The sequence below is a fragment of the Alphaproteobacteria bacterium HT1-32 genome (assembly GCA_009649675.1).
In the GTDB taxonomy this organism is placed as follows: domain Bacteria; phylum Pseudomonadota; class Alphaproteobacteria; order Rhodospirillales; family HT1-32; genus HT1-32.
The window spans coordinates 569,525-625,685 of the sequence record WJPL01000003.1; the positions used below are offsets into that span (position 1 = coordinate 569,525).

Genomic DNA, 56,161 nt, shown 5'->3' on the forward strand with positions numbered 1-56,161 from the left:
CACGCTGCTCAGTGGTAATCCCTTTACATGGGAATTTCCGACACGGTCCCGCTTCAACCTTTCCGGCGGTATAACGCTGATACCGGAGCTGATGTCGCTGGTGGCTGCCCTGTCGATCTATACGGCATCCTTCATCGCCGAGATCGTGCGGTCGGGGATCGAATCCGTCAGCCACGGCCAGACCGAGGCAGCCGGTGCGCTGGGCCTGCGTAAGGGTCCCACGCTCCGTCTGGTTGTCATTCCGCAGGCCATGCGGGTGATTATTCCTCCCCTGACCTCGCAGTATCTCAATCTGACGAAGAACTCGTCACTGGCTGCGGCGATTGCCTATCCGGACCTTGTGTCAATTTTCGCCGGCACAACGCTGAACCAGACCGGTCAGGCTGTTGAGGTGCTCTGCATGGTTCTGGCTGTCTATCTCAGCATCAGTCTCATCATCTCGACATCGATGAACTGGTATAATGACAAAATGGCTTTGGTGGAGAGGTGACATGAGCGCAACATTTACGCCTAAACCCGCCCGCCCTGCACCTGCCAGCACGACCGGATTTGTCGGCTGGCTGCGGCAGAGCCTGTTCAGTTCCATTGCCAATACGGTACTGACCTTCTTCTGCCTTGGCCTGATTGTCTGGTATGTTCCGGGTATTCTGGACTGGCTGTTCTTCAGCGCAACCTGGGTCGGTGAAACGGCCGCAGACTGCAAATATGAAGGGGCCGGCGCCTGCTGGGTCTATGTCGGCGAGTGGTGGAACTACTTCATGTATCTCCGCTATCCGGTCGAGGAACAGTGGCGGATCGACACGATGTACATCATCGCCATTCTGGCCGGTGTGCCGCTTCTGCTGCCGATGGTTCCACGCAAGATCAAGATGATCCTGGGTGTCTTTCTGCTGATCCCCTTCCCGGTCATCTCGTTCTTCATGTTTGTCGGCGGCAGCTTCGGACTGACCTACATCGAAACCAACCTCTGGGGCGGGATGTTCCTGACGCTGGTGATTGCGATCACCGGGATCGTTGCCTCCCTTCCGCTGGGTATTCTGCTCGCGCTGGGAAGGCGATCACAGATGCCCGCGGTCCGGTCGGTCTGCGTGGTATTTATCGAGTTCTGGCGCGGTATCCCGCTGATTACGGTGCTGTTCATGTCCTCGGTAATGCTGCCGCTGTTCCTCCCGGAAGGCGTGAACTTCGACAAACTGCTCCGTGCGCTGATTGGCGTCGCACTGTTCTCGTCAGCCTATATGGCGGAAGTGGTGCGTGGCGGGCTTCAGGCCATTCCAAAAGGCCAGTACGAGGCGGCTTCCGCTCTCGGACTCAACTTCTGGAAATCGATGGGCCTGATCATTCTGCCACAGGCGCTGAAAATCGTTATCCCTGGTATCGTCAATACCTTCATCGGTCTGTTCAAGGACACCACACTTGTCCTGATCATCGGTCTGTTCGACCTGCTGGGCGCGGTTCAGTCCAGTTTCTCGAACCCCGACTGGAAAGACTTTCCGCATGAAGGTTATGTATTTGCCGCCTTTGCCTTCTGGGTCTTCTGTTTCGGGATGTCGCGTTACTCAATCGCTCTCGAAAACAAGCTCCATACCGGGCACAAGCGCTAGGAGACTGACATATGGCTAATGAAAATCTGGCTATCGAACTGAAAGACATGAACAAGTGGTACGGTCAGTTCCACGTGCTCAAGGATATCAACCTGCAGGTGGCACGCGGTGAGCGTATCGTGATCTGCGGACCGTCCGGATCAGGTAAATCCACCATGATCCGCTGTATCAACCGGCTGGAAGAACATCAGGAAGGCCAGATCATTGTCGATGGCAATGAGCTGACAAACGACCTGAAGAAGATCGACGAAATCCGTCGTGAAGTCGGCATGGTGTTCCAGCACTTCAACCTGTTTCCGCATCTGACCATTCTGCAGAACTGCACCCTCGCCCCGATCTGGGTCCGCAAGATGCCGAAAAAGGAAGCGGAAGAAGTCGCGATGAAGTATCTGACCCGGGTCAAGATCCCCGAGCAGGCTCATAAATATCCGGGCCAGCTTTCCGGTGGTCAGCAACAGCGTGTGGCCATTGCCCGCTCGCTTTGCATGAACCCGCGCATCATGCTGTTTGATGAGCCGACATCCGCACTCGATCCGGAAATGATCTCCGAAGTTCTCGACACCATGGTGTCGCTGGCTGAAGAAGGCATGACGATGCTTTGTGTGACCCATGAAATGGGCTTCGCACGAAAGGTCGCCGACCGGGTGATCTTCATGGATGCCGGGGAAATCGTTGAAGAGAACAACCCGGAAGAGTTCTTCAACAACCCGCAAAATGATCGCACGAAACTCTTCCTGAGCCAGATTCTGGGTCACTAATTCTGGTCTGACTGGTAAATATGGGAATGAAACTACGCCGCCCGACGGGCCCAATGGTCCGTCGGGCGATTTGTATCGCAGCTGTCGTCGGCCCCACCCTGGTTCTGATCAACCAGGGTGATCTGCTGTTTGGCAGTGGTACACTCAATTATGGCAAGGCGGTATTGACGGCACTGGTACCCTTTTGCGTTTCAATGTTCAGTGCCATGGCTACATCGGAAGAAGCATGCAGACCGTAAGATTTCAGGATGGCGATTCAGCCCCTCAGTTTGGTGTCCTTGACGGAGACCATATTCACCCGCTCCCCGACGCTCCCTGGTTCGGGATGGGCATGGTCGGCAACCCGGTACCTCTGGCGGTTGTGAAATTACTGGCTCCGGTGGCGCCACAGCGGATTTTCTGTGTTGGCCTGAATTACCGGGCGCATGCGGCAGAAATGAAGCTCGACCTGCCGACCCGGCCCATGCTGTTCACCAAACCCTCAACCACGGTTGTCGGTCCGGACAGCATTATCGAATATCCGCATGAAGCTGAAATCGTTCATCACGAAGCAGAACTCGCCGTTATCATCGGCACCGCCGGGCGCCGTATTCCTGTGGAATCGGCACTGGATCATGTCTTTGGCTATACCGCAGCCAACGATGTCAGTGAACGTGTCATCCAGAAAGCGGAAATGGCATCTGGTGCCCTGCTGATCTGCAAGGGTTATGACAGCTTCTGCCCTCTCGGTCCTGTCATCGAGACCGAGCTTGACCCGTCTGGCCTGGACATTCGTTGCCGCGTGAATGGTGAAATCCGTCAGGATTCCAATACATCTGACTTCATCTTCACCGTCCCGCAGATCATTGCCGATATCAGCGCCGCAATTACCCTGCTGCCCGGTGATGTTATCCTGACCGGCACCCCGGAAGGGGTCGGGCCAATCAGCCCCGGTGACAGTGTAGAGATTGAGATTGCCGGTATCGGCGTGCTGCAAAACCGGGTCGTCGCGGAATCCTAGATCGCTCCCGGTTTCAGGGACAGCTGCAAACATCCTCCTGTCGTTCCGGAATCCGCATTCCGGGGTTGCCGGTCTTTGGCCGCCCCGGAATGCGGAACACAGCTTCTATGAGACAGAGAGGCGCGTCAGAGCGCAGTTGTAATCTTCCCCGGATCGCCGTCAGTCAGGCACCGGGCATGACCGCGACGCCGCCACGCGGGCCGGTATTCAGGCGTTCTGCAAACTGTGCCTCCAGAGGCCGTCCATGATGCAGGTTGAGCCACAGGCGCAACAGACGGCGCTTCTTCCGGGGATCGTCATAATCTTCAAAGTCAGTGCGCGCGTGAAGGACGCTATGGTTGTTCAGCAACTGAATATCACCGCGCTTGAAGTCCATATCGAACCGAATGCCGTCGGAAAGGGCAATCTGCCCAACCGTTTTGACTGCTTCGAGATCCAGCCCTGAAAGTGGCATGCCCGCCTTCGCCATACCGTCGACGATGCTGCGTTCATTGAACCGGCAACTCAGCAGGCCCTGATAGTAACTGAAAACAGGCACCCGGTGATTGGTTACCTCTTCCGGGTCACCTGTTGCCCCCTCGCCACGAAGATCATAATGAAAGCCCCTGAACAGGGTCTCCAGCATTTCCGGGTGGGTTTCCAGCAGACGGTTGAAGATGGCACCGGAACTGGCGACGATACTCTCACCCCCGGTTTTCGAGGGATGCATGCATAACAGGCCAACAATATCGGAACTGTCGCAATGCGCCTTGATGCCGTTGTTGGTCGTGTATCCCCGGACATTCTTTGAATAGTAATCGCGACCGTGATCTTTCACTTCGCCAATGCGATGGCCTTTTGCATTCTGGGTAATCGGAACCCCGAGATGACAGGCAAGCCCCCAGTAAAGCGCATAGGCAAAACGGTCGTCATAATCATCAACCTGCAGCCCCCGGATCAGCAGAATACCTCGACCCTGTTCCAGATTATCCTGAAACTGCCGCATTTTCGCACCGAACACCGGCAGCGGAAAATCCGTCTCATCAAATTCGTAAGCTCCCTTACCGGAGGCCAGAACGGCCTCTGTCGCTGTTTCAATTTCCCTGATCTCTGATTCGGACAGAAGATAAACCCAGTCCTTGTCCTGACGCAGTTCATCTGCTGTCCATACGCTTGAAGCCGTATAAGGTTTGGTGAGTACAGCGTGCATATTTATCGTCCCGTTTGTGAGGGCTGGTGATTTGTTCGGACATTATAACGACAATCTGAAGGAAACGACAAGATGGCTGATGATATCGATGGAATGAAGGAACTTGCAGGCAAAGTTGCCATTGTCACAGGCAGCGCCCGAAATATCGGCCGCGCCAGCGCCCTTGAACTGGCACGGGCCGGTGCCTCGGTGATGGTGCATGCAAAAACCTCCGCAGATCATTGCCAGGAAACCGTCGAGATGATTCGCGCTCTTGGCGGACAGGCCGAATATCGTCTGGCCGATGTCACGGACCCGGCTGCTGTTACCGGACTGGTGACGGAAACCGCAGAACTGTTCGGAGGTATCGATATTCTCGTCTCTAATGCCGCAGACCGCAGTGCCTGCCGGTTTCAGGATCTGGATTGGGATCTGTTTTCCCGCACCGTCGATATCGCGCTCGGAGGGCTGTTCCATCTGGCCAAGGCCGGCTGGCCGGAACTTGCAAAGCGGGGCGGAGGTTCGATCATTGCCATGGGTGGCATGACATCCTTTACCGGCCTGATACACCGGTCCCATGTCACGGCTGCCAAATCCGCTGTTTCCGGCCTGATTCGCAACCTTGCGCTTGATCTGGCAGAAGAAAACATCCGTGCCAACACGATCATGGTAGGCCAGATCGAAACAGTGAATGCTGACGGATCACCAAAGAAGAAACCGCATGACGGCACCATCGACATTCCCCTCGGCCGGCTTGGACAACCACAGGATATTGCTGGGTTAGTTCGGTTTCTGAGCGGCCCCGCGGCCAGCTATATTACCGGTCAGAGCCTGCATTGTAATGGCGGTGCGCTCACGGTTCCTTGATAGGTATTCACCACATTTATGGCTGTTTTCCTGTATCCAGAGTTGCCATCACCTTCAAAAGTCCTACAAATGTATTAGGTGTGGAGAGGGTGTCATTTTACGGTTATTGGAATTTGATCATGAAAAATAAAAAATCGGCTGAGAAAGTCGTTGCTGAAACCGGACGTGGCAGAATTCGCGGACGGACAGCATCAGGAAAACCCAATCCGGTTGATGTTCATGTCGGAGGAAGACTTCGCGAACGCAGGACGCTTCTTGGCATGAGCCAGACGTCGCTTGCCGACTCCATTGGTCTGACATTCCAGCAGGTTCAGAAATATGAAAGTGGTGCCAATCGAATGGGTGCGTCGCGCCTTTTTGAAATGGCCACGGTTCTGGATACAGACATCTCCTACTTCTTTGAAGGCATGTCCGATGACGTTGCGGCGTCAAGCCCGCGGCAGATCATGGATCGTGAGACCGATCCGGAAGTGGAAGAAACACGCAATCCGATGCTGCGCCGGGAAACCCTGGAACTGGTCAGGGCGTTTTATAAATTCCCGACCACCGAGATGCGCGAACAGTTCACCAATCTGACGCAACTGCTGTCGGCTGAAGAAAAAGCCCTCAAAGCTGCGAAGACGAAGCGCAAATCAAAAGCGGCGAAAGCCTGACGACCTAGCTTTCGGACTTCGGCCGGACATCGCTGCGGTAACGCGGCCTGTCTGGCTGAGGTTCAGACAAAGGTTCGGTCTCTCTCAGTGTTGAATGACATCGCCGGGTGAGTTCCTTGTACTCATCGGTGCCTTTTACCTTCCAGGCGATCTCACCCTCAGCAAGAGTTCTGATCACCTTCGCCGGCAGCCCGGCCGCAAGGGAATTGGCGGGAACCTCAAAGCCGGCCTTCACAAAGGCCATGGCGGCGACAAAAGCGTTCTCGCCAATGATTGCCCCGTCCATGACCACGGCGTTCATCCCGACCAGCGCATTGCGTCTGACGGTACAGCCATGCAGAACTGCACCATGTCCGATATGCCCGTCGATCTCGATCAGGGTGTCCGTGCCGGGAAAGCCATGCATGACGCAGTTATCCTGCAGATTGCTTCCTGATTCGAGAATGATCCGTCCGAAGTCACCCCGCAGGCTTGCCCCCGGACCGACATAACAGTCAGGTCCGACAATCACATCACCGATCAGCACGGCTGTCGGATGAACAAAAGCTGTCGGATCGACAACCGGTATCAGATCTTCGATGGCATAAATACGGGCCATTATCATGTCCTCTCACTGGGGGCTGCCGGGCCTGCATTGACCGGGCGGGCAGTCATTGCATAATCCAGCCTCATCCCGGTGGCAACGCCGACGACCAGGCCACCTCCCCTTCCCGATAAACCGGAGACGGCACCATGAGTTTCGAGACCATCCAGTATGAAGAAAATGATGGCTACGCCGTCCTGACCCTGAACCGGCCGGAACGGCTGAATGCCTTTACCGGTGTCATGCATGCTGAAATCCGGGAAGCACTGGACAAAGTTGCCTCTAACAAAGCCAACCGTGCGATGATCCTGACCGGTGCCGGCCGGGGGTTTTGCGCCGGACAGGATCTGAATGACCGGGTGATGGGAGATGACGATGCACCGCCCCCTGATCTGGGTCATACGCTGGAAACCCTTTACAACCCGCTGGTCCGGACGATTCGCGCTCTGGAAATGCCGGTCATTTCAGCCGTTAACGGGGTAGCAGCCGGTGCCGGTGCCAATCTCGCACTCGGCGGTGATCTGGTGATGGCTGCCCGGTCCGCGAAATTCATTCAGGCATTCTGTCGTATCGGCCTGGTGCCGGACGGCGGTGGTACCTGGTTGCTGCCCAATCTGGCCGGGCGGGCAAAAGCCATGGCAATGGCCATGCTGGGCGAGCCTGTCAGCGCAGAAGAAGCAGAACGGATCGGCCTGATCTGGAAAGTTGTCGAGGACGACGCCCTGATGCCGGAAGCCCGCAAACTTGCTGCACGTCTGGCGACACAGCCAACCGCCGGCCTTGCGGCCATTAAACAGCTGATTACCGCCGCGGCTTCACACAGTCTGGACGAACAGCTTGATCTGGAACGCGACACCCAGCAACGCCTTGGCCGCACCCACGATTACCGGGAAGGTGTCCGCGCCTTCCTCGGCAAACGGGAGCCTGTCTTCAAAGGAGAATAATCAGGCAGGCTGCCAGTCTGACCGGACATCAGCAACCGTCGCTCTCGGGCGTTCATCCGGCTTGTCTGTTGCACTGCCAATATAAATATAGCCGGCCAGCTTTTCATCCGGAGCCAGCCCGACAATCTTCAGGAAATCCGCGTCATAGGCATACCATTCGGTCAGCCACTGCGCGGCATAACCCAGTGCGTGGGCCGCATTCAGAATATTCATACAGACTGCACCGGATGACAGAACCTGTTCCCACTCCGGTACCTTGGGATGCGTCGGGTCTGCTTTTGAGACCACGGCGACGACAACCGGCGCCCGCAGCAGCCGGGTTCGCTCAATCACCAGCTGCTGATCCCGACAGCCTTCATTCTTTCGTCTGAAGACATCTTCCAGCTTCTCCCCCAGAACGGCGCGGGCATCATCTGCAATGACAATGTAGCGCCAGGGAAACAGTTTCCCATGATCCGGCACCCGCAAACCTGCCGTCAGGATCTTATCCAGCGTTTCGGGGTCCGGTCCCGGTTCATCCATCATACGGGCAAGCACCGAGCGGCGGGACATAAGGAAATCATAGTGTTCAGACACAGGGCTCTCCGGGAACAGAAATCACAGAGACTGATAACTGCTGACTCAACGCGTAATCTTCAAGCCCCAATGCGAGCAATTCGCAAGATCATGCCTCGCCGGACTCGAGAAATTCACGTAAATACAAATCAGACTTCCCCATATCGCGGAAGACTACGTCAAGCAGTGAACGGAGTTCCTTGCCGATATCCGGTGGTTTCATCCTGCGTCCCTCCTCGATCCGGTGCAACAGCTCCTCATGCTCTTTGGCATGAGCCTCAGCCTCCGGATAACCGATCTTTTGCATGAATATCTCTTCATTCCGGAAATGTTCTTTCAGCATTCTCCCAATTCTGGAGAGCGACAGATGAAGATTATCCGAACTACCGGACTGAAAGCTCTGCTTGATGTCGCCAATCTCGCTCAGAATCGTCTGGTGCTCTGCGTCGATTGACTCAACGCCGATAAGAAAACTATCGGGTATCTTGTATTGCATTTGCCTGCCCTTTCGAACCTTAGAAGTACTAAAGGCCAGCCGGATATAAAACTACGCACTTTCACTTATATAACGACAACCGCAATTTGATTAAGGTTATTCCGACATCAGATACGGGGAGGCAGAAGGTCATGAGTACATCAGGAAACGAACGTTTTTTCGACAAAGATGATATCATTGTCAGCAAGACAGACCTCAAGGGTCGTCTGACCTATGCGAACGATATCTTCCTGTCGATAGCCGATTACAAGGAAGCCGAAGTTCTCGGGCAACCGCACAGCGTTATCCGTCACCCCGAGATGCCCCGCGCGATATTCAAACTGCTCTGGGACTCAATCAGTTCCGGCAGGGAAATCTTCGCCTATGTCGTCAATCAGACAAAGTTCGGAGACTATTACTGGGTTCTTGCCCATGTCACACCAAGCCGAGACAACAAGGGTGAAATCAACGGATATCATTCAAACCGTCGCGTACCCGACCGGCAGATCATTCAGGATACGATTATTCCGATGTACCGGAAAATGCAGAAACTGGAAGACAGTATGCCCAACCGCAAAGACGGAATGGCTGCCTCCGAAAAACTGCTCACGGACTTTCTCCAGGGAAAAAACCAGAGCTACGACGAATTCATCGCCCGTATACAACAAGCGGCATAAAGAGATCCAAAATGTATATTGCATCAGGCAAAAATGAAATTGATGAGATCCTCGCGGTCTGCAAGGCCGTTGCCAACGGAGATTTCAACGCCCGTATCACCAACAGCAAATCGACAGGCAAATCGCTCGAACTGGTCCATGCGATCAACCGTCTGATTGACAGAACAGATGCCTTTGTTCGCGAAGCGGCGGCAACCATGGAACATGTTCAGCACAACAAATATTACCGGCGTATATCAACAACCGGCATGGTCGGAGACTTTCTGGCAGCAGCCGAGGTTATCAATGCCGCCACCATGAACGTAGAGGAACGGGTTCAGAACTTCTCGAAAATTGTAGGCGGGTTCGAGACAACCGTAGGCGAAGTCGTATCAACGATTTCATCCGCAGCCACAGAGCTGCGCAGTTCTGCCGAAACCATGAACACAACCGCAGACAGTACCAGCCATCAGGCAACAACGGTTGCCGCCGCGGCTGAAGAAGCATCGGTCAATGTCCAGACCGTTGCAGCCGCTGCCGAAGAACTGTCATCTTCCATTACCGAAATCAGCCGTCAGGTCGGCAGTTCTGCGTCTATCGCCGAAGCAGCTGTGACCAATGCCGGGAATGCTTCAGAACGGATCAAACAGACATCAGCCGCCGCAGGAGAGATCAGCGAAGTCCTGACACTGATCGAAGATATTGCCGAAAAGACAAATCTTCTTGCCCTTAACGCCACCATTGAAGCAGCCCGTGCCGGTGAAGCCGGCAAGGGCTTTGCCGTTGTCGCCTCCGAAGTAAAGGATCTGGCGAAACAGACAGCCAGAGCCACGGACCAGATTCGCGACCGTATTGGCGCCATGACGTCGGCGACACAGGAAACAGTGACCGCTGTTAATGAAATCAACGAGATCATTGGCAAGATCAAGGAAAACAGTCTGGGCATTACCGATGCCATGAACCAGCAACGTGACGCCACAAACGAAATTGCCGCAAATGTAGAGCAGGCATCCGCAGGGACATCCGAAGTTACCAGCAGCATACAGAACGTGACGGCGGCTGCGATTGAAACCGGCAATGCAGCCGGCGATATCCTCAGCGCCTCAACCGAGCTGTCGCGACAGGGAGAAGTCCTCAGCATCGAGGTTGAAAAATTCCTCGCTGAAGTCCGGAAAATAACCTGACCCGGGTCTCCCGCTGATCGGAATCTCAGCGAACACGACGTTATCGCCAAACCGTGAACCGAGTTTAGCAACCTCTGGCCCGGTAATGCGTTAGTCTCCGTAATCGTCCTGATAACGGAGACTTCCCTTGCTGATTGATCCTCCTGCCTACACGGCACCTGCCGACTGTCGTGGTGTTCCCGTCTCCTGTCAGAATGCCGCTGCCCTCGACGGACTTGAAAAGGCTCTGATCTGCGCCCTCTCCTTTCGTGGTGATGCCATCGCCGAGATCGACCAGGTACTGGATTCCCATCCCGACTTCATCATGGGCCACCTGTTCAAGGCGGCCTGGCTGACCCAGGCAATGGAAACCCGGATATATGACGACATGGTGGCTGCCTGGAACCGGGCCAGTCAGCTGGCCGGAAATGCCAATGAACGGGAACTCGGACATCTCACCGCCATAAAACACTGGATTGACGGCGATTTTCACCGGGCCGTACAGGTGTGGGAAGACATTCTGACCCATTGGCCACTCGACCTCATGGCCCTCCAGCAAGCCCATCTCAGCCATGTTCTGCTTGGTGATACGGATGGCCAGCGCGACACCGTTGCCCGGGTTTTTTCCCTGTGGGACGAATCCTTGCCCGGTTATGAATTCGTGCTTGGTTTCTATGCCTTTGGTCTGGAGGAAAACGGCGATTATCACCGGGCAGAGGAACTGGCCCGCCAGGCACTCGCCATCCGACCGGACAATCCCTATTCCGTTCATGCCGTCGCCCATGTGATGGAAATGCAGGGTCGTCAGCATGGCGGTATCCGGTTCATGGCAGATTACCAGCGCTACTGGGGCGACTCCAATTTTGCCAACCATCTGTGGTGGCATACATCGCTGTTTCATATCGATATCGGCCAGACAGACCGTGCCCTGAACATCTATGACGCCCATCTGCGCTCTCAGGAACATGACGGCGACAAATATGAAGAGCTGGATGCTTCTGCCCTGCTCTGGCGGTTGCGGCTGCTTGATGTCGATACCGGTTCGCGCTGGCGGCAACTGGCCGAGAAGTGGGAACCTTCTGCCATCGATACGCTTTACGCCTTCAACGACGTTCACGCGATGATGGCCTTTGTCTCCGACGACCGCACCGATGCACAACATGCGCTGCTGACCGCGAACGAGCGATATCTGGAGAATGCCAGCGACGCGAACGCTGCCATGAGTCGCGAAATCGGCCTGCCATTTTGCCTCGCCATGCAGGATTTCCATCATGAAAGATATGGTGATTGCGTCGACCGTCTGCTCCCGGTCCGCTATCGTACCTGGCGGCTTGGCGGCAGCCGGGCACAGCGCGATATCATCGGCTGGACCCTGCTGGAAGCCGCCCTGCGCGCCCGGCGCTTTGAACTGGCGCTGGCGCTGGCAAATGAACGCTGCGCCCTGAAACCCTCCAGCCCGCAGAACTGGACCTATGTATCGCGGGCGTTTGCCGGTCTTGGCAAAACCTGCGAGCGGGACCGCGCACAGGCCCGTGCCCAGTCCCTGATGGGGGAATAAGCCCGCCTCACCTCACACAGAGCCGGTTGTGATCGGAAATGCGTGAACCTATGCTGATGGCCCTGAACATCACGTATTCCGGGCATGACCGAAAATCCTTACGCCAGCGACATTCTCCGTCACCTCGAACGGATCAGCCTGCGAAAACGGAAAAGTCCGGTCGTCCTGTTTTTCGGACGGGACGGTGCCTTCTCGGACAATGCCAAATATCTCTATCTCGACGCTGTCGCCGGTGACTACGGGTTTGATCCGCTCTGGGTGACCGCCGATACCGCCATTGCCAGTCTTCTGGCAACGCAGTCCCTGCCCGTACTGTTGCTGGATAGTCCGCCGAAGGAGGCTTTGCGTATCCTCCTGAAAGCGGCGGTTGCGGTGTTTTGCATCAATCCCAACGATGTCTTTGCTGATCCGCATATCCGGGCATCTGTTGAAGGGGCCTTCCGGCTGCAGCTCTGGCATGGCGTATTCGCCGGACCGCAGGACCTGCAGGTCACAGATCTCGCCCCACTTCTGAATCCGCGGCTGACCTATCAGCTGTATGGTGCCAGCAGCATAGACGCCGTCCTGTCCCCGGCAGCCCGTTATGACGACCGCTTTGCCGAAGCCTTCGGCGCCACCGAAGTATTGCGGGACGGCTATCCCCGAAACGAGGTGCTGTTTCGCGAACCGACAGAACAAGACTGTCTGGGGGCCTTCCGCATTCCAGACCAACTGAAAGTCAGCGGCGGCCGGAATATCCTCTATTGTCCCTCTCACACCCGTGTCGGCACACCGGCCTGGCGGGAAAGCTGGCTGCTCGACAAATTCCGGGAAGCGCATGAGACATCCGGTGTCACTATTTTCATCAAGCCACATCCGTTTGAAGCCGCGATCGCGCCGGCATCACGTTCCCTTGCCCCCGGACTGCATCTCATCGCCGCCCTCGACGATATCTATCCTGCCCTGCGCGATTTCGATCTGCTGATCTCCGACTATTCATCCCTGATGGATGACTTTCACCTAACCGGCAAACCGATGCTGGTGCTGCAAACCCCGCAGACCGAGAAAGTCCGCCAGCATCTGCTGCTGCCGGATCTGCATTACCGCAACCTTGCGCCTGTCGTGACGGCAGACGATCTGCCTGTTGCGATAGAGGCGGCTTTCGGTGATCGCCCCTCAAAGCCGGTCAGCAGCATTTATACCGAAGATCATCACGGCTCAGCCGCCCGCCTGAACCACTATATCGCCGGACAGGTACGACAACGTTGTACCGTCCGTTATCGTGTTACGGATCTGAATGGCCAGAAATCCGGTTCCGGAGATAGTTCCTCATGAGACTGATATCCAGAACAGTAACTGTCGCCACCTGTCTGCTCATCACCGGGTGTCAGACACATATTCCCCGGCAGATGCCAGAAGTCCTGGAAAACCCGGCTATCTCCAGACCGGGGAGTGTTTTCATCCCCGCAACAACCATCAGAGACAACCGGAACGCACTGGCTGCACGCTGCCTGCGATCCGCAACCCCTGAAGACCCCATAATTTCCGTTCAGGCACCTGCCGGTTACGGACTGGATGACCGCTATATCAAGGCATCCCACGCCATTATACGGATGGGAACAGGCTGCCTCGGAAACGATGACCAGCAATGCCGGTCCGTTGTCCAAATGGCTGCCAGCTGGGCTGATGCAAATGCCTCCATCGTCAACCGGACAGCGGCAGATGACGGCCAGTTCTGGAACGACACACTGACCGTGAACCTGTATGTCGCCCGCCCTTTCATCGGTGCCTATTCCATCGCCCGGGCACGCGGCTTCTCGGATGATGCGACGGATTTGCGAGTCAAAACCTGGATGAGTCATCTGCTCACCCAAGCCTCTCACATGATGCGGGATGGTACATTCTACCGGGAGGCGGGAATGAACAACGCCCCGAAGGCCGCGCATAATCATGCGGCTGCTTCTGCTGCCGCCTGGATGGCCTTTGGTGCGCAGTGGAACAGTCCTGAGGCCTTCAGACATGGCATTGAACAATGGTTCATTTCACTGCGTACCATGCGTGAGGACGGCAGCATGCCGATTGAGACAAGACGCGGTGCAAGGGCCATTTTCTATCAGGGACGAATTCTGAATGCGCTGGCGTCAATTGCTGTCATGGCTGATGTTCAGGGAATTGACCTCTGGTCAAAGTCGCCGACCCAGACATCAACCATTCACAACGCTGTCCACTTCATGCTGAAGGCGGTAGACGACCCTGCTGTCGTCTTTCCCTATGCCCGGGCAAATGTCGCACCGGGACCGGATAAAAACTGGAGTAATCCTTATCTTGGCAGTCTGGACGGCGCTCTGGCCTGGATGATTCCTTACATGCATCGCTTCCCGGATCACCCCAACACGGCTGCCATTCTGAATGCCGGCCAGCGCACAGGCTGGCAGACAAAAATGATCACAGTCGCCCTGAACCGGACATCACTGGGAACTGACTGGCTCGGATTCGATGCCGCCTGCAGATTCGGGAAGCTTTAGCAGCCAGACCTTTTATCCGCTTCATTACGACCAGCCGGGCTGGTCTCGCCGGGGAAGAACGGTTCTTCCTCATCCGTCTGCCATGCCGGGTATTTCTGCATGACGGTCGCGAAAAGGTCTGAATTCAGCACATCCTGAAGCCATTTCTGAACTTTTGGCAAAGCCAGCCCGTCGAACCAGTCCTTGTCGACATGCGCAAACTGGCGGACGAAGGGCGCAATCGCCGCATCAGCCATTGAGAACCTGTCGCCAAACAGAAAATCCGACCGGTTCAGCCGGGATTCCAGAGTCTCCAGAAATGTCACCCCTTCCAAACGATGATGGACGGGGTCGACATTCTCGTAACGTCCGGGATATTTGTAGCGATCCAGATGATGCTTGAAGTTGCTGTCGCTTGTCGCAATCAACTCCGCCATCTCATCTGCCATGCCGGGAGCAGGCAGCCATCCTTCCGGGTCATGACGATCCAGCGCCCATTTCATGATCTCCTCGCTCTCTTCGATCACCCGGCCATCAGGCAGAACCAGTACCGGCACAGTGCCTTTCGGTGAAGCCTCAAGCATCTCCGGCGGCTTGTTTCGCAGCACCACTTCCCGAAGGGCGCAGGTCTGGCCACTGACGGCAATCGCCATCCGCGCCCGCATGGCATAGGGACAACGGCGAAAGGAATAGAGAACCGGTAATGCGCCGGGCATCAGGACACCTCGTCCGGCAACTTCCCGGCCTTGCTGAATTCGGCGCCGACATGCGCTTCACCCCGGTTTTCTGCCATTTCAACCTGTGCCTGACGCTCTGCATAACGTTTCCGCTGCTCTTCACTGCGTTCATCAATGCAATAGCCGCAGGAAACGCCGGGAACATAACTGGCTGAGTCCCGGTCGGCCTTGCTGAGCGGACGGCGACAGGCATGACAGAGCTCATGCTCACCGATCTCCAGACCGTGACCAACGGCCACCCGGTGATCAAAGACAAAGCATTCCCCCCGCCAGCGGCTTTCCGTTTCCGGCACCGCCTCCAGATATTTCAGAATCCCACCTTTCAGGTGATAGACATCCTCAACCCCGTGATGTTTCAGGAATGATGTCGCCTTCTCACAGCGAATCCCCCCGGTACAGAACATCGCAACCTTTTTGCTTTCCAGTTCTGTCCGGTGATCCTCAAACCATTTCGGAAAATCTCGAAAGGTTGGTGTCTTGGGGTTGATGGCACCATCAAAACTGCCGATTTCCACCTCATAGTCATTTCGTGTGTCGATGACGACGACATCCGGATCAGCGATCAGGTCGTTCCAGTCCAGAGGGTCAACATAGGTGCCGACTTCCCGTACCGGATCAATATCCGGAACGCCAAGCGCCACAATTTCCTTCTTCAGCCGAACCTTCAGCCGATAGAATGGCATGGTCTCTGCTGTCGATTCCTTATGTTCCAGCGCCAGACAGCCGGGAAGTGCCCGTAAAGTTGCCATCGCCGCATCAATTCCGCTTCGGGAACCCGCGATCGTGCCATTCACCCCTTCTCCCGCAAGCAGAACAGTGCCACGCAGTTCATGCTCACGCAGAGCGGCTGCAAGCGGCTCTCGCAGGGCCGAAGGATCATCAAAGCGGGTGAAATGGTAGAAAGCCGAAACGATAATGTCAGTCATGCCGCATCAAAGGGTTTGTTTCCCTATCCGTCAATATATGAGGCCCTGAGCAAATGGTTGAACAGGCGAACAGGACTGCCCGAAGGGCAGTTTTATGACAAAATGTGGGGAGAGATAAAATGGCGACCCCTACGGGATTTGAACCCGTGTCGCCGCCGTGAAAGGGCGGTGTCCTAAACCACTAGACGAAGGGGTCGCTAGAGGAGGGCCTATGTAACCGTGGCCGCGGATGAAATCAAGCGGTCAAAAATAAAAATTATGCACTTTCTGACGAAGCCACATCATCGATCATCAACTGCACCCGTCGTTCACCGTTCCACCAGTCCGCACGAACCCGTCCGGCCATATGCAGGGCACCCGGCCGGCGGCCCAGAAGTGCGGGACCAATGTCGGTTTCCATCGCCCGGAAAGCGATTGCTGAGATCTGCGGCCCGCCCCCCTGTCCCTGTATCCGGCAGGAAACATGATTCTGATCCTGACCAACCGCCTTTGAATAGGCAATCTGGACATCTGCCAGCATGAAACGCGGTTCCGGATTGCCGGCACCGAACGGTTCCATTGCCGCGAGCGCATCGACCAGGTCGGTCTGACAGGCCGACGGGCGCAGAATACCATCAAGGCGCAGTTCGGGGACCAGTTCCTGACCGTCGAGCAGTTCTTCAACACGCTCATCCAGAAACCCGGCAAGTTCCGGTATGGCCGATTCGGCGACAGAAAAACCGGCCGCCATCTTATGACCGCCGCCGCCGAGTAAAAGCCCGCTCTGGCGGGCCGCAATGACGGCAGCACCGAGATCAAAGCCGCTCATGGAGCGCCCCGACCCCTTCCCCTCACCCTTGTCGAGGGCAATGACGCAGGCCGGACGATTGTAGCGGTCTTTCAGACGGGAAGCGACAATGCCGATAACACCGGGATGCCATCCCTCACCCGCAGCAATCACAACACGTTTGCCAAAGCCCCGGCCCTCATCGACCTGTTCAATCGCCTGTGTCAGAACCTCGTCCTCAATCATCCGCCGCTCTGTATTGAAAGCATCAAGCCGTCCCGCAAGGTCAGCTGCCTCGGCTGCGTTGTCTGACGACAGCAGGCGGGTACCAAGTCCGGATTCGCCAACCCGTCCCCCGGCATTCACCCGGGGACCAAGCAGAAAGCCCAGATGCCAGGCAGCAGGTTTCTGGTCCAGCTTGGCGACATCTGCCAGTGCTGCGATACCGGTATTCCGACGCTGGGCCAGTACCTTCAGTCCCTGCGCCACCAGTGCCCGGTTGAGGCCGGTCAGCGGCACCACATCGCAGACCGTACCAAGGGCCACAATATCAAGACTGTTCAGCAGATTCGGTTCCGGACGGTCCCTGTACCAGCCCGCGTCACGCAGTTTCCGGTTTACCGCAATCGCCATCAGAAAGGCGACACCGACCGCTGCCAGCAGTTTCAGGTCTTCACGACAGGTCTCATCCAGACGGTTGGGATTAACCACCGCATAGGCATCCGGCGTGGTCGCTTCCATCGCATGATGATCGACAACAAGTACATCAAGCCCGGCTGCTGTCGCTGCCGCCAGCGGTTCATAGGCTGTTGCCCCGCAATCGACGGTGATGACCACCTTCGCGCCGTCGCGCTGCAATCGTTGTAATGCCGGTGTATTTGGCCCGTAGCCCTCAGCCACCCGGTCAGGGATATAAACGCTGACCTTTCCGCCGACAGACGCCAGAAACCGGTGCAGCAGGGCCGATGAGGTTGCGCCATCAACGTCATAATCACCGAAAATGGCAATCTGCTCACCATCGCGAACCGCCGCAACAATACGCGACGCCGCACGTTCCATATCGATCAGGGAACCCGGGTCCGGCAGCAGTGAGCGCAGCCGGGGATCAAGATATTCGCTGGCATCATCCAGCCCGACACCGCGAGCCGCCAGCACCCGCCCGACGACATCCGGGATGCTCTGGCGCTGACTCAGCGCAATGGCGAGGCGTTCGTCAACCGGGGCGAAAGTCCATTTCCGCCCGGTCAGCGAGCGGGAAACACCCGCGAATGCCCCGCCGCCGTCCATTATTTCGTATCGGGGTCGAACCCGCTCTTGCGCTCAAAATTGTGGTGCGATTCGATGTAACGAACCGTGCCGGTTTTGGACCGCATCACCAGCGAATGGGTGGTGGCCCCGCCCGGAATGCGGCGCACGCCCTGCAACATCGAACCCGGTGTCACACCGGTTGTTGCGAACATCACATCACCTTTCGCAAGGTCCAGCAGGTCATATTTGCGACCGAGGTCCGTGATGCCACAGCGGGCGGCACGAGCCTTTTCATCGTCATTGCGGAAAACCAGACGACCCTGCATCTGACCACCAATGCAGCGCAAGGCTGCGGCTGCCAGAACACCTTCCGGTGCGCCGCCGGTACCGACATAAAGATCAATGCCGGTGCTTGGCGTCGCTGTGGCGATAACGCCCGCGACATCACCATCGGTAATCAGGCTGATGCGGGCACCCGCTTCACGGATCTTGCGGATATATTCTTCATGCCGGGGACGGTCGAGAACACAGACCACCAGATCAGAGATGTCCATTTTCTTGGCTTTCGCCAGGTTTTTGACATTCACGGCGATATCTTCGTCGAGATCGACAATGCCATCCGGCAGACCACCGCCAACGGCGATCTTGTCCATATAGGTATCCGGTGAATTGAGGAACCCGCCCTCTTCCGCCATGGCAATCACAGCCAGCGCATTCGCGCCACCTTTGGCCGTAATGGTCGTGCCCTCCAGCGGGTCCAGCGCGATATCGATTTTCGGGCCACCGGCACCGACCTTCTCACCGATATACAGCATTGGCGCTTCATCGCGCTCGCCCTCACCGATAACGACGGTGCCGTCGATCTGCAGTCCGTTGAGCGCCGAACGCATGGCGTCCACCGCAGCCTGATCGGCAGCTTTCTCGTCTCCCCGACCCATCAGTTTCGATGCGGCAAGCGCAGCAGCTTCAGTAACCCGCACCACTTCAAGAGCGAGATTACGATCCATCTTTGTAGTCATGACATTTCCTTAACAGACGGCGGCCAATTGACGACTCGGCCACGATTGTAGACTCAATTACAGGGTTTCAATACGAATCATGCGTGGTTCTTCCACACAAACGTCCAGAGCACTGATACGGCGCATCGCCTCAACCATTGCTGCTTCCCGTGTTTCATGGGTGGTCAGCACCAGCGGCACCGGCTCCCCGGGGTCACGGGCGCGTTGCATGAGGTTGGAAATTGAAACCTCCATATCGCGCAAAATAGCAGCGATTTCAGCAACAACACCGGCTTTGTCCACCACCGACAGGCGAACGTAATAACTACAGATATGCTCATCCATGGGAGCGGGCTGGATATCGCGAAGATGGTCAGCCGGCGCGCCAAAAGCCGGCGTTGTGCGGCCAGCCGCAATATCCACAATATCCGCAACAATGGCAGACGCCGTCGGGCCACCACCTGCGCCACGGCCTTCATAAAGTGTCTGTCCGACAAAATCGCCTTCCACCACAACAGCGTTGAAGACATCCTCGACATGAGCAATTGGTGCTTCCTTCGGCACCATGCAGGGATGAACCCGCTGCTCCAGCCCCGCATCGGTCAGCTTTGCCGTTCCCAGCAGCTTGATCCGGTAGCCGAGTTCTTCCGCAAATGCGATATCGGTCGGTGATACATGGCGGATACCATCCGTGTAGACCGCATCAAAGTTCAGGCGAACGCCGAATGCGAGGCTGGCCAGCAGAGCCAGCTTGTGCGCGGCATCAATACCGTCGATATCAAATGTCGGGTCCAGTTCGGCATAACCCTTTGCCTGCGCATCGGCGAGGACATCATCGAACAACGCGCCGGTTTCGCGCATTTCCGTCAGGATATAATTGCAGGTACCGTTCAGAATGCCCGTCACCCGGCTGTGACGGTTTGCCGCCAGCCCTTCACGCAGCGCCTTGATGATCGGAATACCGCCGGCAACTGCCGCTTCATAGGCCAGACTGCATTTTGCGGCTTCTGCCGCCGCCGCAATGTCCATTCCGTGATGAGCCAGCAATGCCTTGTTCGCCGTCACCACGGAACGTCCTGCGGCAATGGCATTATCAATGACATCACGGGCCATGCCCGTTTCACCGCCAATAACCTCAACGATAATGTCCGCATCAGCCTGCGTCGCCATTTCAGCGGCATCGTCGAACCAGGTCACCCCTGTAAGGTCAATCCTCCTGTCCCGGCTACGGTCGCGGGCGGAAACGGCTGTGACAACAATCTTGCGGCCGGCACGCGCCGACAGCAGATCCTGATTTGTCGCAATCAGCCGGACGGTCTCCGCACCGACGGTTCCAAGGCCGGCGACGGCGACTTTACAGGGTTGGTCTGACATATTTTATCCTCAGGAAGCCTTGCGTTCCGCCGACTCTGCTGACGACGAGCCCAGGAACGCCTTGATGTTCCGAACCGCCTGGCGAATGCGTTGTTCATTCTCCACCAGTGCAATCCGGACGTGATTATCACCATGCTCGCCAAACCCGATGCCGGGGGCGACGGCTACTTTTGCCTCGCTCAACAGCAGTTTTGCAAACTCGTTTGAACCGAGATGGGCAAATTTCGGCGGCACCGGTGCCCAGGCAAACATGGTAGCGGCCGGTGACGGCACGTCCCAGCCGGCTGAAGCCAGGCCGGAAATCAGGACATCGCGGCGCGCCTTGTAGCGACTGCGCATCTCATCGACGCAATCCTGCGGGCCATTCATCGCTGCGGCAGCCGCAACCTGAATCGGCGTAAAGGCACCATAATCAAGATAGCTTTTGATTCGGGCCAGCGCCGCGATCAGCCGCACATTCCCTGCAGCGAATCCGATCCGCCAGCCCGGCATGGAATAGGTCTTGCTGAGCGAGGTGAATTCGACGGCGATTTCCTTGGCACCGGGGATTTCGAGAATAGACGGCGGCGGAACGTCATCAAAATAGACTTCCGAATAAGCCAAATCAGACAGAATCCAGATCTTCTGTTCCCGGCAGAATTTTACGATATCGCGATAAAAATCGAGGGTGGCGACTTCTGCCGTCGGGTTCGACGGGAAGTTGATCACCACAGCCGTCGGGCGGGGAACAGAGTGAATAACCGCCCGTTCCAGTGCTTCGAGGAAATTATCATCCGGCGTGGACGGAATATTGCGAACCGAACCGCCGGCAATGATGAAGCCGAACTGGTGAATCGGATAAGACGGATTTGGCGCCAGAATAATATCGCCGGGACTGGTGATAGCCTGCGCTAGGTTGGCCAGCCCTTCCTTCGACCCCAGGGTCACGATGGCTTCGCTTTCCGGATCAATATCGACACCGAAGCGGCGCTGGTAATAACCCGACAACGCCTTGCGCAGACCGGGAATTCCACGGGAATTTGAGTAACGGTGTGTCCGGCCGTCAGCCGCAGCCTCGGTCATTTTGGCAACGATATGCGGAGGAGTCGGGAAGTCCGGATTTCCCATCCCGAAATCGATAATGTCCTCGCCACGCGCCCGGGCCTTGGCCTTCATCGCGTTGACTTCAGCAAACACATAAGGCGGAAGCCGCCGAATACGGTAAAATTCGTCATTCATGATGTGTATATCCATCGACAGCCGACCCTTGTCGGCGAGAGAAAATATTTATCCTGCGCCGCGAGAACGCACCAGCACGCCTTAAAGATCGATATAAATCTCTGCCCGTCGATTACCTGCTTCACCGGACGGCATGACTTCCAGATAGCGCGGCTCGCTGGCACTGGCACCGCCGACATACAGACGTTGCGGAGCCACACCCATGGCAACGATTGCCTGCGCGACCGAACTTGCCCGGGCTGCCGAAATTCTGGCGTTCACATCAGAATGGCGCGAAGGGTCCATGTCCTGGGTGCGGCGTGATGCATGACCAACAACGCGGAGCGTACCACCACGGGCGGCAGCGATCTGGGCCACCTGCGAAAGAATCTGACGGTCACGGTCCGACAGATTGGCGGAACCATTGTTGAACTGAATGGTCGCCAGATGAACGGACTGACCGGCACCTGACGACACATAGGCTGCGAGCGGCTGCGTACCAGCGGGAATATTTCCGCCGGCGGACGGTACCATATTCAGGGTCGGGGCTGAACCATAGCCTACCGAATTAGAGGAAATCACCAGCGTCCCCTGACTTGAAGCGGAGTCAAATGTTTGCCCTGCAAACTGCTGATTTTGCTGAAAATTACCCTGCTCAAGCGGAGCCTGTAGACGTGGAGAAGGCGGTGCCGGAATAGCCGCAGCCGGAGGGGCCGGCGGAGCTGGAATAGCAGCTGGCGGAGTAACCTGGGGAGCGGCTGACGGTGTGGGTGCTACCGGCTCGGCGGCGGCAACCGGCTTTGGCGGTGTCGGATTCAGGGCGCGGCGCGGTGCATCGCGGGTCGCGGCCGGGTTCTCCGTATATCGGGCATTCTCGTTATCGGCGACCAGCCCTTCGGTCAGTTTCTTGCGCTGTTCTTCAGAGGAGACGCTCGGTTTATCCGGAACTGAAGCCAGATTTGGATATTCTCCGTCTTCACCCGGAAGTGCCGGTTTTTCATTCTCGGCTGTCTTTGTCTCTTCATCGCCGGAGAAAAACTCTGTCGTTCCCTTGTACCATTCGACCGGGTTCACCGCATCAGGCACTGACGAACAGGCTGTCAGCGTAAAACAGGCAGCCGCGACAAAACCAGCCGTTCGCCAGATATTATGGGCATTCCGACCGCCAGCGCGGGGATGATCAACAAGATATTGGGCAACGGTGTTGTCCAGTTTCATGGTCTGCTACCTGTGTTTACTTCGGCCAAAAGCGCGTTATTCGCCCTGACACATAAATGAGCCTGTACCGTTTTACAAAACGTGAAGGCAAACGTATAGCCTCACGTCAATTTTGTTGCACGATAGTTCACATCCTCATGTGCGACGGTTGAACCTGCCTCTTGCCCCCTGTAGCGTTTATCTACAATAAAAAAACGGGGAAAATCCATGGCTGAAAATAAGGGCACGCAGACCGAATTGCCGGATCCTGCCGAAATTTCCGCCACAATGGCGAGCATTGCCGAAAGAAGCCAACGCATCGTCGCCGAGTTTCTGGCCCGTCAGGGCAATACCGGCTCCGCTGATCCGGCAGCACTCGATCCGCTGAATATCGGGTCTGCTTTCATGGAGATGACCTCCCGGATGATGAGCAATCCGGGGAAAATGGTCGAAGCACAGATGTCACTGTGGCAGGATTATATGGATCTCTGGCAGTCCACAGCCCGTCGGATGATGGGTGAAAGTTCAGGCGACCTGATCGAGCCTGACCGTGATGACCGCCGGTTCCGCGATGAAATGTGGAACGAGAACGAGGTTTTCGATTACATCAAACAATCCTACCTGCTGTCTGCCCGCTGGATACAGGATGTTGTCCGCGATGTGGACGGTCTGGACGACAAGACCGCAGCCAAGGTTGATTTTTATACCCGGCAGTTCGTCGACGCCCTGGCGCCCACCAATTTTGTCCTCACCAACCCGGAAGTACTGCGTACGACGCTCGAATCGGGCGGGGAAAATCTCATCAACGGTCTCAACAACCTGCTCTCCGATCTCGAAGACGGGAAAGGCAAGCTGCGGATCAGGATGACCGATCAGGATGCGTTCGATGTAGGCAAGAATATCGCCGTCACACCGGGCAAGGTCGTCTTCCAGAACGATCTGATGCAATTGATCCAGTATACGCCGACCACCGAAAAGGTCGCAAAAACGCCACTGATGATCATTCCGCCCTGGATCAACAAGTTCTACATTCTGGATCTGCGGGAAAAGAACAGCTTCATCAAATGGGCGGTCGGCGAAGGTCATACGGTATTTGTCGTCTCCTGGGTGAATCCCGATGGCTCCCTGCGCGACAAGTCATTTGAAGACTACATGCTGGAGGGTCCGATAGCGGGGCTGGAGGCGGTCGAGAAAGCGACAGGCGTCAAGAAGATCAATGTTATCGGCTACTGCCTCGGCGGAACCCTGCTGGCCTCTGCCCTGTCCTACATGAAAACGAAGAAGATTGATCGCGTTGCCTCGGCGACCTTCTTCACCACCATGGTGGATTTCTCGGAAGCCGGCGAACTGGGTGTCTTCATTGATGAAACCCAGCTGGCCCATCTTGAGAAGAAGATGGACGAGCGCGGTTTCCTTGAAGGATCGGAAATGGCGACGACCTTCAACATGTTGCGTGCCAATGATCTGATCTGGTCATTCGTGGTGAACAACTACCTGCTCGGCAAGGAACCCTTCCCCTTCGACCTGCTGTACTGGAATTCCGATTCCACCCGGATGCCTGCCGCGATGCACAGTTTCTACCTGCGGCGGATGTATCAGGAAAACAAGCTGGTGGAACCCGGTGGCATCGAGCTTTGCGGCGTGCCGATCGACCTGACCAGTATCGAGCTTCCGGCTTATATCATCTCGACCCGCGAAGATCATATCGCCCCCTGGAAATCGACCTACGCAGCAACCCAGCTGTACAAGGGGCCAACCCGGTTTGTCCTTGCCGGCTCAGGCCATATCGCCGGAATCGTCAATCCGCCGGCTGCCAACAAGTACGGTTACTGGACGAACAACCGGAAAGCCAAGTCACCGGATACCTGGTTCAAGGGCGCAACCCAGCATGAAGGATCATGGTGGAATGACTGGAATGAATGGGTTGGGAAGTTTGCCGGGGGGCAGGTCGACGCCCGTATCCCGGGCGATGGAAAACTGAAGGTTATTGAGGATGCTCCGGGCAGCTATGTCAAAGTCCGGGCAACTGATGGTGACGGGAAATCCTGACCTGAAGGCCGGAGATGACTGACCGCCTCATTCTGCTGACCGGACCGGAGGAAATGCCGGTCCTGTCGGCCCGGCTGTCAGACCTGAACCCGGACCTTCTGATCTCGACAGCCTTGGACCTCCCGTCCCTCGAGGCCGCTTTCCAGCAACCGGCAACCCGTCGCCGCCTGATCGCCTTTTCAACCGGCATCATTGTCCCCGCCCGTCTGCTGGCTCTCTGTGATCGCGGTGCCATCAACTTCCATCCGGGAACCCCGGAGTATCCCGGCAACCAGATCGCGGCCTTTGCCGCCTATGACGGTGCCACCGAATTTGGTGCAACAGCCCACTTCATGGCACGGGAGGTCGATAGCGGCCCCATCATATCAGTCCGTCGGGAAGCCATGCCGCCGGGCGGAACACGCACCGACTACGCCCTCACCGGATATAAGAATCTTGTTTTTCTTTTTAATGATCTAGAGGGAAAACTTGCCAGATTAAATGAAGAAATAACCCCGAATGGCGAGGTCTGGTCCGGGCCTGTCTGGAAACTGTCCGATCTGGACCGGATGCGGAGATTGCCCCGCGACGTTGACGCGGGAGAGCTCGCCCGGCGGCTGCGCGGATTTGAAGACAGCGAGCCGGGATCCCTGCATGTCGATCTGTTCGGTTTCCGGTTCCGTATCTGCCCGGACAACAACAGCTGACCGCACGCGATTCCGGATGCTCGCACCCGGCTTAAATCCGGTATCCCATCCGCAGGCCACCCCAGTGCCGACCCTGAACAAGTATCGGAGCCGAGAGGTCTTTCATCAGCACAAACTCTCCTCCCCCCATATCCCGGCGATAGGTCTGCAACAGAAATGGTTTCTGGTTCTGACCGGCGGCAAGGCCTGTCCGGTCGTCAAACAACCGGCGGTTCCGGCTGTTTGCATTGTTCCAGACCGGGTCACTGCCCTGCGGCTGGGAGAATTTGATGTTATGGGTCGGCAGAAAGCCGTTGCGGTCTACCGCTGCGCAAAACACGACTTTCTCATCAAGCTCCAGAAGACGTTCCTGCACATCAGGGCAGATTTCATCCGTTAACGGCACGAATGGTGTCATCTGCTGCAGGGGATCGGTATCCGGAATGGCGACATAGTCTTCGCTGAACAGATCCTCGATCGAAATCCGCCCCGCCTCAACAGCAGCCTCGAACGCTTCCGCGAGTTCTGCCGCACCAGCCTGAACCGCCTCAATGAACTTCGTATCCGCTGTCCGGAAGCCGCTATTGGCAATCAGACCAATCAAGTCCTCGTTACGGGCCAGCAACGAGCCGAGACGCTGATCCGCCGACTGCAGGTCGGTACTGGCCTGCTGCACACCACTGCTGACATCATGGATCCGCTGCTCAAACGCCTGACACTGTTGCAGGGATGTTGCCGCATGGCCTGAAATCTCGGCGGCCTTCTCGCTCAGTCCGCGGATCGCATTGTCAAAACCGCCAACTGTCGAGTTGATGACCGTGACGCCATTTGAAACGTCACCAGCCAGCCCGACAGCCCCGCTTGAGCTGTCCATCAGATGAGCAATGTTGTCCGACAGACCCTTCACCGTCTCATCAATGCTGCCGGTTGCCTGCGCTGTCTGGCCTGCCAGCGTTTTCACCTCGCCCGCAACCACGGCAAAACCTTTGCCGGCGTCGCCGGCCCGGGCGGCCTCGATGGTTGCATTGAGGGCAAGAAGGTTGGTCTGGCTGGCGATACCCTGAATATCGCGGGAAATCCTCGCCACGCCCGACAATGAAGCTTCCAGCCCGGCGAGACGTTCCTCGATACCGCTAACCGATCCGACCAGTTCGGCAATACTGCTGATCGCAGTATCAACAGTCTGCCGGGATTGTGTCATTTCGGCACCGACATTGCGGGTAACCTCATTTGACTGATCACCGGCGTCAGCAATCGTCTGCACACTTTCCGCCATTGATTGTGCAAGGCTTGTCAGTTCTGCGAACAATTCTGCCTGATGCGCAACAAACCGGGTGACCGCATCAACGTTGCCAGCGACATCCGCAATCTCCAGTGCCAGTTCCTGCGCCATAGCCAGAACATTCGATGCAAACGCATCCGGATCTGAAGGTTTGTGCTGATCTTCGTTTTCCATACCTGCCCTCCTCCCTGACTTCTTTTTTATGAGTTTTCAGGTGAAGGCCGCAACAAGCAATGATTTTGCGCAGAAAACGCTGAATAACAGCCGTTCAAAGCAGGAAAAAAGCAGCCATTCCGAGGAAACTGAAGAAACCGAGAACATCTGTGACCGTGGTCAGGAAAACACTCGATGCAATTGCCGGATCAATTTTGAGGCGCTCCAGAACAACCGGGATACCGACACCGAACAACCCGGCAATCAGCATATTCATGATCATGGCAATACCGATGATCAGGGCCAGCGGCAGGCTGCTGAACCAGAACCAGGCAATGATACCGGTAAGGATGGCGAACAGAATTCCGTTGATACCGCCGACCAGAACTTCCTTGCCGACAATCCGCATGGCATTTGTCGATGTCAGTTCACGGGTTGCCAGCGCCCTCACCGCCACCGTCAGGGTCTGGGTGCCCGCATTGCCGCCCATCGAGGCAACAATGGGCATCAGGACAGCCAGTGCCACGATCTGTTCAATTGTCGCGTCGAACATGCCAATCACCATCGAGGCAAGGATCGCCGTGCCCAGATTGACCAGCAGCCATGTGAAGCGGGATTTCGTTGTGTCGATGACCGCATGATACAAGTCATCCTCGGCCACACCACCAAGGCGCATCAGATCTTCTTCGGCTTCTTCATCAATAACGTCGACCACATCATCAATGTGAATAACACCGACCATCGCGCCATTTTCATCCACCACCGGAGCTGATGTCAGATCCTGCTGACGGAAGATAAAGGCAACCTCCTCCTGATCGAGATCGGCTGCGATGGTATTGATATCTTTCTCCATGATCTCGGTCAGGTCGACCTGGCGAACCGTCCGCAGCATCCGGCTCAGGGGAATTGTGCCAATCGGCCGCTCATCCGCATCAAGGATAAAAACGTCATAAAAATCGTCAGGCAGGTCAGAGCTGTTGCGGGCAAAATCGATCACCTGACCGACCGTCCATGTCGATGAGACCGCAACATAATCATGCTGCATCAGGCGCCCGGCGGAATGCTCGGGGAAAGCAAGCGCCCGCTCAATATCGAGCCGGTCTTCCATCGGAACCGAGTCGAGCACCTCGCGCTGCTCGTCCTCATCGAGATCTTCGATCAGATAAAGCGCGTCATCGGTGTCCAGTTCCGACATCGCTGCAGCGATTTCGTGATTTTCCCACTCATCAAGAATGGAGTCGCGCACACGCTCGTCGAGTTCGGTCAGGACGAACGGGTCCATTTCCGACTTGATACCATCGACAAGCTGCAGACGATCGTCTACCGACAGGCGTTCGAGCAAATCCGCAAGGTCGGAATAATGCAGGTCAAAAATTTGCGGAGAAATCTCGTCAATGACGCCATCTTCCAGCGCATCTTCAACCTTGCGAACAAATTCGTCGCTCAGTCCGAATGCAGCCGCATCCGCCAGATCTTCTGTTTCTGTAGGATTTTCGGGAGTCTGAAGCTGGTCGCTCATAACAAATCTCCCTGTGGTTTTGCTGCATCGGCATCGGCCAAAACCAAAAAAAGCCCGGAAACCCGGACCTTTTTTATCCAATCTGGTGCGGTCGAGAAGACTCGAACTTCCACCCGTGTTACCGGACAGCGACCTCAACGCTGCGCGTCTACCAATTCCGCCACGACCGCACTAGATTGGTGGGCGCAGTGATTAGCAAATCGGATACCCCGTGACAAGAACACTCGACACCGAACCCGAATGGATTTTTTCCGACACCCCCGTCGCCTACCCCGACGCCGTCCGTTTCATGGAGGATCGCGTTGCCGCGATTCACCAGAATGAAGCCCGGGAAGGCATCTGGTTACTGGAACATCCGGCGATCTATACCGCAGGCTCCAGCGCCGACCCGACCGACCTGAAAGACCCGGAACGTTTCCCGGTTTTTCAGTCCGGACGTGGCGGGCAGTACACCTATCATGGCCCCGGCCAGCGGATTGCCTATGTCATGCTGAACCTCGGGCAGCGTGGCCGCGATGTCCGGGCCTTTGTTCATGCGCTGGAAGACTGGGTCATCCAGACACTCTGGACCTTCAATATTACCGGCGAACGCCGGGAGGGCCGGGTTGGAATCTGGGTCGATCAGGGTCATGGCCGGGAGGCAAAGATAGCAGCCATCGGCGTGCGGCTGCGCAAATGGGTCAGCTATCACGGGATTTCGATCAACGTCGATCCGGAACTCGATCATTTCGATGGCATCGTACCCTGCGGCATCAGCCAGCATGGTGTCACTTCCCTGCTCGACCTTGGTGTCACCGCGACGGTTACCGACCTTGATAACGCCCTGATGGAGACCTTCCCCGCCGTCTTTGGAAAGCCCTTCCGGTCTGTTCTGCAGGAACCGGATCCCTTCGATATCTGAGCCTGCCCGTTACCGGTTGCCGCAAACCAGCCCCTTCAGGCTTGGCGGGCCGGACAAAACCGCCGTACACTGGCGCGGTGACAAACAATGGATGATGCATGTCTGGCAAAGACGAAATGATTACGCTTTCCGTGCCGACACAGCTGAGACAGCCTGATCAGCAGGAAAGTACCGTCATACAGGCACCGATCATTGCAGATGCGCGGGCCGAGAACCTGTCCCGTGCTGCCGAGGTTCATACCAGTCTGGAGCAGCTTGAGCAGGCCGTCGATGATGAGGAAAACTGGCTGCAGGAGCTGTTCAGGGCAATGCTGTGCCGGACCCGCGTCAATTTGCGCGAGCTGTCGGAAGACGCCTATCTGCACAGCCCTTTCGGACGCTGGTACTACAGCAACGCGGACAGTCTTTTTACACAAAACCCGCTGTTCAAACCGATTGGCAACATTCATCGGGTAATCCGCTCGGAAGCCAGCCGGCTGGAAGCCCTGACGCGCGATGGTCAACTGGTGAGCCCCGGCGAATTTGAACGTTTTCAGAAGGCCATTGCAGAGTTTCGGCGCAACATACGGCGGATGGAACAGGGAATTGAGCGCCAGTTCGCTCATCTTGATCCGGCCACCGGCGTTCACCGGCCGGAAGGCATGATTTCCCAACTGCAGATCGAACGCGACCGTGCCCGCCGGACAAAAGTCCCCTGTGTCGTCGCTCTTGCCCAGATTGATGATTATCAGGAGTTGCTGGAGGATTGCGGCCCTGCCAGCGCCGATGAGGCAATGCAGAGCATGTCGCTGGTCTTTGCCAAAAGCCTGCGCCCCTACGACATGCTGACCCGCCTGATGGAAGATCGTTTTCTGTTCTGCCTGCCCGGCGCACAGCCTAAGGATGCCAGCAGCGTCTTCGACCGGTTGCGGGTTCAGATCGCCGGCAATCTGATGGAATTCGACAGCGGTGCCTTGCGCACCCTCACCATTTCCGTGGGTGTTGTCGAACTGGATAATGAAGCATCAATAGAAACAACCCTCGCCCGTGTCGCCAAGGCCCTCTATGCCGCCAGTCACCATGATGACGACCGTGTTATCATCTACAGCCCTGACCTCGACGGTGTCTGAGTATCCCTTGCCCTCCCGCTCCGGAACAATTTCATGACAAATGATTATGCCGGGGATCTGCTCGACGCCCTTGATACGGCAATCAATGAGCACATGGCCTGGACACTGGACTGGTTCCGGGCCGCGCTTGCCGGCTCCGGCTTCGACAGCAGCGATCTGAGTGATTCGGCAGAAGAAACCGACAGTTTCAGCCGGTGGATAAGCCATAACAGCTCATCCCCTCTGCTCGATCAGCCCGCCTTTCATGCCCTCGTGCAACTGCATCAGGATGCCCGGACAGCCGGACGGGACCTTGCCCGGCGTATTGAAGCCGGTCAGGAGGTTGGTGCCTACGAGCTGGCTGCATTCAGCGACCAGCTACAGCAGTTTCATGTCTCCGCCCGACGGCTTGAGAAAGCCTTCGGGGCTGCTGCCAGCGAACTCGATACGCTGACCGGCCTGTATAACCGCACGGCAATGCGCCGGGAACTGGAGCGCGAGCGGGAACGCAGTCTGCGAACCGGTCTGCCCTGCACCATTGCCCTGGCCGATCTTGATCACTTCAAGGCCATCAATGATGATCACGGCCATGCAGCCGGAGATCGCGTGCTGCAAATGGCGGCAGAAATATTCAGCCAGAATGTTCGTCCTTTCGACCATGTCTTCCGTTATGGCGGAGAGGAATTTCTGATCTGCCTGCCGAATGCCGATCTGGAACAGGCAGATATCGTCCTGGAACGGGTTCGTACCGCGCTGGCAGCCATTTTGGTGGATATTGGCGAAGCCGACCCGATCAGTGTTACCGCCTCATTCGGTGCCGCTCCGACATGCTCGGATATCGATCTGAATGAGACGATTGAACTGGCGGACAAGGCGCTCTACCAGGCAAAAGAAACAGGCCGCAACCGGGTCGAAATCTCAAAAGGCTGAAACTACACAGTCGGCAGGCGCTGAAAGCCCTCCAGCGCCGGGGCAGCCGTCTGCTCGGTTACCGCAACATCCATAACACGGGCCATTAAAGGGCCTTTGAAACAATGCGCGATCAGATCGTCGACCTTGTCGCCCGGACCCTGTACAAGCGCCTCTACGCTACCGTCAGCCCGATTACGCACCCATCCCACCAGTTTCCGCTGTTCCGCCTCTGTAGCAAGCCACCAGCGATACCCTACGCCCTGCACCCTGCCCTCAATCCGAACCTGAACAGCACGTATCCCGGACATCAGGCCAGTTCCCCTGCAATCAGCCATCCAGCTACCGTAAACATGATCAGTGCTACCAGCCCGTCCAGCAATCGCTGTGCCATGCCTGTGCGCATCATCGGGGCCGCCAGAAAGGCGCCATAGCCAATGGCATAAAACCAGATAACCGACGCCAGCATCGCCCCCGCCGCAAACCACAGGCGGGATGCCGTTTCATACTGGGCGGCGATTCCCCCAAGCAGCACAACCGTATCCAGATAAACATGCGGATTCAGCAGCGAAACCGACAAGGTCGTGGCAATGGCGGCTGCCAGCCCGTGTCCCGTATCCTCTGAGGCATCCCAGTTGAAATCCGGCGGGTTCAGAAGCGCACGAACAGCCATCGCACCATAAACCACCAGAAATGCCGCCCCGCCCCAGGCCGCGGCACTGCTCAGCCAGGGCCGGGCTGCTATGAAAGCACCGAGACCACCGGCCCCGGCAGCAATCAGCACCACGTCGCAGAGGATACAGATCGTGGCGACCGCAAACAGGTTCCGGCGGCGTAATCCGGCCCGGATGACATGGGCATTCTGTGCACCGATGGCGATAATCAGCCCGGCACCGACGGCGAAGCCCGCAGCTGTCGCGCTCCAGTCGATGCTGTTCATAACAGAACCGGTTTATTCAAACTCGATAATCACCTGATCGACAGCCAGACTGTCACCCGCTGCTGCGTTGATCTTTGTCACAACACCATCAACGGTCGAACGGATCACATTTTCCATCTTCATTGCTTCGATGACACAGAGAATCTGCCCCGATTCAACGCTATCACCTTCCTCGACGGCAAGAGATGACAGCAATCCCGGCATTGGCGAGAGCACCATCTTCGACATGTCTGCCACCACCTTCTCCGGCATCAGCTCATAAAGCTCAGCCGCTTTCGGAGACAGTACCAGCGCCGAGAAAGCAGCGCCGGCATAGGTCAGCTTGTAGCCAACCCCGTCGATATCGATCTGCACATGAACCGGCTTTCCGTTAATCCGGCCGCTGAACAGCAAATCCCCAATTTTCCAGTCACTCTCGACCGTCCAGGTATCATTCCCGATCGTTACCAGGGTGGCCGCTTCTGAACCTGCGATATGGGCAGCGTGCGGCGCCCCATCCATCAGAATCACCCAGTCCCGGCGGTGTCCCCGTTCATGCCGGGGCACCTGCCCGGAAATGGAGGCATTCCGGTCATTCCGGGTTTTATGGATGAACCCGGCAACGGCAAACAAAACGCCGCTTTCTTCTGCGGTCAGGTCGCGCCCCTGAAAACCGTCCGGATATTCTTCCGCGATGAAGTTGGTCGTCAGACGGCCTTCGACAAACCGGGGATGTCCGACCAGCGCCGCGAGAAAGTCCATGTTGTGGCTGACGCCGCGAATGACAAAACCGTCCAGCGCCGCCCGCATGCGATCAATCGCCTCGTTGCGGGTCTCTCCCCAGCTGCACAGTTTCGCGATCATCGGATCATAGAACATCGAAACTTCCGAGCCTTCGGCAACGCCGTCATCGACCCGGACATGCTCCATGCCGACCGGCGGGCGATAGCGGGACAGGCGACCGATTGACGGCAGGAAGCCCCGGCGGGCATCTTCTGCATAAACCCGCGATTCCAGCGCCCATCCGTTGATCCGGATATCCTTCTGCGTCAGCGACAGCTTCTCGCCATAGGCGACACGGATCATCTGCTCAACCAGATCGACACCGGTAATCAGTTCTGTCACCGGATGCTCGACCTGCAGACGTGTATTCATCTCAAGGAAGTAGAAATTCCGGTCCTTGTCGACGATGAACTCGACGGTTCCGGCAGACCGGTACTGAACCGCATCCGCCAGCGCAATGGCCTCGGCGCCCATCTTTTCGCGGGTCGCTTCGTCAAGGAACGGGGACGGTGCTTCTTCGATAACTTTCTGATGACGGCGCTGAATCGAACATTCACGTTCGCACAGATGCAGGGTCGTTCCCTGACCGTCAGACAGCACCTGAATTTCAATATGCCGCGGCTCGACAATATATTTCTCGATGAAGATGCGGTCATCGCCAAACGATGATTTGGCTTCGCTGGCAGCAGACTTGAATCCGTCAATGACCTCATCGGCTTTCCAGGCCACCCGCATGCCTTTACCACCGCCGCCGGCAGAAGCCTTGATCATAACGGGAAAGCCGATTTGTTCTGCAATTCCAACCGCTTCTTCGGCAGTCTTAATAACGTCGATATAACCTGGAACCGTTGAGACACCAGCTTCGGCAGCCAGTTTTTTCGATTCGATCTTGTCGCCCATTGCCTTGATCGCCGGGACATCCGGACCGATGAAGGCAATGCCCGCCTCGGCCAGTGCCTGACAGAATGCCGGGTTCTCGGACAGGAATCCGTATCCCGGATGTACCGCTTCTGCACCTGTGGCCTTACAGGCATCAATGATCCGGTCGATCAGCAGATAACTTTCCGACGACGGAGGCGGGCCGATAAGAACGGCCTCATCTGCCATCTGGACATGCGGTGCCAGGGCATCGGCTTCCGAATGAACGGCAACCGTGCTGATACCCATACGTTGCGCAGTGCGCATCACCCGACAGGCAATTTCACCCCGGTTTGCGATCAGAATTTTCTTAAACATTCACTTACTCCTCCGGGGCATCAAAGCGGGATATTGCCGTGCTTGCGCCACGGATTCTCAATCTTCTTGTTACGCAACATTGCCAGCGCCCGGCAGACACGCCGTCTGGTATTCCGGGGCAGAATGACATCGTCGATATAGCCTTTCTGGCCAGCGATGAAGGGGTTTGCGAACTTGTCGCGATATTCTGCCTCACGCTCGGCAATCTTTTCTGCATCGCCAATATCTTCGCGGAAGATAATCTCCACCGCCCCCTTAGGCCCCATCACGGCAATTTCGGCCGTGGGCCAGGCATAATTGACATCGCCCCGCAGATGTTTCGACGCCATAACGTCATAGGCTCCGCCATAGGCTTTGCGGGTAATCAGTGTAACCTTCGGCACGGTGCATTCAGCGTAGGCATAGAGCAGCTTCGCCCCATGCTTGATGATGCCATTATATTCCTGCGAAGTTCCCGGCAGAAAGCCCGGCACATCAACCAGCGTCACAATCGGTATATTGAAACAATCGCAGAAGCGGACAAACCGCGCCGCCTTCAGCGAGGAAGCGATATCGAGGCAGCCTGCCAGCACCATCGGCTGATTGGCCACAATCCCGACGGTCGAACCTTCCATCCGCGCAAAACCGGTCAGAATATTCCCTGCGTAGTCCGGCTGAATTTCAAAGAAATCCCCCTCATCGACCATTTTCAGGATCAGTTCCTTCATGTCGTAGGGCTTGTTCGGATTGTCGGGGACCAGACTGTCCAGCGCCAGTTCAGGCCGCTCGGACGGATCGGCGGTTTCCCAGACCGGCGGTTTTTCGCGGTTGTTCGACGGCAGGAAGTCAACAAACCGGCGCAGATTCAACAGCGCCTCAACATCATTTTCAAAGGCTGCATGCGCCACACCGGACCGGCCGCTATGGGTCATCGCGCCCCCCAGTTCCTCATGCGTGACTTCCTCATGAGTGACCGTTTTGACCACATCCGGCCCCGTCACGAACATGTAGGAAGTATCTTTCACCATAAAGATGAAATCCGTCATCGCCGGGGAATAAACCGCGCCGCCGGCACAGGGGCCCATGATCATCGAAATCTGCGGCACCACACCGGATGCCATCACGTTGCGCTGAAACACCTCCGCATAGCCTGCCAGCGACGCCACCCCCTCCTGAATACGTGCACCACCGGAATCATTCAGCCCGATCACCGGCGCACCGACTTTCATGGCCTGATCCATGATCTTGCAGATCTTCTCAGCATGCGCCTCGCTCAGGGAGCCGCCGAAAACGGTGAAGTCCTGAGAAAAAACAAAAACGGTTCGTCCGTTGACCGTCCCGTGCCCCGTGACCACGCCGTCACCGGAAACCCGGTTATCTGCCATACCGAAGTCGGTACTGCGATGCTCGACGAACATGTCCCATTCTTCAAAACTGTCTTCGTCAAGGAACAGATCGATTCGCTCACGCGCCGTCAGCTTGCCCTTTGCGTGTTGGGAGGCAACACGGCGTTCTCCACCCCCTGCCCGTGCTGAAGCCCGCTTTTCCTCGAGCCGCTGTATGATGGTCTGCATGATAATCCTCGTGATTCCCGAAACCGGCGATGAGTTCGCTTGCGAACGGTATCGCGGAATTTTCATGGACTGACAAGTGACAGCCATAGGTATCGGCTATTCTGACCACCCCCGGAGAGCCGGAACCTGTCAGAAGGTTCACTGAACATTCTCCGCTTTTCATCCACCTGACGCAGAAACCTTTTCAGGGTTGAAACAGCCCGCTATACAGCCCCCATGTCCGATGATTCAAAAAAGCCTTCTGAAAAACAGCAACTCATAAAACTGGGCCTGGAAATGGGCCCCCTGCTGCTGTTTTTCGTCGTCAACTCGATGTACGGCATCTTTGCCGGAACAGCCGTGCTCGTCACCACAACCCTGATCTCACTGGTCGTATCGAGGATTGTGCTGAAACGCACCCCGATCATGCCACTGGTGGGCGGGGCCTTCATTCTGCTGTTTGGCGGGCTGACCCTTTATTTTGAAGATGACTATTTCATCAAGCTGAAACCGACGATCGTCAATCTGCTGTTTGCCGGGGCACTGGCCACCGGGCTGCTGCTGGGACGCAACTGGCTGAAGCTTCTGTTTGAAAGCGCGTTCCAGCTTCCTGAAAATATCTGGCGGGTCCTGACCTGGCGATGGGCCGGTTTCTTCGTCGTACTTGCCATCATCAATGAAGTGGTCTGGCGTACCCAGACCACTGATTTCTGGGTCGCTTTCAAGGTCTGGGGGATCATGCCGATCACCATTGTCTTCAGCATGACGCAACTGCCCCTGATCATGCGCCACCGTACCGACCATCCGGCCGACAAAGACAGCTGACATGACAATCCGGCGCGAGGGCAGTGTCATCGGAACCCTGTTCCCCTACGCGCTGCTGATCATGACCAATATTCTGTGGGCCGGAAACTCGCTGATTGGTCGCGGACTGGCCGATCACCTGCCGCCGGTCGGACTGGCCTGGTGGCGCTGGACCATCGCCGCATTGCTACTGACCCCGTTTGCCGGCATCACCCTGTGGCGCCAGCGGCATCTGATTGCCGCCAACTGGCGCGTCGTTGCTGTCCTCTCCTTCTTCGGTATCGCCTGTTACAACACCTTCGTCTACAGCGCCCTGCAGACCACATCCGTCATCAACACGGTCATGATGATCTGTGCGACCCCGGCCATCATTCTGCTGATCAGCCGGTTCGGCTTTCAGGAAGCTGTACGCCCCCGGCAATGGATTGGTGCGCTGGTATCCCTTGTCGGTGTTGGTGTGCTGATCACCCGGGGAGAACTTGCCCGGTTGCTGGAACTGGAATTTCACGCCGGCGATTTTCTGGCGCTGATTGCCGCCGCATCCTGGGCGATCTATTCCTCGATGTTGCGTCGCAAGCCGTCCGGCGTCTCACCTCATGCCTTCGTGCTGGTGACCTTCTGGCTCGGCAGCCTGTTCCTGCTGCCCGCCTATCTGTGGGAAACTGCATCCGGTTCCCCCGTTACTTTTGACAGCACAACGATCTGGGCTGTCGCCTATGTATCGATTTTTGCGTCGCTGGCCTGCTACTTCATGTGGAATGCAGCCGTCGGCTATGTTGGCCCGAACACGGCGGGGGCATTCTTTTACCTGTTCCCGGTCTTCTCCAGCATCGCAGCCCTGATTGTCCTGCGGGAACATCCCCAGCTTTATCACGGCGCCGGAGCAGCCTGTGTGTTCATCGGAATATTTCTGATTGTACGGAAAGGCCGTCAGTCAGCCCGGTAGAGCTGCAGAAAACGTTCTGCCGCCATGATTTCAGCATTGATCGATATCCGGCGGTCTTCTGCTTCGTAATCAAGTCCCCAGCGCTCAATCTGGAAGGTCTCATCCAGTACCGCCGCCTCAAATGCCTGTTCACCGTTCAGGTGGCCTTCTGACAGGGCCAGAGAGATCACCAGAGAGCCGGTAAGCGCCGTCACCGTCGACAGGGCCGCCATGGTGAAATCATCATGAGCATTCACCGCATCGGCAAAGGCAGCCAACGCCTCATCAGGCTGGGCAACAGCGGTGATTCCCGTCGTCACCACAAGACCAGTTCCATACCGGGATTTCGCCCAGTCAATCAGCGGCTGCCAGGTTTCGTTCTGCCGCACTGTCAGATCAACCGGCTGATCCGCCCGATAACAGACCAGATCACTGCCTGCATAAGCGGCAATCTGACTGGCAACCGAGGCCCGTTCTTCCGCAATACGGTCAAGGGCAGTCGCCGCCAGCTGCATCATCGGCATGGAATGCGGTTTGATCGTCTCCTCCTGCGATGCCCATTCATCGGCAATCGCCTGCCCGAGGGCAGCAGAAGGCACAGCAAGAACCTTGCGCAACGGTGTGCGCACGACCTTGCCGTCCAGTTCGATCTGGTGGCCGCCGTCCCGTTGGACAGCAGCCACATTCTTATAGAAACGCTTCAAGATCAGTTACCGAAAAGGCCCTTCAGCTTGTTGCCAACACCTTCGACGGCATCCTTGACCGCCGGCGCATTGCTTCCTCCACCGGAAGAGCCGCCACCCGTCAGGCCATCGGTAACACCCTTGAGAGCATCGGCAGCGCCCTTAACGGCGCCATCAACACCGGGAATCTGACCAAGCAGACTTTTCGTACCCGCCTTGAATTTCCGGTAGCAATCATTGTCCTGATCCGGCTGTCCCTTGCCGAGCAGTGCATTGAGCGGGCTTGGCAGAACAGCCCAGCCGGGCTCTGCCAGGGTTCCGTTTACGTCAAGGTCAACCAGTGATGCCAGGCTGGCGACACTGGTGTTCTTTGAAGCAGAGGAAACCCGCATATCCAGCACTTCGCTGCCAAGATTGACATTACCGGAACCGATCACCCCCAGCCCCGCCGTATCGAACACCAGTGCATTGCTGGTCGCGACACCGTTCTGGATATCAAACCGGGAAATCAGGCAATTGACCTGCAGCTGGTCCGACTTGTCGACCCAGGGCATTGCGGCAGAGAAGACATTCGACGTCAGGAACGGCAGATAATCATTGTTGATCCGCCCCTCACCCATGCTGATCAGGCTGCGGCCATTCAGCGACGCCATAATCGCCGCCACTGACTTCCCGGAGCCGGAAACAGAGACCGAGATATCCAGCAATCCGCTGATATGCTCGGTTCCGGTCGCTTCCTTGACTGCTTTGCCAAGGTTCACGCCCTTCATATCAAAGCTTGTCTGCAGGGCCGGGGTTGCCTGACGGGCATCCAGCAGCAGATCACCATTAATTCCCGTGCCACCGAAATCAGCAGCAATCGGCTTGATTGTCAGCCGGCCATTATCCAGCGCCAGCTTGACGACGACTTCGTGCAGAACATAACCACCCTGAGCAACAAGCTGCTTGGCACGGTAGTTGATTGCAGCATCCGCTGCTTTCAGACCATCCAGCGCCAGCGGATCAGACGGGAAGACTTTTCCGGTCGTATTGGCCGGCGCTTCTTCCTTTGCCTCGCCGTCAGATGGTGGTGTGACATCTTCAAGACGGAACTGTTCTGAACTCAGATCAACCGTAATGGCAGGACGCGGGCCACCAAGGCGAACACGCACCAGACCGGAAGCGTCGCTTTCCGCAATATTCACTGCGAGATCCTTGATCTCGAATGTCTGGGGTGCCGGATCCGAGAGGCGTCCGGTAACCGTAATCGGTCCCAGCTTCGGCACCGGAGATCCCGCAAGTTCCGAAAGGGTCGATGTGTCGGGGATCGAGACGGAAAGTTTGAGATCGATGCCCGCCCCTTCCTTGGGACGCTGAATCTGTCCTTCGATGGAAACCTCGGCACCACCGGCCTTCGCCGTCAGCAGAACAGGATAAGGATCGCCGGCAAGTGCCGTTTCTACTGATCCCAGTGTTCCTTCGGCTTCAAATGCATTCTCATTGTAGTTTCCGGCCAGTTCCATCTTCATCGGTGCATTGAAGCCATCAGCACTGGTCAGCAACTTGTCGATGACAATCGACTGGGCAACGCCGGTCTTGCCGTCCTTGTAGACAAGCTTTGAGTTTTCAATCTGGACAAGTTCGACGACCGGCTGAATGGCCATGCCGCCCGAAGAGTCTTCCGCCGTAACTGGCGCAGTTTCCGCGATACCATCATCAAACTGGAAATTGAAGACGCCGTTCTTGTCGGATTCGATCAGGATATCAGCCCCAACCAGAACCAGCTTGTCGATTTTTGCCTGACTGCTGAGCAAGGGCAGCAGTTCGATATGAGCCTCGAACCGCTCCACCTTCATCATCTGCGCCCGGGAACCCCAGGCTGCATTCTGGAAGCTGACGTTGGAAACCTGAATAGACGGGTCGAGCGACAGATGCAGATCAAGGTCTCCGCCAATGACCAGGTCCCGGCCAGTCGCTTCCTTTACCTTCTCGGCAATCAGATCCTTGTATTGATTGAAATCGATGGTCGAAACGTAAATGGCACCGATGGCGATGGCGATAACCAGTACAGCCAGCAGACCGATCAGAATTTTGACGATACGCATTCTTCAATCCTTCAAGACTTGTGCAGCCAATATTGGCAGTTCGGCGACCGTGCGGGCAATATACTGCGCACCGCACCGGCTTAACTCTTCCGCCGGGTGATATCCCCACGACACCCCGATCGACCCCGTACCCGCGTTTCTAGCCATTAACATATCAAAGCTGGTATCGCCAATGACAACGCAGGTTTCTGCCGTGGCACCAGCTTCCGCCACCGCTTCCCTGACGATGAAAGGATCCGGTTTGCCCGGACCATCCTCTGCTGTCTTCAGCGTGACGAACCGGCTCCGCAGGTTGAAGCGCTTCAGTGCGCCCAGCAAGCCGCTCCGGCTTTTCCCCGTTGCAACGCCCAGCACCCATCCCTGTTCTTCAAACTGTGCCAGCATGTCCGGCACACCCTCATACAGCGCATCCTGCTGCTCAGGGTCTTTATGTACGGCAACGTAAGCCCGGCGATAACTGTCACAAAGTCCGGCGATAGCATCCGCTGACCGAGACGGCAGCAGGCGACGGATAGCCTCATCCAGACGCAGGCCAACAATAGCACGGACAGCGGCTGCCTCAGGTAACGGCAAACCTGCTTCAGCAAATGCGCGCTGCATTGACGCAACAATACTATACTGACTGTCGACCAGAGTGCCGTCACAGTCGAACAGGGCCAATCGATTCATTCTGTTGATCTCATCGTTGTATTGGTCAGGAGAAATACACGCAAATTGCCAAATTCATTGTTCATTTCTGTTACACTGTGGTACCAGATTCAGTCTGTCGACAAGGCTCGGCGCGCATTTTATCTGCTGGGGATCGTTGATGCAGGCGACCTTGCCTGAACGCAAAGGCATCTTTGAGGAGGAATTCAAGATGAACATGATAAAGATTATTTGTGCGGGCGCCGCAGCGTCCCTACTGGCTGCCTGCGGTACGCTGGATGTTGAATCGGCGCGTAATGCACCGAATAACGGCAGCGACTTTGCCAAAGCCCTGCAGGCCGAATATGTCGGTCTGGCACAGGCTGAATATGACGAGCAGGACTGGAACGACACCACTTTCTTCCTGGAAAAAGCGCTGGCTGTTGCCGGTGGTGGTGATGTCGGACCGCAGGAAATTTCCGGCCGTGACCTGCCTGCCGATCGCGTACCGGTTCTGACCGGTGCCCGTGACCGTCTGCTGGCTGCTTTGACCGCTGGTGGCGCCAACAAGGCACCTGCCGCTGCTGCCAAGGCACAGGCTGGCTTTGATTGCTGGATGCAGGAACAGGAAGAAAACATTCAGCCGGATCATATCGAAGCCTGCATGAAAATGTACACGGCGGCGATTGAAGAAGTCGAAGCATCCCTGAAAACGGCTCCTGCTGCGGCCCTTCCGCCGGTTCCGGGTCCGTACACGGTGTACTTCGGTTATAACAAGAACAGCCTCAGCGACGCAGCGGCTGGAATTGTTGCCAAAGCCGCCAAGGAAGGTTCCGAAGCGAAAGTGACCGATGTGGTCGTTCGTGGCTATGCCGACCGTTCCGGCAACATCAGCTACAACGAAGCGCTTGGTTATGAGCGCGCCTACTCGGTCATTCAGGCTCTCGAAGAAGCCGGCCTGAAAGCCGATAACTTCATGCCGCAGAGCCTCGGCGAAAGCGCCAATGAAGTACCGACCAGCGACGGGAAAAAAGAAGCCCGTAACCGCCGTGCGGTGATCCTGTTCTCCCGCTAATCCGGGCGTCAGATACGAGAAAAGGGCGACCTTCGGGTCGCCCTTTTTTTATGTCGTCTTCAGTCAGTGAATACCGCTCCCGCAGGTTCACCCGGATAAGAGCTTACAACTCCTCGTCAAACGGGTCGCTGGCATCCTTCGGATCAAATTCGAACATATCCCAGCTGGCTGCCATATGCGACGACAGCGGGGCGGAGATTGAAAATTCACCCCCGGCAGGATGTTCCAGCTTCAGGCTGTAGGCATGCAGGTGCAGCTTGTTCGACAGGCCGGTAACAAAGACATCCGGGCCACCATACTTCCCGTCCCCGACGATCGGACGATTCAGCCCCTCCGCTGCATGCACACGCAACTGATGGGTCCGGCCTGTCCGGGGCCGCATGGCGAGCCATGAAACCCGTCGGCCTGCGGTATCGACAATAGCGTAGTCGGTTACCGCGTCCTTGCCGTCTTCATAATCCGGCACGACTTTCTCGTTGCCTTTTGCACCGGTCTTGCCGAGCGGAAGACGAATCGTTCCCTTCCGTACATCCGGCACCCCGACAACCAGCGCCCAGTAGGTCTTGGTTACCCGGTTGCGCCGGAACAGATCCCCCAGAAACCGGGCCGCCTGTGAGGACCGGGCCAGCAACAGCAGACCAGAGGTATCCTTGTCCAGCCGGTGTACGAGGCGGGGACGGACGCCATCTTCATCGACCAGCGCATCAAGCATGCCATCGACATGACGATAGGTGCCGCTGCCGCCCTGCACTGCCAGTCCCGCCGGTTTATTGATCACCACAAGACCTTCATCGTCGTGGATCACCAGCGAACGGATGAATTTCGTGTCTTCATCTGACACAGAAGACTTCCTTGGCCGATCACCCGGCGCCTCATCGTCACGCTCCGGCAGCGGCGGGATGCGAATTTTCTGTCCCGCCTCCAGCCGTGTCGAGGCCTGGGCGCGTTTACCGTCGACCCTGATCTGCCCCGTACGCAGCAATTTCTGCAAGGCGCCATAAGGAACGGCTGGAAAGACTTTCTTGAACCAGCGGTCGAACCGCTGGCCATCATCATCAGCCCCGATGGTCTGATAGGAAACCGGCATCAGGCAAACATCCGTATGGTTTGAAATCCGAGATAAGCCGCCAACAGCGACATGCCCACAGATGCGCAGACATAAACGATTGCCGCAAGCGGTTCTCCCCGGTGCAGCAACAACATTGCATCAACCGAAAAGGCCGAGAAGGTGGTAAATCCGCCCAGCACACCAAATGTCAGGAAAGCCTGCACAGTCATGCCCGGCGACCAGAACAGCGCAAAGCTTTCAATCAGCAGACCGAGGATAAACGACCCCGTAACATTGACAATCAGCGTTGCGACGGGAAAACCTGTGACAAGGAAAGACCCGATGGCAAGACTGGCTCCGTACCGGCAAGTCGCCCCGACAGCGCCACCAAGGGCAACAACAGCCAGAATTTGGAACTTCATAATACCATGCCTCCTGCTTCCGACCTGCGACAGGACAGACTGTCCCGCATCCGGGATCGTCTGAAGGAAATATCCCGACAACGATATGGATGCAATGCCGACCCTGTACTGCTGACTGACAAGGGGCTGGCACATGATCATTTTATCCTGCCCGGTACAGACCGTCTGTTCCGGGTACCCAAGCAAAGCCAGATGTCTCTGCCCCCGTCAGACAACCTGAATTATCAGGCGGCCTGTTTCAGGCGGGCTGAACCTGGCGGATCAACACCAGCCCTGCATGACCGGATAGAACCAGATGATGCCCTGCCCTTCGGCGCGCTTCTGGTACAGCATATTCACGGTCGCCCGGCAGAGTTGCCACAGGATATTCTGGCGATTTCCCGTTGCCTCGCAGCCATTCACGGCCTGCCACTGCCGGAGCTGTTCGAACCGCTGCTCAGCTACTGTAATCCGCTGGACGGTATTCTGAGGGAAATCCATCAGCAAGCCGAATGGCTCAGCCATCCGGCAATCGCATCAGACGCAAGAGAGATGATCCGGGCTGAGATCTCAGCCGCACAGCAGGATGCCACAGCCATCGGAAATCCGGCACTCTGCCTGATTACCTTCGACGCCCATCCCGGCAATTACATCCTGCAACCGGATGACAGCGCCGTCATCGTCGATCTGGAGAAGATGCGCTATGCCACCCCCGGTCTTGATCTCGCCCATGCCACGCTTTACACCTCAACAAGCTGGGATATCGAAGCTGGTGGCATCCTGACCACCGAACAGGTTGCCGCAGCCTATGCAGAATGGCTCCGGCATGTTCCGGCAGCCTTTGCCAGACAGGCCCGCAGCAGCCTGCTCGCAGAGCGCCGGGTGATGTGGCTCTGGTCTGTGACCTGGTGCGCCAAATGGCTGGCCCAGTCCCTCCCCGACTACCACAACAAGACAACCCAGAACTGGTCGAAATCATTAAGTGACGATGCACTGACCCGTCATGTTGCTGATCGTGTCGACTGTTACCTTCAGCCCGACATCATCGCCGGGATATGCAGCGAATGGCAGGATGACAATACCCTGACCGCCCTGTGCCGCTGAGCGTCGCTCAGCCGTCTTTGCGGCGTTTTGCCCACCAGTCCATACGCTTGCGGATATCCCGCTCAAACCCGCGTTCAACGGGGCTGTAAAGCTCCAGACGGGCCATTTCCTCAGGAAAGTAGTTCTGCCCCGAAAAACCGTCTTCCGCATCGTGGTCATAGGCATAGCCCTCACCATAGCCCATATCCTTCATCATGCCTGTCGGCGCGTTCAGAATATGCTTCGGTGGCGATAGCGACCCCGTCTGTTTTGCGGCCTTTCGGGCTGCCTTGTAGGCGACATAGGCCGCATTCGACTTCGGTGCTGTCGCCAGATAGATCACCGACTGAGCGATAGCCAGTTCACCTTCCGGCGACCCCAGCCGGTCATAGGCATCCCAGGCCGCGAGTGACTGTGTCAGGGCGGCGGGATCGGCCATGCCGATATCCTCACTGGCAAAGCGGGCCAGACGCCGGGCGATATATTTCGGGTCTTCGCCACCTTCCAGCATACGACCGAACCAGTACAGGGCAGCATTCACATCCGATCCACGCAGACTTTTATGCAGCGCGCTGATCAGGTTGTAATGACCGTCCTGCGATTTGTCATAGATCGGCAGCCTCCGCTGAACCACTTCCGCCAGCCGTTTTGCGGACAGGGGCTCGACGTCACCAAGCTCAAACAGCTCCTCACACAGATTCAGCAGAAACCGCCCGTCCCCGTCTGCCATCTCGGCCAGTGCCGTCCGGGCCTCATCGGTCAGCGGCAGTTGACGCTGCATCTCGGCTTCTGCCCGTTCCAGCAATGTTGTCAGTGCTGCCACATCAAGCCGGTTCAGCACCAGAACCTGACAGCGCGACAGCAAAGCCGCATTCAGTTCAAAGGAAGGGTTCTCCGTCGTCGCCCCGACCAGCACGACCGTGCCGTCCTCCACATAGGGCAGAAAACCATCCTGCTGGGCACGGTTGAAGCGATGTATTTCATCAACGAACAACAAGGTTCCACGCCCTTCAAGGCGGCGCTGTTTTGCCCGGTCAAAGACTTTCCGCAGATCGGCCACACCGGAGAACACGGCCGACAAAGGTTCAAATTCGATGTTCGTCAGCTTTGCCAGCATGCTGGCAATGGTGGTCTTGCCACAACCCGGTGGCCCCCACAGCAGAATGGAGGCAATGCGCCCGCGTTCGACCATCCGGCGCAATGCGCCATCATCCCCAACCAGATGGTCCTGACCGACCACATCCGATAACTGCTCGGGCCGCAGCCTGTCCGCCAGCGGCCGGGTATCCGGCCCGGCGAAGAGATCACTCATCCCCGCACCTTGACGGAAATCACCCGGCTCCCCCGCCGGACTTTCAGCGCCCATTCCTGCGGCGGACTGGCCAGCAGCTTCTTGATATCCGACACCCGCTCGATCTTGGTCTCGTTCACGCTCAGAATAATGTCACCCGGTTCAAAACCGATACGGTCTGCCGGGCTACCCCGTGCGATCTCTGTCACCGCAACACCGGTGATCAGGGTATCGATGCCTTTGGTCTCGTTGAACGCAGGGCTCAGGTTAATAAAAGCCGCACCGGATATCGGCAGGTTCCCACTGACCCGGATTGGATTCGGCTCCGGATCTTCCGGCGGTGCAATCAGCTCAACATCAACATCCCGGCTTTTCCCGGAACGCAAAATCGTCATCCGCGCTGTCCCGCCGACCGAACGGGTCCCCAGCCGGAATTTCAGGGACTGGGCATCGGGCAAGGGTTTACCGTCAATCGCCAGAACCACATCGCCAACCTGCAGACCACTGCTGGCTGCCGGGCCTTTCGGATGGACACGGTTCAGTACCACACCCAGTGGCTTGTCGAGGTTTAGCGATGCCGCAATATCAGCGGTTACCGTCTGCCCGGAGGCTCCGAGCCAAGGCCGGACCACCTTGCCACTGGCCGCACTGTTAATGACCGCCCGCACCATATTCGCCGGCACCGCAAACCCGATACCGTTAGAGCCACCATCCTTGCTGTAAATCGCGGTATTGACGCCAAGCAGCCGTCCATCGAGACCAACAAGTGCGCCCCCCGAATTGCCGGGATTAATCGATGCATCGGTCTGAATGAAAAAACTAAAATCCGTGATGCCAACCGTTGTCCGGGCACGGGCTGACACGATGCCGCTTGTCACGGTCTGGCCGAAACCAAACGGATTGCCGATTGCCAGCACCAGATCACCAACCTCGATCTCGTCCGAGTCCATCAGTTCCAGAAACGGCAGCGGCTCATCCGTCAGGGCCTTCAGAACCGCAAGGTCAGAGCGTTCATCAGCGACCAGCAGTTTCGCATCAAACTCCCGCCGGTCGGACAGCACGATACGAATTTCATCGGCACCATCGATGACGTGGTTGTTCGTCACAATCACACCATCAGCACCAACGATGACCCCGGAACCCAGTGAATTGACGGTCCGTTCCCGCTGCTGATTTCCGCCGAACTGATCGCCGAAAAACCGCCTGAAGAAAGGATCGTTGAAAAAAGGCGTCTCCCGCCGGGACTGAACCGTCTTACGGGTAAACACATTCACCACAGATGGCGCGACACGTTTAACCAGCGGCGCGAAGGACAGCTGCACATCCTGTCGTGATGACGGCAGTTCTCTGGTTTGCGCCTGTACGCTGGTGTTCTGCGCGGTAAATGTGATCACCCCGAGCAGCAGGGTGCAACAGATTCGCAGGAAAGTGGCTTTACCAGGAATACGCATCAGATCAATAACCTCCGGATCCCGGCCGGTTAAATCCGGCAGGGGTGACATAGCTGCCCCAGAAACGAAAACGGGGCGGTCATGATGACCGCCCCGAATTTAGGGAAAATCTGGCAACCTGCAAATCAGGCGCTGACTTCCTCAGCATTCATTTCTTCAAGCTCGGCTTCAACCCGTTCACGGTCGCCCTTGCCGCGGGCTTCCGGATCACGATCAACCAGCTCGATCACGGCCATCGGTGCAGCATCTCCATAACGGAAACCGGCCTTCATGACGCGTGTGTAGCCGCCCGGACGGTCCGCATAACGGTCACCCAGAACATTGAAAAGCTTCGCAACAGCTTCTTCGCTGCGCAGAATGGCAAATGCCTGACGGCGGGCATGCAGCGTCTTCGCCTTGGCAAGCGTGATCAGCTTGTCGGCAAAACGCTTCATTTCCTTTGCCTTCGGCAAGGTGGTGACAATCTGTTCATGAATGACCAGAGAGGTCGCCATATTCTTCAGCATCGCCTTGCGGTGCGTGCTGGTACGGTTGAGCTTGCGGCCCTTGATACGATGTCGCATCTGTTCTTTCTCCTAAAGCACGCGGTCAGTAAGGCTCTTCGAGCTTTTTGGCCAGGTCTTCAATGTTTTCAGGCGGCCATTCCGGGATCTCCATACCGAGATGCAATCCCATTTGGGCCAGGACTTCCTTGATCTCATTCAGCGACTTACGGCCGAAGTTCGGCGTACGGAGCATTTCCGCTTCCGTCTTCTGAACCAGGTCACCGATGTAGATGATGTTGTCGTTCTTCAGGCAATTTGCCGAACGGACGGACAGTTCAAGCTCATCAACCTTGCGAAGCAGGTTGCGGTTGAACGGCAGCTCATCACCCTTCTCTTCCTCAGACGCCGCTTTCGGGTCTTCGAAATTCACGAAGAGCTGCAACTGGTCCTGCAGGATGCGCGCAGCCAGAGCCACCGCATCATCAGGGGTTACCGCGCCATTGGTCTCAACCGACAGTGACAGCTTGTCATAGTCGGTAACCTGACCAACGCGGGAGTTCTCAACCTTGTAGGTCACCTTCTTGCAGGGACCAAACACGGCATCAACCGGGATCAGACCGATCGGCGAGTCTTCCGCACGGTTCTGTGCCGCAGCGACATACCCTTTGCCGGTCTCGACCGTCAGTTCCATCGAAATCCGCGCACCGTCATCCAGTGAACAAATCACCAGATCCGGGTTCATGACTTCGATGTCATGGCCGGTTTCGATATCGCCCGCCTTGACTTCGCCCGGGCCGGTTGCCGTCAGCGAAATCCGTTTCGGACCTTCGCCATGCATACGCAGCGCCAGCGACTTCACGTTCAGCACAATATCGGTGACATCTTCCCGAACACCCGGAATCGACGAGAACTCATGCAGCACGCCGTCAATCTGGATTGCCGTAACAGCAGCACCCTGAAGTGACGAGAGCAGAACGCGACGCAGCGCGTTACCAAGAGTAAGACCGAAGCCGCGCTCAAGCGGTTCAGCGACTACGACAGCTTCGAGAGCCGGATCGCTTCCTGCATTGATTTCAAGCTTGTTCGGCTTGATCATTTCCTGCCAGTTTTTCTGAAGCACGTTGATCAACCTTTCTTGACAGCATTCGCCGCGCAAGTGCGCGGCGCAAAAATTGCCGGCCCGAAGGCCGGCAACAGACTCGACTTAGACCCGCCGACGCTTGCGCGGACGGCAGCCATTATGCGGAATCGGGGTCACATCACGAATTGCGGTGATGGTGAAACCAACCGACTGCAGTGCACGAAGAGCAGATTCACGACCTGACCCCGGCCCCTTCACTTCGACCTCAAGGGTCTGCATGCCATGTTCCATTGCCTTCTTGCCGGCATCTTCGGCGGCAACCTGAGCGGCATAGGGGGTCGATTTCCGCGAACCCTTGAACCCCTGAGAACCGGCCGATGACCAGGAAATCGCATTGCCCTGGGCATCGCTGATGGTGATCATCGTATTGTTGAAGGACGCATTCACATGGGCGACACCCGATGTGATGTTTTTCCGCTCACGACGGCGGGGACGCGCAACTGCTGCTTTTGCCATAACTCTCTCTTACTTCTTCTTGCCGGCGATAGCGCGCGCCGGACCTTTACGGGTGCGCGCATTGGTATGCGTGCGCTGGCCATGTACCGGCAAACCGCGCCGGTGACGAAGACCACGATAGCAACCCAGGTCCATCAACCGCTTGATGTTCATGGCCACTTCACGACGCAGGTCACCTTCGACCTGATAGTCGCGGTCGATTACTTCACGAATGCGACCGAGCTCATCATCCCGCAGCGAATTCACGCGAGTCGATTCGTCAACCGCGCAACTCGCGCAGATTTCTTTCGCCTTGGTCTGACCAATGCCGTGGATATATGTCAGTGCGACCACAACACGTTTGTCGGTCGGTATGTTAACGCCAGCTATGCGCGCCAAAATGCGTACTCCTCAAAAGACGTCCAGTAATTGACGCCGTCAATGTCCAGGGGGCGAAAAGGCGGCGGATTATACGCACGAACCCTGCCCTGTCAACCCGACAGCCTCAGTTCAAAATCTTCATGATCTGGCCGGAGACACTGTCGATGTCTGCCATGCCATCCACTGTCTTCAACGCGCCCTTACCCCTGTAGTAAGGAATAATCGGCGCCGTCAGATCACGATACACTTCAAGCCGCTTGCGCAGCGTTTCCTCATTGTCATCCGAACGTGCCCCGCCGGTCTCTGCAGCCCGGCTTTTGATACGCTCGAAAAGAACTTCCTCATCGACCTCAATCGAGATCACGTGGTCGATCTTCAGCCCCTTCTCGTCCAGCATGGCGTCAAGCGCCTCTGCCTGTGCAACTGTCCGCGGGAAGCCATCGAGGATAAACCCGTTGGCACAATCCGCTGCGGTCAGACGGGCTGAAATGATACCGACCATGATATCATCAGAGACCAGATCGCCGCGGTCCATGATGACCTTGGCCTGCTTACCCAGCTCCGTACCTTCGTCCACTGCCGCGCGCAACATATCGCCCGTTGACAATTGAACAATCGAAAACTTGTCCATCAGGCGTTGCGCCTGCGTTCCCTTGCCGGCACCCGGCGGTCCCAGAAGTATCAGATTCATCCCCTGCGCCCTCTTAGCTTGGACTTCTTGATGAGTCCCTCATACTGATGCGCCAGCAGATGCGACTGGATCTGGGCGACGGTGTCCATTGTCACCGTCACCACGATCAGCAGCGACGTGCCACCGAAATAGAACGGTACATTGAACCGCGAAATCAGGATCTCCGGCAGGATGCAGATCAGTGCCAGATAGGCAGCACCGATGACTGTCAGCCGCGTCAGCACATAATCGATATAATCTGCTGTATTCTTGCCAGGCCGGATACCCGGAACGAAACCACCATGCTTCTTCAGGTTATCTGCCGTATCCGCAGGGTTGAACACCACAGCGGTATAGAAGAAGGCAAAGAACACGATCATCCCAATATACATCGCGATATAGACAGGCTGCCCCGGCGCAACATAGGCCGTCACGGCCGTCAGCCAGCTGCTGCCTCCGCCGGATGCCGCAAACTGCGCGACCGTCAGCGGCAGCAACAACAGGGAACTGGCAAAAATCGGCGGAATAACGCCAGCCGTGTTCAGCTTCAGCGGCAGATGAGAGTTCTCACCACCGAACATCTTGTTGCCGACCTGACGCTTCGGATACTGAATGATAATCCGGCGCTGAGCCCGCTCCACGAACACGATCATCGCGATGATGGCGACTGTCATGAACAGCAGGAAGATGATGAACAGCGTCGAAAGCGCACCTGTACGGCCGAGTTCAAGAGTACTCACCAGTGCCGTCGGAAGCTCCGCAACAATGCCCGCAAAGATAATCAGCGAGATACCGTTACCCACACCACGGGCCGTCACCTGCTCACCCAGCCACATCAGGAACACCGTCCCGCCGACCAGCGTGATGACACCCTGCGCCCTGAAGAACAGGCCGGGATCAGCAACTGCCGGGCCGATAGACCCGGTCATGCCCTCAAGGCCGACCGTAATGCCATAAGCCTGGAACGTAGCGATCAGCACCGTCAGATAACGGGTGTACTGATTCATCCGCTTGCGGCCCTGTTCGCCCTCTTTCTTCATCTGCTCGATGGTCGGCGAAACCGTTGCCATCAGCTGCATGATGATCGAGGCCGAAATATACGGCATGATGTTCAGGGCAAAGATCGACATCCGTCCCAGGGCACCGCCCGAGAACATATTGAGCATATCAATGATGCCGCCGCTCTGCTGCTGGAAGAAGTCAGCCAGAATGGCTGCATCCACTCCCGGCAGCGGAATGAACGTGCCCATGCGATAGACAATCAGCGCACCCAGTGTAAACCAGATGCGCTTCTTGAGTTCCGTCGCCTTGGAAAATGCTCCAAGATTGACGTTCGATGCGAATTGCTCGGCGGCTGACGCCATTCGATATGCTCCGATCTGCGACCTTATTCGGCGCTTTTGGCGTCGTCGGTGACCTTCGGCGCGAGAATCGTCACCGAACCTCCCGCCTTCTCAACAGAAGAAATTGCCGATTTTGTGGCATGGGCGACACGAAGTTCAACTTTCGCTGTCAGTTCCCCGTTCCCCAGCACCCGCACACCATCGAGCGAACGACGGATAATACCGGCATCGGAAAGGGCTTCTGCCGTCACCGGCTTTGCCGCATCCAGCTTGCCTTCGTCGATAGCCTTCTGCAGACGACCCAGGTTCACTTCCGCAAACTTGTTGCGGAAAATATTGTTGAACCCGCGTTTTGGCAGGCGCCGGTAAATCGGCATCTGGCCACCTTCAAAGCCCTTGATGGCAACGCCTGAACGCGCCTTCTGGCCTTTGTGACCTTTACCGGAGGTCTTACCCGTACCGGAACCGATACCACGACCGATACGCTTGCGGTCCTTGCGGGCTCCGGGATTGTCTCTGAGTTCGTTAAGCTTCATGGCTTTCTTCCTTTTGTTCGCGAGAACCGGATCAACCGGCGTCTACGACGCGAACGAGATGGCTCACCTTGTCGATCATGCCGCGCACGGAAGGGGTATCTTCCAGAACACGGGTACGGTGCAACTTGTTCAGACCCAGGCCAACCAGCGTTGCGCGCTGGTCTTTCGGGCGGCCAATCGGGCTGCCGGTCTGCGTCACCGTGATGGTTTTCTTAGCAGCCATCAGATTACTCCTTCTCGACCGAAACGGCATCAGCAGATCCGTCACGACGTGACACGATCTCGCCGACCTTTTTGCCCCGGCGTGATGCAATCGAACGCGGGCTGTGCAGCCGCTTCAGCGCATCAAATGTTGCCTTGATCATGTTATGCGGGTTCGTCGTACCGAGCGACTTTGCAACGATATCCTGGATACCCAGGGTTTCGAAGACAGCGCGCATCGGACCACCGGCAATAATACCGGTACCCGGAGGAGCCGACCGCAGGATGACCCGACCGGCACCGAAATGGCCCGTCACGTCATGATGCAATGTCCGGCCTTCCCGCAGCGGAACGCGGATAAGATCGCGCTTCGCGGCTTCGGTACCCTTGCGGATAGCTTCCGGCACTTCACGGGCCTTGCCCGATCCGACGCCGACACGACCCTTCTGATCACCAACCACGACAATTGCGGCAAAGGCGAAACGACGTCCACCCTTCACCACCTTGGCGACACGGTTGATATGGACCAGCTTGTCGACGAATTCCGACTCTTCGCGGGGCTGATTTCCACCGCGTTCGCGGCGGCCTTCGGAAGCCTTTGGATTGCGTGCCATATCTACCTCAGAATTTCAGGCCGGCTTCACGCGCGGCATCCGCCAGCGCCTGAATGCGACCATGATAAATGTAACCGCCGCGATCGAAGATCACGGTCTCGACGCCGGCAGCCTTGGCGCGCTCAGCGATGAGCTTGCCAACTTCCGCAGCCGCTTCCTTGTTACTGGAAGACGAGAACTTGCCGCGCATATCCTTCTCGATCGACGAGGCAGAGGCGACAGTGTTGCCGCTCGTGTCATCAATCAGCTGAGCATAGATATACTTGTTCGAACGGAAGACCGAAAGACGGACGCGATCGCCGGCTTTAGCCTGGAGTTTCCGGCGCGTACGTTCACGACGACGCAGGAAAAGTTGTCTGGGTGAATTTCTCATTTCGGCGTCCTACTTCTTCTTGCCTTCTTTACGGATGATGAATTCGTCAGCATAGCGAACACCCTTGCCCTTATAAGGCTCAGGCGGACGATAGCTGCGAATTTCAGCCGCAACCTGGCCGACACGTTGCTTGTCGGCGCCGGAAATGGAAATGGATGTCGGCTTTTCACAAGTCATCGTGATCCCTTCGGGGATCGGATAGATGACATCGTGGCTGAAACCGAGCTGCAACTGCAGGTTCTTGCCCTGCAGCGCGGCACGATAGCCAACACCGGTGATTTCAAGGTTCTTGGTATAGCCTTCGCTGACACCAATCACCGCGCTTTCGACGAGCGTGCGCATTGTGCCCCACATCGACCGCGCGCGCTTTGAATTATCGCGCGGCGTGACATAGACCATATTATCTTCAATGCGGCCATCGACCTCTTCGACGAGCTTGACGGTGAGTTCACCAAGCTTTCCCTTTGCCGCGAGCACCTGACCAGCCAGATTGACTGTGACGCCGCTCGGAATCGGAACCGGGTTCTTACCAATACGTGACATTCAAACCCCCGTCAGAATACGCGACAAAGGACTTCGCCACCAACATGGTGGTCGCGGGCTTCAGCATCGGACATCACGCCTTTCGGAGTCGAAAGGATCGAAATGCCGAGACCGTTATAGACCCGCGGCAGGTCCTTGATCTTGGAATAAACACGACGGCCAGGCGTCGATACACGGCTGATTTCCTGAATGACGGGCGAACCATCATGATATTTCAGGTCAATCTTCATCTCGGTGATACCCTTGCGGATTTCAACCGAGCTGTAACCACGAATAAAACCTTCGCGCTGCAGGACGTCGCACACATTGGCGCGCAGCTTCGACGCAGGCGAATTAACGCTCGACTTGCCGGCTCTCTGGCCATTGCGGATACGGGTCAGCAAATCGGCGAGCGGATCTGTCATAGACATCGCTTGCTACTCCTTACCAGCTCGACTTGACCATGCCGGGAATCTGACCATCCGAGGCCAAATCCCGCAGCTTGATGCGACAGAGCTTGAATTTCCGATAATTGCCACGCGGACGACCGGTCAGCTCGCAGCGCAGGCGCTGGCGAGTCGGTGACGCATTACGTGGCAACTGAGCCAGCTTTACAGCAGCTTCGAACCGGGCTTCCGGGTTGGAGTCCTTGCTGTAGATAAGCTCTTTCAATGCTTTACGCTTAGAAGCGAACTGATCCGCAAGCTTCTCACGACGCTTGCCACGCTGGACCATGCTTTTCTTTGCCATAGCAGTATTCTCCCGCCTCAGCTGACGAACGGGAAATCGAATTTCTTGAGGAGCGAGCGCGCCTCATCATCCGACTTCGCCGATGTTACAATAATGATGTCCATGCCCCGGATCTTGTCGACCTGGTCATAGTTGATTTCCGGGAACACGATCTGTTCCTTGAGACCCATCGCGAAATTACCCCGACCGTCAAACGTCTTCGGCGACAGTCCACGGAAGTCGCGGACGCGCGGCAGAGCGATATTTACCAGACGGTCAAGAAATTCATACATCCGGTCCTTGCGCAGCGTGGTCTTGCAACCAATCACCATGCCTTCACGGATCTTGAAGGTAGCAACCGACTTCTTGGCACGTGTCACGATCGGCTTCTGGCCGGTGATCGCGGTCATGTCCCGAAGCGCACCTTCGATTTTCTTTTTGTCCGCAGACGCTTCACCAACACCCATGTTCACGACGATCTTCTCGATCTTCGGCACGGCCATCGGGTTAGTGTACTTGAACTCTTCGAGCATAGCCGGATGAATCACCGACTTGTAATGCTCCTGCAGGCGTGAAGCAGCCATGTTACAAGCTCCCCCGATCAAACATCAATGACTTCGCCGGAACGCTTTGCAAAGCGAACCTTCCGGCCGTCATCGAGAGTTTTGAAACCAACGCGGGTCGGCTGATCCGTCTTCGGATCAACATGCGCGACGTTCGATACGTGAATCGCCGCTTCCCGCTCCTGAATGCCACCAGGATTTGTCTGGCTGGCACGCTGATGACGCTTGATCATGTTGACCCCGCTGACCACAACGCGGTCAGATTCCGGTACAACACGAAGAACTTCACCCTGCTTGCCGGCATCCTTGCCGGACAGCACGACGACCTTGTCGCCCTTACGAATACGAGCAGCCATCAGAGCACCTCCGGCGCCAGCGAAATGATTTTCATATACCGCTTCGCACGCAACTCACGCGTAACCGGCCCGAAGATACGGGTACCGATCGGCTCACCCTGCTTATTGATAAGCACGGCGGCGTTGCTGTCGAAACGAATGGCAGAACCATCCGGGCGGCGGATTTCCTTAGCGGTCCGAACGATGACAGCGCGATGCACGTCACCCTTCTTAACACGACCACGCGGAATGGCGTCTTTGACGGAGACAACGATAACGTCGCCTACACCAGCAAACTTCCGCTTCGACCCGCCCAGAACTTTGATGCACTGGACGCGGCGAGCGCCTGAATTGTCTGCAACATCCAGATTGCTTTGCATCTGAATCATGGCAGTGACCTTTCCCTAGTATCGCG

61 protein-coding genes and 2 tRNA genes (1 of these 63 only partly in view) are annotated in these 56,161 nt (G+C 56.8%); 21 read left to right on the forward strand and 42 right to left on the reverse strand.

What is annotated here, in order from left to right; translation table 11 throughout:
- The 4 genes from GH722_18070 to GH722_18085 form a co-directional block, all read left to right on the forward strand.
- Positions 1-490 carry the 3' end of an ABC transporter permease subunit gene (locus tag GH722_18070; protein MRG73675.1) on the forward strand. The gene continues 716 nt to the left of window position 1, outside the view, so the window shows 490 of its 1,206 coding nt (coding positions 717-1,206); its start codon lies off the left edge, out of view; its stop codon occupies positions 488-490.
- Between the two features lies 1 nt (position 491).
- Entirely contained in the window at positions 492-1,604 is a 1,113-nt protein-coding gene (locus GH722_18075; protein MRG73676.1) for an ABC transporter permease subunit, read from the forward strand.
- Positions 1,605-1,615: 11 nt separating this feature from the next.
- Positions 1,616-2,362: an ATP-binding cassette domain-containing protein gene (locus GH722_18080; protein MRG73677.1), complete on the forward strand. Its 747-nt coding sequence runs from the start codon at positions 1,616-1,618 to the stop codon at positions 2,360-2,362.
- Between the two features lie 226 nt (positions 2,363-2,588).
- Positions 2,589-3,362: a DUF2437 domain-containing protein gene (locus GH722_18085; protein MRG73678.1), complete on the forward strand. Its 774-nt coding sequence runs from the start codon at positions 2,589-2,591 to the stop codon at positions 3,360-3,362.
- Positions 3,363-3,525: 163 nt separating this feature from the next.
- Here GH722_18085 and GH722_18090 read toward each other — a convergent pair whose 3' ends face one another.
- Positions 3,526-4,551: a TauD/TfdA family dioxygenase gene (locus tag GH722_18090; protein MRG73679.1), complete on the reverse strand. Its 1,026-nt coding sequence runs from the start codon at positions 4,549-4,551 to the stop codon at positions 3,526-3,528.
- A gap of 72 nt (positions 4,552-4,623) precedes the next feature.
- Here GH722_18090 and GH722_18095 point away from each other — a divergent pair, with 72 nt between their 5' ends.
- Together GH722_18095 and GH722_18100 are read left to right on the forward strand one after the other, a co-directional pair.
- The gene (locus tag GH722_18095; GenBank protein ID MRG73680.1) at positions 4,624-5,397 is read left to right on the forward strand and encodes an SDR family oxidoreductase; all 774 of its coding nucleotides are present in this window, start codon (positions 4,624-4,626) and stop codon (positions 5,395-5,397) included.
- Between the two features lie 119 nt (positions 5,398-5,516).
- A complete protein-coding gene (locus GH722_18100) occupies positions 5,517-6,050 on the forward strand; it encodes a helix-turn-helix domain-containing protein (protein MRG73681.1) in 534 nt (177 codons plus the stop codon).
- 4 nt (positions 6,051-6,054) lie between these two features.
- On the opposite strand, the gene GH722_18105 is transcribed toward GH722_18100, so the two are convergent.
- Positions 6,055-6,654, reverse strand: a complete 600-nt coding sequence (locus GH722_18105; protein MRG73682.1) for a phenylacetic acid degradation protein PaaY — start codon at positions 6,652-6,654, stop codon at positions 6,055-6,057.
- 128 nt (positions 6,655-6,782) lie between these two features.
- Between GH722_18105 and GH722_18110 the strand changes: the two genes are divergently transcribed.
- Positions 6,783-7,577 (forward strand): 2-(1,2-epoxy-1,2-dihydrophenyl)acetyl-CoA isomerase, encoded by a 795-nt coding sequence (locus GH722_18110; protein ID MRG73683.1) that lies wholly within the window; start codon positions 6,783-6,785, stop codon positions 7,575-7,577.
- Here the strand turns inward: GH722_18110 and GH722_18115 are convergent, their stop codons facing one another.
- Together GH722_18115 and GH722_18120 are read right to left on the reverse strand one after the other, a co-directional pair.
- A complete protein-coding gene (locus GH722_18115; protein ID MRG73684.1) occupies positions 7,578-8,153 on the reverse strand; it encodes a nitroreductase in 576 nt (191 codons plus the stop codon).
- Positions 8,154-8,241: 88 nt separating this feature from the next.
- A complete protein-coding gene (locus GH722_18120; protein ID MRG73685.1) occupies positions 8,242-8,628 on the reverse strand; it encodes a hypothetical protein in 387 nt (128 codons plus the stop codon).
- 131 nt (positions 8,629-8,759) lie between these two features.
- On the opposite strand from GH722_18120, the gene GH722_18125 reads away from it, so the two are divergent.
- From GH722_18125 to GH722_18145, 5 genes are all read left to right on the forward strand, one after another.
- Positions 8,760-9,284, forward strand: coding sequence for a PAS domain-containing protein (locus tag GH722_18125; GenBank protein ID MRG73686.1), 525 nt, complete (start codon positions 8,760-8,762; stop codon positions 9,282-9,284).
- Between the two features lie 11 nt (positions 9,285-9,295).
- Positions 9,296-10,447 carry a methyl-accepting chemotaxis protein gene (locus GH722_18130; protein ID MRG73687.1) on the forward strand — a complete coding sequence of 384 codons (1,152 nt, stop codon included), beginning with the start codon at positions 9,296-9,298 and terminating at the stop codon, positions 10,445-10,447.
- 133 nt (positions 10,448-10,580) lie between these two features.
- Positions 10,581-11,984, forward strand: coding sequence for a tetratricopeptide repeat protein (locus tag GH722_18135; protein MRG73688.1), 1,404 nt, complete (start codon positions 10,581-10,583; stop codon positions 11,982-11,984).
- 84 nt (positions 11,985-12,068) lie between these two features.
- A complete protein-coding gene (locus tag GH722_18140) occupies positions 12,069-13,298 on the forward strand; it encodes a hypothetical protein (GenBank protein ID MRG73689.1) in 1,230 nt (409 codons plus the stop codon).
- Entirely contained in the window at positions 13,295-14,488 is a 1,194-nt protein-coding gene (locus GH722_18145; protein MRG73690.1) for a hypothetical protein, read from the forward strand. The genes GH722_18140 and GH722_18145 overlap by 4 nt, the downstream gene beginning before the upstream one ends.
- On the opposite strand, the gene GH722_18150 is transcribed toward GH722_18145, so the two are convergent.
- From GH722_18150 to GH722_18185, 8 genes are all read right to left on the reverse strand, one after another.
- Complete coding sequence (locus GH722_18150; protein MRG73691.1) at positions 14,485-15,183, reverse strand: glutathione S-transferase; 699 nt, start codon at positions 15,181-15,183, stop codon at positions 14,485-14,487. The two genes, GH722_18145 and GH722_18150, sit on opposite strands and share 4 nt — an antisense overlap.
- Positions 15,183-16,130, reverse strand: coding sequence for a rhodanese-related sulfurtransferase (locus GH722_18155; protein MRG73692.1), 948 nt, complete (start codon positions 16,128-16,130; stop codon positions 15,183-15,185). Before GH722_18155 ends, GH722_18150 begins: the two co-directional genes overlap by 1 nt.
- 120 nt (positions 16,131-16,250) lie before the next feature.
- Positions 16,251-16,326 (reverse strand) — tRNA-Glu (locus tag GH722_18160).
- Positions 16,327-16,386: 60 nt separating this feature from the next.
- Complete coding sequence (gene recJ / locus GH722_18165; protein ID MRG73693.1) at positions 16,387-18,183, reverse strand: single-stranded-DNA-specific exonuclease RecJ; 1,797 nt, start codon at positions 18,181-18,183, stop codon at positions 16,387-16,389.
- Complete coding sequence (glpX, locus tag GH722_18170; GenBank protein ID MRG73694.1) at positions 18,183-19,151, reverse strand: class II fructose-bisphosphatase; 969 nt, start codon at positions 19,149-19,151, stop codon at positions 18,183-18,185. Before glpX ends, recJ begins: the two co-directional genes overlap by 1 nt.
- A gap of 69 nt (positions 19,152-19,220) precedes the next feature.
- The gene (locus GH722_18175; GenBank protein MRG73695.1) at positions 19,221-20,516 is read right to left on the reverse strand and encodes a homoserine dehydrogenase; all 1,296 of its coding nucleotides are present in this window, start codon (positions 20,514-20,516) and stop codon (positions 19,221-19,223) included.
- 9 nt (positions 20,517-20,525) lie between these two features.
- Positions 20,526-21,734 carry an LL-diaminopimelate aminotransferase gene (locus GH722_18180; protein MRG73696.1) on the reverse strand — a complete coding sequence of 403 codons (1,209 nt, stop codon included), beginning with the start codon at positions 21,732-21,734 and terminating at the stop codon, positions 20,526-20,528.
- 81 nt (positions 21,735-21,815) lie between these two features.
- The gene (locus GH722_18185; protein MRG73697.1) at positions 21,816-22,931 is read right to left on the reverse strand and encodes an OmpA family protein; all 1,116 of its coding nucleotides are present in this window, start codon (positions 22,929-22,931) and stop codon (positions 21,816-21,818) included.
- A gap of 207 nt (positions 22,932-23,138) precedes the next feature.
- Between GH722_18185 and phaC the strand changes: the two genes are divergently transcribed.
- The gene (phaC, locus tag GH722_18190) at positions 23,139-24,959 is read left to right on the forward strand and encodes a class I poly(R)-hydroxyalkanoic acid synthase (GenBank protein MRG73698.1); all 1,821 of its coding nucleotides are present in this window, start codon (positions 23,139-23,141) and stop codon (positions 24,957-24,959) included.
- A gap of 14 nt (positions 24,960-24,973) precedes the next feature.
- A complete protein-coding gene (locus GH722_18195; protein ID MRG73699.1) occupies positions 24,974-25,645 on the forward strand; it encodes a hypothetical protein in 672 nt (223 codons plus the stop codon).
- Between the two features lie 31 nt (positions 25,646-25,676).
- Here the strand turns inward: GH722_18195 and GH722_18200 are convergent, their stop codons facing one another.
- The 3 genes from GH722_18200 to GH722_18210 form a co-directional block, all read right to left on the reverse strand.
- A complete protein-coding gene (locus tag GH722_18200) occupies positions 25,677-27,080 on the reverse strand; it encodes a methyl-accepting chemotaxis protein (protein MRG73700.1) in 1,404 nt (467 codons plus the stop codon).
- Between the two features lie 94 nt (positions 27,081-27,174).
- Positions 27,175-28,578: a magnesium transporter gene (gene mgtE / locus GH722_18205; protein MRG73701.1), complete on the reverse strand. Its 1,404-nt coding sequence runs from the start codon at positions 28,576-28,578 to the stop codon at positions 27,175-27,177.
- A gap of 83 nt (positions 28,579-28,661) precedes the next feature.
- Positions 28,662-28,748 (reverse strand) — tRNA-Leu (locus GH722_18210).
- Positions 28,749-28,789: 41 nt separating this feature from the next.
- Here GH722_18210 and lipB point away from each other — a divergent pair.
- The 3 genes from lipB (at position 28,790) to GH722_18225 (ending at position 31,497) form a co-directional block, all read left to right on the forward strand.
- Positions 28,790-29,479 (forward strand): lipoyl(octanoyl) transferase LipB, encoded by a 690-nt coding sequence (gene lipB, locus GH722_18215; GenBank protein ID MRG73702.1) that lies wholly within the window; start codon positions 28,790-28,792, stop codon positions 29,477-29,479.
- Positions 29,480-29,577: 98 nt separating this feature from the next.
- Complete coding sequence (locus GH722_18220) at positions 29,578-30,588, forward strand: diguanylate cyclase (protein MRG73703.1); 1,011 nt, start codon at positions 29,578-29,580, stop codon at positions 30,586-30,588.
- A 33-nt stretch (positions 30,589-30,621) separates the two neighbouring features.
- A complete protein-coding gene (locus GH722_18225; GenBank protein ID MRG73704.1) occupies positions 30,622-31,497 on the forward strand; it encodes a diguanylate cyclase in 876 nt (291 codons plus the stop codon).
- A 2-nt stretch (positions 31,498-31,499) separates the two neighbouring features.
- Here GH722_18225 and GH722_18230 read toward each other — a convergent pair whose 3' ends face one another.
- Genes GH722_18230 through GH722_18245 form a run of 4 tightly spaced genes read right to left on the reverse strand, consistent with a single transcriptional unit; the run spans position 31,500 to position 35,967 of the window.
- Positions 31,500-31,787, reverse strand: coding sequence for an acylphosphatase (locus tag GH722_18230; GenBank protein MRG73705.1), 288 nt, complete (start codon positions 31,785-31,787; stop codon positions 31,500-31,502).
- Complete coding sequence (locus GH722_18235) at positions 31,787-32,416, reverse strand: amino acid transporter (GenBank protein ID MRG73706.1); 630 nt, start codon at positions 32,414-32,416, stop codon at positions 31,787-31,789. Before GH722_18235 ends, GH722_18230 begins: the two co-directional genes overlap by 1 nt.
- A 12-nt stretch (positions 32,417-32,428) precedes the next feature.
- Complete coding sequence (locus GH722_18240; protein MRG73707.1) at positions 32,429-34,414, reverse strand: acetyl-CoA carboxylase biotin carboxylase subunit; 1,986 nt, start codon at positions 34,412-34,414, stop codon at positions 32,429-32,431.
- 20 nt (positions 34,415-34,434) lie between these two features.
- The gene (locus GH722_18245; GenBank protein ID MRG73708.1) at positions 34,435-35,967 is read right to left on the reverse strand and encodes a methylmalonyl-CoA carboxyltransferase; all 1,533 of its coding nucleotides are present in this window, start codon (positions 35,965-35,967) and stop codon (positions 34,435-34,437) included.
- A gap of 216 nt (positions 35,968-36,183) precedes the next feature.
- Here GH722_18245 and GH722_18250 point away from each other — a divergent pair, with 216 nt between their 5' ends.
- Together GH722_18250 and GH722_18255 are read left to right on the forward strand one after the other, a co-directional pair.
- Positions 36,184-36,771, forward strand: a complete 588-nt coding sequence (locus GH722_18250; GenBank protein ID MRG73709.1) for a septation protein A — start codon at positions 36,184-36,186, stop codon at positions 36,769-36,771.
- A 1-nt stretch (position 36,772) separates the two neighbouring features.
- Positions 36,773-37,696 (forward strand): EamA family transporter, encoded by a 924-nt coding sequence (locus tag GH722_18255; protein ID MRG73710.1) that lies wholly within the window; start codon positions 36,773-36,775, stop codon positions 37,694-37,696.
- Here GH722_18255 and GH722_18260 read toward each other — a convergent pair.
- The 3 genes from GH722_18260 to GH722_18270 are packed head-to-tail and all read right to left on the reverse strand — an operon-like array spanning position 37,681 to position 41,111.
- Entirely contained in the window at positions 37,681-38,379 is a 699-nt protein-coding gene (locus tag GH722_18260) for an ATPase (GenBank protein MRG73711.1), read from the reverse strand. The two genes, GH722_18255 and GH722_18260, sit on opposite strands and share 16 nt — an antisense overlap.
- Before the next feature lie 2 nt (positions 38,380-38,381).
- Positions 38,382-40,442 (reverse strand): AsmA family protein, encoded by a 2,061-nt coding sequence (locus GH722_18265; protein ID MRG73712.1) that lies wholly within the window; start codon positions 40,440-40,442, stop codon positions 38,382-38,384.
- Between the two features lie 3 nt (positions 40,443-40,445).
- On the reverse strand, positions 40,446-41,111 hold the full coding sequence (locus tag GH722_18270; GenBank protein ID MRG73713.1) for an HAD-IA family hydrolase: 666 nt from the start codon (positions 41,109-41,111) through the stop codon (positions 40,446-40,448).
- A gap of 139 nt (positions 41,112-41,250) precedes the next feature.
- Here GH722_18270 and GH722_18275 point away from each other — a divergent pair, with 139 nt between their 5' ends.
- Positions 41,251-42,144, forward strand: a complete 894-nt coding sequence (locus GH722_18275) for an OmpA family protein (protein MRG73714.1) — start codon at positions 41,251-41,253, stop codon at positions 42,142-42,144.
- 103 nt (positions 42,145-42,247) lie between these two features.
- On the opposite strand, the gene GH722_18280 is transcribed toward GH722_18275, so the two are convergent.
- Both GH722_18280 and GH722_18285 read right to left on the reverse strand, forming a co-directional pair.
- Positions 42,248-43,231 carry an RluA family pseudouridine synthase gene (locus GH722_18280; protein MRG73715.1) on the reverse strand — a complete coding sequence of 328 codons (984 nt, stop codon included), beginning with the start codon at positions 43,229-43,231 and terminating at the stop codon, positions 42,248-42,250.
- Positions 43,231-43,614, reverse strand: coding sequence for a fluoride efflux transporter CrcB (locus tag GH722_18285; GenBank protein MRG73716.1), 384 nt, complete (start codon positions 43,612-43,614; stop codon positions 43,231-43,233). The genes GH722_18280 and GH722_18285 overlap by 1 nt, the downstream gene beginning before the upstream one ends.
- A gap of 6 nt (positions 43,615-43,620) precedes the next feature.
- Here GH722_18285 and GH722_18290 point away from each other — a divergent pair, with 6 nt between their 5' ends.
- Positions 43,621-44,697, forward strand: coding sequence for an aminoglycoside phosphotransferase family protein (locus GH722_18290; protein MRG73717.1), 1,077 nt, complete (start codon positions 43,621-43,623; stop codon positions 44,695-44,697).
- 7 nt (positions 44,698-44,704) lie between these two features.
- Here GH722_18290 and GH722_18295 read toward each other — a convergent pair whose 3' ends face one another.
- The 18 genes from GH722_18295 to rplN all read right to left on the reverse strand — a co-directional run bounded on the left by GH722_18295 (position 44,705) and on the right by rplN (position 56,135).
- Complete coding sequence (locus GH722_18295) at positions 44,705-45,988, reverse strand: AAA family ATPase (GenBank protein ID MRG73718.1); 1,284 nt, start codon at positions 45,986-45,988, stop codon at positions 44,705-44,707.
- Positions 45,985-47,469 (reverse strand): Do family serine endopeptidase, encoded by a 1,485-nt coding sequence (locus GH722_18300; protein MRG73719.1) that lies wholly within the window; start codon positions 47,467-47,469, stop codon positions 45,985-45,987. Before GH722_18300 ends, GH722_18295 begins: the two co-directional genes overlap by 4 nt.
- A gap of 74 nt (positions 47,470-47,543) precedes the next feature.
- The gene (gene rplQ, locus GH722_18305) at positions 47,544-47,981 is read right to left on the reverse strand and encodes a 50S ribosomal protein L17 (protein MRG73720.1); all 438 of its coding nucleotides are present in this window, start codon (positions 47,979-47,981) and stop codon (positions 47,544-47,546) included.
- A gap of 25 nt (positions 47,982-48,006) precedes the next feature.
- Positions 48,007-49,023: a DNA-directed RNA polymerase subunit alpha gene (locus tag GH722_18310; protein MRG73721.1), complete on the reverse strand. Its 1,017-nt coding sequence runs from the start codon at positions 49,021-49,023 to the stop codon at positions 48,007-48,009.
- An 84-nt stretch (positions 49,024-49,107) separates the two neighbouring features.
- Positions 49,108-49,500, reverse strand: a complete 393-nt coding sequence (gene rpsK, locus GH722_18315) for a 30S ribosomal protein S11 (protein MRG73722.1) — start codon at positions 49,498-49,500, stop codon at positions 49,108-49,110.
- A 9-nt stretch (positions 49,501-49,509) separates the two neighbouring features.
- Entirely contained in the window at positions 49,510-49,878 is a 369-nt protein-coding gene (gene rpsM / locus GH722_18320; GenBank protein ID MRG73723.1) for a 30S ribosomal protein S13, read from the reverse strand.
- Between the two features lie 106 nt (positions 49,879-49,984).
- Positions 49,985-50,551 carry an adenylate kinase gene (locus GH722_18325; GenBank protein ID MRG73724.1) on the reverse strand — a complete coding sequence of 189 codons (567 nt, stop codon included), beginning with the start codon at positions 50,549-50,551 and terminating at the stop codon, positions 49,985-49,987.
- Entirely contained in the window at positions 50,548-51,894 is a 1,347-nt protein-coding gene (secY, locus tag GH722_18330) for a preprotein translocase subunit SecY (protein ID MRG73725.1), read from the reverse strand. The genes GH722_18325 and secY overlap by 4 nt, the downstream gene beginning before the upstream one ends.
- A 23-nt stretch (positions 51,895-51,917) precedes the next feature.
- Complete coding sequence (locus tag GH722_18335; protein MRG73726.1) at positions 51,918-52,409, reverse strand: 50S ribosomal protein L15; 492 nt, start codon at positions 52,407-52,409, stop codon at positions 51,918-51,920.
- Between the two features lie 31 nt (positions 52,410-52,440).
- Entirely contained in the window at positions 52,441-52,632 is a 192-nt protein-coding gene (gene rpmD, locus GH722_18340; GenBank protein ID MRG73727.1) for a 50S ribosomal protein L30, read from the reverse strand.
- Positions 52,633-52,636: 4 nt separating this feature from the next.
- Complete coding sequence (gene rpsE / locus GH722_18345; GenBank protein MRG73728.1) at positions 52,637-53,224, reverse strand: 30S ribosomal protein S5; 588 nt, start codon at positions 53,222-53,224, stop codon at positions 52,637-52,639.
- A gap of 7 nt (positions 53,225-53,231) precedes the next feature.
- On the reverse strand, positions 53,232-53,597 hold the full coding sequence (gene rplR / locus GH722_18350; protein ID MRG73729.1) for a 50S ribosomal protein L18: 366 nt from the start codon (positions 53,595-53,597) through the stop codon (positions 53,232-53,234).
- 9 nt (positions 53,598-53,606) lie between these two features.
- Complete coding sequence (gene rplF / locus GH722_18355) at positions 53,607-54,140, reverse strand: 50S ribosomal protein L6 (protein MRG73730.1); 534 nt, start codon at positions 54,138-54,140, stop codon at positions 53,607-53,609.
- An 11-nt stretch (positions 54,141-54,151) separates the two neighbouring features.
- Entirely contained in the window at positions 54,152-54,550 is a 399-nt protein-coding gene (gene rpsH / locus GH722_18360) for a 30S ribosomal protein S8 (protein MRG73731.1), read from the reverse strand.
- A 13-nt stretch (positions 54,551-54,563) separates the two neighbouring features.
- The gene (rpsN, locus tag GH722_18365) at positions 54,564-54,869 is read right to left on the reverse strand and encodes a 30S ribosomal protein S14 (GenBank protein ID MRG73732.1); all 306 of its coding nucleotides are present in this window, start codon (positions 54,867-54,869) and stop codon (positions 54,564-54,566) included.
- 17 nt (positions 54,870-54,886) lie between these two features.
- Positions 54,887-55,432: a 50S ribosomal protein L5 gene (gene rplE / locus GH722_18370; protein ID MRG73733.1), complete on the reverse strand. Its 546-nt coding sequence runs from the start codon at positions 55,430-55,432 to the stop codon at positions 54,887-54,889.
- Positions 55,433-55,449: 17 nt separating this feature from the next.
- Positions 55,450-55,767: a 50S ribosomal protein L24 gene (gene rplX, locus GH722_18375; GenBank protein MRG73734.1), complete on the reverse strand. Its 318-nt coding sequence runs from the start codon at positions 55,765-55,767 to the stop codon at positions 55,450-55,452.
- A complete protein-coding gene (gene rplN / locus GH722_18380; protein ID MRG73735.1) occupies positions 55,767-56,135 on the reverse strand; it encodes a 50S ribosomal protein L14 in 369 nt (122 codons plus the stop codon). The genes rplX and rplN overlap by 1 nt, the downstream gene beginning before the upstream one ends.
- Between the last annotated feature and the right edge of the window lie 26 nt (positions 56,136-56,161).

What these genes read in the sequence shown, in the direction of transcription:
- GH722_18075 (MRG73676.1), top strand. Translation starts at nt 492, where the DNA reads ATGAGCGCAACATTTACGCCTAAACCCGCCCGCCCTGCACCTGCCAGC.
- GH722_18080 (MRG73677.1), top strand. Translation starts at nt 1,616, where the DNA reads ATGGCTAATGAAAATCTGGCTATCGAACTGAAAGACATGAACAAGTGG.
- GH722_18085 (MRG73678.1), top strand. Translation starts at nt 2,589, where the DNA reads ATGCAGACCGTAAGATTTCAGGATGGCGATTCAGCCCCTCAGTTTGGT.
- GH722_18090 (MRG73679.1), bottom strand. Translation starts at nt 4,551, where the DNA reads ATGCACGCTGTACTCACCAAACCTTATACGGCTTCAAGCGTATGGACA.
- GH722_18095 (MRG73680.1), top strand. Translation starts at nt 4,624, where the DNA reads ATGGCTGATGATATCGATGGAATGAAGGAACTTGCAGGCAAAGTTGCC.
- GH722_18100 (MRG73681.1), top strand. Translation starts at nt 5,517, where the DNA reads ATGAAAAATAAAAAATCGGCTGAGAAAGTCGTTGCTGAAACCGGACGT.
- GH722_18105 (MRG73682.1), bottom strand. Translation starts at nt 6,654, where the DNA reads ATGATAATGGCCCGTATTTATGCCATCGAAGATCTGATACCGGTTGTC.
- GH722_18110 (MRG73683.1), top strand. Translation starts at nt 6,783, where the DNA reads ATGAGTTTCGAGACCATCCAGTATGAAGAAAATGATGGCTACGCCGTC.
- GH722_18120 (MRG73685.1), bottom strand. Translation starts at nt 8,628, where the DNA reads ATGCAATACAAGATACCCGATAGTTTTCTTATCGGCGTTGAGTCAATC.
- GH722_18125 (MRG73686.1), top strand. Translation starts at nt 8,760, where the DNA reads ATGAGTACATCAGGAAACGAACGTTTTTTCGACAAAGATGATATCATT.
- GH722_18130 (MRG73687.1), top strand. Translation starts at nt 9,296, where the DNA reads ATGTATATTGCATCAGGCAAAAATGAAATTGATGAGATCCTCGCGGTC.
- GH722_18140 (MRG73689.1), top strand. Translation starts at nt 12,069, where the DNA reads ATGACCGAAAATCCTTACGCCAGCGACATTCTCCGTCACCTCGAACGG.
- GH722_18145 (MRG73690.1), top strand. Translation starts at nt 13,295, where the DNA reads ATGAGACTGATATCCAGAACAGTAACTGTCGCCACCTGTCTGCTCATC.
- GH722_18150 (MRG73691.1), bottom strand. Translation starts at nt 15,183, where the DNA reads ATGCCCGGCGCATTACCGGTTCTCTATTCCTTTCGCCGTTGTCCCTAT.
- GH722_18155 (MRG73692.1), bottom strand. Translation starts at nt 16,130, where the DNA reads ATGACTGACATTATCGTTTCGGCTTTCTACCATTTCACCCGCTTTGAT.
- recJ (MRG73693.1), bottom strand. Translation starts at nt 18,183, where the DNA reads ATGGACGGCGGCGGGGCATTCGCGGGTGTTTCCCGCTCGCTGACCGGG.
- glpX (MRG73694.1), bottom strand. Translation starts at nt 19,151, where the DNA reads ATGGATCGTAATCTCGCTCTTGAAGTGGTGCGGGTTACTGAAGCTGCT.
- GH722_18175 (MRG73695.1), bottom strand. Translation starts at nt 20,516, where the DNA reads ATGTCAGACCAACCCTGTAAAGTCGCCGTCGCCGGCCTTGGAACCGTC.
- GH722_18180 (MRG73696.1), bottom strand. Translation starts at nt 21,734, where the DNA reads ATGAATGACGAATTTTACCGTATTCGGCGGCTTCCGCCTTATGTGTTT.
- GH722_18185 (MRG73697.1), bottom strand. Translation starts at nt 22,931, where the DNA reads ATGAAACTGGACAACACCGTTGCCCAATATCTTGTTGATCATCCCCGC.
- phaC (MRG73698.1), top strand. Translation starts at nt 23,139, where the DNA reads ATGGCTGAAAATAAGGGCACGCAGACCGAATTGCCGGATCCTGCCGAA.
- GH722_18195 (MRG73699.1), top strand. Translation starts at nt 24,974, where the DNA reads ATGACTGACCGCCTCATTCTGCTGACCGGACCGGAGGAAATGCCGGTC.
- GH722_18200 (MRG73700.1), bottom strand. Translation starts at nt 27,080, where the DNA reads ATGGAAAACGAAGATCAGCACAAACCTTCAGATCCGGATGCGTTTGCA.
- mgtE (MRG73701.1), bottom strand. Translation starts at nt 28,578, where the DNA reads ATGAGCGACCAGCTTCAGACTCCCGAAAATCCTACAGAAACAGAAGAT.
- GH722_18220 (MRG73703.1), top strand. Translation starts at nt 29,578, where the DNA reads ATGTCTGGCAAAGACGAAATGATTACGCTTTCCGTGCCGACACAGCTG.
- GH722_18225 (MRG73704.1), top strand. Translation starts at nt 30,622, where the DNA reads ATGACAAATGATTATGCCGGGGATCTGCTCGACGCCCTTGATACGGCA.
- GH722_18230 (MRG73705.1), bottom strand. Translation starts at nt 31,787, where the DNA reads ATGTCCGGGATACGTGCTGTTCAGGTTCGGATTGAGGGCAGGGTGCAG.
- GH722_18235 (MRG73706.1), bottom strand. Translation starts at nt 32,416, where the DNA reads ATGAACAGCATCGACTGGAGCGCGACAGCTGCGGGCTTCGCCGTCGGT.
- GH722_18240 (MRG73707.1), bottom strand. Translation starts at nt 34,414, where the DNA reads ATGTTTAAGAAAATTCTGATCGCAAACCGGGGTGAAATTGCCTGTCGG.
- GH722_18245 (MRG73708.1), bottom strand. Translation starts at nt 35,967, where the DNA reads ATGCAGACCATCATACAGCGGCTCGAGGAAAAGCGGGCTTCAGCACGG.
- GH722_18250 (MRG73709.1), top strand. Translation starts at nt 36,184, where the DNA reads ATGTCCGATGATTCAAAAAAGCCTTCTGAAAAACAGCAACTCATAAAA.
- GH722_18255 (MRG73710.1), top strand. Translation starts at nt 36,773, where the DNA reads ATGACAATCCGGCGCGAGGGCAGTGTCATCGGAACCCTGTTCCCCTAC.
- GH722_18265 (MRG73712.1), bottom strand. Translation starts at nt 40,442, where the DNA reads ATGCGTATCGTCAAAATTCTGATCGGTCTGCTGGCTGTACTGGTTATC.
- GH722_18270 (MRG73713.1), bottom strand. Translation starts at nt 41,111, where the DNA reads ATGAATCGATTGGCCCTGTTCGACTGTGACGGCACTCTGGTCGACAGT.
- GH722_18275 (MRG73714.1), top strand. Translation starts at nt 41,251, where the DNA reads ATGCAGGCGACCTTGCCTGAACGCAAAGGCATCTTTGAGGAGGAATTC.
- GH722_18280 (MRG73715.1), bottom strand. Translation starts at nt 43,231, where the DNA reads ATGCCGGTTTCCTATCAGACCATCGGGGCTGATGATGATGGCCAGCGG.
- GH722_18285 (MRG73716.1), bottom strand. Translation starts at nt 43,614, where the DNA reads ATGAAGTTCCAAATTCTGGCTGTTGTTGCCCTTGGTGGCGCTGTCGGG.
- GH722_18290 (MRG73717.1), top strand. Translation starts at nt 43,621, where the DNA reads ATGCCTCCTGCTTCCGACCTGCGACAGGACAGACTGTCCCGCATCCGG.
- GH722_18295 (MRG73718.1), bottom strand. Translation starts at nt 45,988, where the DNA reads ATGAGTGATCTCTTCGCCGGGCCGGATACCCGGCCGCTGGCGGACAGG.
- GH722_18300 (MRG73719.1), bottom strand. Translation starts at nt 47,469, where the DNA reads ATGTCACCCCTGCCGGATTTAACCGGCCGGGATCCGGAGGTTATTGAT.
- rplQ (MRG73720.1), bottom strand. Translation starts at nt 47,981, where the DNA reads ATGCGACATCGTATCAAGGGCCGCAAGCTCAACCGTACCAGCACGCAC.
- rpsK (MRG73722.1), bottom strand. Translation starts at nt 49,500, where the DNA reads ATGGCAAAAGCAGCAGTTGCGCGTCCCCGCCGTCGTGAGCGGAAAAAC.
- GH722_18325 (MRG73724.1), bottom strand. Translation starts at nt 50,551, where the DNA reads ATGAATCTGATACTTCTGGGACCGCCGGGTGCCGGCAAGGGAACGCAG.
- secY (MRG73725.1), bottom strand. Translation starts at nt 51,894, where the DNA reads ATGGCGTCAGCCGCCGAGCAATTCGCATCGAACGTCAATCTTGGAGCA.
- GH722_18335 (MRG73726.1), bottom strand. Translation starts at nt 52,409, where the DNA reads ATGAAGCTTAACGAACTCAGAGACAATCCCGGAGCCCGCAAGGACCGC.
- rpmD (MRG73727.1), bottom strand. Translation starts at nt 52,632, where the DNA reads ATGGCTGCTAAGAAAACCATCACGGTGACGCAGACCGGCAGCCCGATT.
- rpsE (MRG73728.1), bottom strand. Translation starts at nt 53,224, where the DNA reads ATGGCACGCAATCCAAAGGCTTCCGAAGGCCGCCGCGAACGCGGTGGA.
- rplR (MRG73729.1), bottom strand. Translation starts at nt 53,597, where the DNA reads ATGAGAAATTCACCCAGACAACTTTTCCTGCGTCGTCGTGAACGTACG.
- rplF (MRG73730.1), bottom strand. Translation starts at nt 54,140, where the DNA reads ATGTCACGTATTGGTAAGAACCCGGTTCCGATTCCGAGCGGCGTCACA.
- rpsH (MRG73731.1), bottom strand. Translation starts at nt 54,550, where the DNA reads ATGTCTATGACAGATCCGCTCGCCGATTTGCTGACCCGTATCCGCAAT.
- rpsN (MRG73732.1), bottom strand. Translation starts at nt 54,869, where the DNA reads ATGGCAAAGAAAAGCATGGTCCAGCGTGGCAAGCGTCGTGAGAAGCTT.
- rplE (MRG73733.1), bottom strand. Translation starts at nt 55,432, where the DNA reads ATGGCTGCTTCACGCCTGCAGGAGCATTACAAGTCGGTGATTCATCCG.
- rplX (MRG73734.1), bottom strand. Translation starts at nt 55,767, where the DNA reads ATGGCTGCTCGTATTCGTAAGGGCGACAAGGTCGTCGTGCTGTCCGGC.
- rplN (MRG73735.1), bottom strand. Translation starts at nt 56,135, where the DNA reads ATGATTCAGATGCAAAGCAATCTGGATGTTGCAGACAATTCAGGCGCT.